Origin of the sequence: Campylobacter sp. CNRCH_2015_1657, from assembly GCF_025772685.1 — a bacterium.
GTDB lineage: Bacteria > Campylobacterota > Campylobacteria > Campylobacterales > Campylobacteraceae > Campylobacter_D > Campylobacter_D lari_D.
Genome location: NZ_JAKMSO010000001.1, coordinates 288,358 through 344,849, shown reverse-complemented (window position 1 = coordinate 344,849; position 56,492 = coordinate 288,358). Strand labels below are relative to the sequence as shown.

62 protein-coding genes (2 of these 62 only partly in view) are annotated in these 56,492 nt (G+C 28.9%); 38 read left to right on the top strand and 24 right to left on the bottom strand.

The window, feature by feature from the left end; genetic code table 11:
* The 5 genes in view from L8X27_RS01760 to rpiB are tightly spaced (at most 1 nt apart) and all read right to left on the bottom strand, a layout consistent with a single transcriptional unit that may run on beyond the window.
* Window positions 1-1,352 carry the 5' portion of a leucyl aminopeptidase gene (locus L8X27_RS01760; RefSeq protein ID WP_263680999.1) on the bottom strand. It extends 100 nt beyond the left edge of the window, so the window shows 1,352 of its 1,452 coding nt (coding positions 1-1,352); its start codon is at window positions 1,350-1,352; its stop codon lies off the left edge, out of view.
* Window positions 1,349-1,942 carry a DedA family protein gene (locus L8X27_RS01755; protein ID WP_263680998.1) on the bottom strand — a complete coding sequence of 198 codons (594 nt, stop codon included), beginning with the start codon at window positions 1,940-1,942 and terminating at the stop codon, window positions 1,349-1,351. The genes L8X27_RS01760 and L8X27_RS01755 overlap by 4 nt, the downstream gene beginning before the upstream one ends.
* A gap of 1 nt (window position 1,943) precedes the next feature.
* On the bottom strand, window positions 1,944-2,483 hold the full coding sequence (gene apt / locus L8X27_RS01750) for an adenine phosphoribosyltransferase (RefSeq protein ID WP_412175234.1): 540 nt from the start codon (window positions 2,481-2,483) through the stop codon (window positions 1,944-1,946).
* Entirely contained in the window at window positions 2,480-2,812 is a 333-nt protein-coding gene (locus L8X27_RS01745; protein ID WP_133318965.1) for a hypothetical protein, read from the bottom strand. Before L8X27_RS01745 ends, apt begins: the two co-directional genes overlap by 4 nt.
* The gene (gene rpiB, locus L8X27_RS01740) at window positions 2,809-3,246 is read right to left on the bottom strand and encodes a ribose 5-phosphate isomerase B (protein WP_133318964.1); all 438 of its coding nucleotides are present in this window, start codon (window positions 3,244-3,246) and stop codon (window positions 2,809-2,811) included. The genes L8X27_RS01745 and rpiB overlap by 4 nt, the downstream gene beginning before the upstream one ends.
* 145 nt (window positions 3,247-3,391) lie before the next feature.
* Here rpiB and L8X27_RS01735 point away from each other — a divergent pair, with 145 nt between their 5' ends.
* Together L8X27_RS01735 and L8X27_RS01730 are read left to right on the top strand one after the other, a co-directional pair.
* Window positions 3,392-3,943 (top strand): CheB methylesterase domain-containing protein, encoded by a 552-nt coding sequence (locus L8X27_RS01735; RefSeq protein WP_133318963.1) that lies wholly within the window; start codon window positions 3,392-3,394, stop codon window positions 3,941-3,943.
* A gap of 11 nt (window positions 3,944-3,954) precedes the next feature.
* Window positions 3,955-4,737 carry a CheR family methyltransferase gene (locus tag L8X27_RS01730; RefSeq protein WP_133318962.1) on the top strand — a complete coding sequence of 261 codons (783 nt, stop codon included), beginning with the start codon at window positions 3,955-3,957 and terminating at the stop codon, window positions 4,735-4,737.
* Here L8X27_RS01730 and L8X27_RS01725 read toward each other — a convergent pair.
* Complete coding sequence (locus L8X27_RS01725; RefSeq protein ID WP_133318961.1) at window positions 4,734-5,927, bottom strand: MFS transporter; 1,194 nt, start codon at window positions 5,925-5,927, stop codon at window positions 4,734-4,736. The two genes, L8X27_RS01730 and L8X27_RS01725, sit on opposite strands and share 4 nt — an antisense overlap.
* A gap of 105 nt (window positions 5,928-6,032) precedes the next feature.
* Here L8X27_RS01725 and L8X27_RS01720 point away from each other — a divergent pair, with 105 nt between their 5' ends.
* The 15 genes from L8X27_RS01720 to mog all read left to right on the top strand — a co-directional run bounded on the left by L8X27_RS01720 (window position 6,033) and on the right by mog (window position 22,610).
* Window positions 6,033-7,079 (top strand): dehypoxanthine futalosine cyclase, encoded by a 1,047-nt coding sequence (locus L8X27_RS01720; RefSeq protein ID WP_263680997.1) that lies wholly within the window; start codon window positions 6,033-6,035, stop codon window positions 7,077-7,079.
* Window positions 7,079-8,299, top strand: coding sequence for a M16 family metallopeptidase (locus tag L8X27_RS01715; RefSeq protein WP_263670412.1), 1,221 nt, complete (start codon window positions 7,079-7,081; stop codon window positions 8,297-8,299). Before L8X27_RS01720 ends, L8X27_RS01715 begins: the two co-directional genes overlap by 1 nt.
* The gene (gene recG, locus L8X27_RS01710) at window positions 8,289-10,112 is read left to right on the top strand and encodes an ATP-dependent DNA helicase RecG (protein WP_263680996.1); all 1,824 of its coding nucleotides are present in this window, start codon (window positions 8,289-8,291) and stop codon (window positions 10,110-10,112) included. The genes L8X27_RS01715 and recG overlap by 11 nt, the downstream gene beginning before the upstream one ends.
* Window positions 10,105-10,707: a Crp/Fnr family transcriptional regulator gene (locus L8X27_RS01705; protein ID WP_263680995.1), complete on the top strand. Its 603-nt coding sequence runs from the start codon at window positions 10,105-10,107 to the stop codon at window positions 10,705-10,707. The genes recG and L8X27_RS01705 overlap by 8 nt, the downstream gene beginning before the upstream one ends.
* Window positions 10,708-10,751: 44 nt before the next feature.
* Window positions 10,752-11,399 (top strand): amino acid ABC transporter permease, encoded by a 648-nt coding sequence (locus L8X27_RS01700; protein ID WP_133318956.1) that lies wholly within the window; start codon window positions 10,752-10,754, stop codon window positions 11,397-11,399.
* Entirely contained in the window at window positions 11,392-12,051 is a 660-nt protein-coding gene (locus L8X27_RS01695; protein ID WP_133318955.1) for an amino acid ABC transporter permease, read from the top strand. The genes L8X27_RS01700 and L8X27_RS01695 overlap by 8 nt, the downstream gene beginning before the upstream one ends.
* 1 nt (window position 12,052) lies before the next feature.
* Window positions 12,053-12,790: an amino acid ABC transporter ATP-binding protein gene (locus L8X27_RS01690; protein ID WP_133318954.1), complete on the top strand. Its 738-nt coding sequence runs from the start codon at window positions 12,053-12,055 to the stop codon at window positions 12,788-12,790.
* A gap of 108 nt (window positions 12,791-12,898) precedes the next feature.
* A complete protein-coding gene (locus L8X27_RS01685; RefSeq protein WP_412175414.1) occupies window positions 12,899-13,696 on the top strand; it encodes a cysteine ABC transporter substrate-binding protein in 798 nt (265 codons plus the stop codon).
* Between the two features lie 2 nt (window positions 13,697-13,698).
* Window positions 13,699-14,913: an MFS transporter gene (locus L8X27_RS01680; protein ID WP_263662478.1), complete on the top strand. Its 1,215-nt coding sequence runs from the start codon at window positions 13,699-13,701 to the stop codon at window positions 14,911-14,913.
* A 327-nt stretch (window positions 14,914-15,240) separates the two neighbouring features.
* A complete protein-coding gene (locus tag L8X27_RS01675; protein ID WP_133318949.1) occupies window positions 15,241-16,647 on the top strand; it encodes a COG3400 family protein in 1,407 nt (468 codons plus the stop codon).
* Window positions 16,648-16,654: 7 nt separating this feature from the next.
* The gene (gene aroB / locus L8X27_RS01670) at window positions 16,655-17,713 is read left to right on the top strand and encodes a 3-dehydroquinate synthase (protein WP_263671314.1); all 1,059 of its coding nucleotides are present in this window, start codon (window positions 16,655-16,657) and stop codon (window positions 17,711-17,713) included.
* On the top strand, window positions 17,710-19,239 hold the full coding sequence (locus L8X27_RS01665) for a mechanosensitive ion channel family protein (protein ID WP_263671315.1): 1,530 nt from the start codon (window positions 17,710-17,712) through the stop codon (window positions 19,237-19,239). Before aroB ends, L8X27_RS01665 begins: the two co-directional genes overlap by 4 nt.
* Entirely contained in the window at window positions 19,236-20,492 is a 1,257-nt protein-coding gene (mtaB, locus tag L8X27_RS01660) for a tRNA (N(6)-L-threonylcarbamoyladenosine(37)-C(2))-methylthiotransferase MtaB (RefSeq protein WP_263660305.1), read from the top strand. The genes L8X27_RS01665 and mtaB overlap by 4 nt, the downstream gene beginning before the upstream one ends.
* Window positions 20,482-22,080 carry an AAA family ATPase gene (locus tag L8X27_RS01655; protein WP_220566232.1) on the top strand — a complete coding sequence of 533 codons (1,599 nt, stop codon included), beginning with the start codon at window positions 20,482-20,484 and terminating at the stop codon, window positions 22,078-22,080. The genes mtaB and L8X27_RS01655 overlap by 11 nt, the downstream gene beginning before the upstream one ends.
* 2 nt (window positions 22,081-22,082) lie before the next feature.
* Window positions 22,083-22,610, top strand: a complete 528-nt coding sequence (mog, locus tag L8X27_RS01650) for a molybdopterin adenylyltransferase (RefSeq protein ID WP_412175097.1) — start codon at window positions 22,083-22,085, stop codon at window positions 22,608-22,610.
* Between the two features lie 12 nt (window positions 22,611-22,622).
* Here mog and L8X27_RS01645 read toward each other — a convergent pair whose 3' ends face one another.
* The 10 genes from L8X27_RS01645 to L8X27_RS01600 are packed head-to-tail and all read right to left on the bottom strand — an operon-like array spanning window position 22,623 to window position 30,324.
* On the bottom strand, window positions 22,623-22,997 hold the full coding sequence (locus L8X27_RS01645) for a rhodanese-like domain-containing protein (protein ID WP_263671317.1): 375 nt from the start codon (window positions 22,995-22,997) through the stop codon (window positions 22,623-22,625).
* Window positions 22,998-22,999: 2 nt separating this feature from the next.
* On the bottom strand, window positions 23,000-23,332 hold the full coding sequence (locus L8X27_RS01640; protein WP_263666565.1) for a rhodanese-like domain-containing protein: 333 nt from the start codon (window positions 23,330-23,332) through the stop codon (window positions 23,000-23,002).
* Window positions 23,329-25,158 carry a molecular chaperone HtpG gene (htpG, locus tag L8X27_RS01635; RefSeq protein WP_263659674.1) on the bottom strand — a complete coding sequence of 610 codons (1,830 nt, stop codon included), beginning with the start codon at window positions 25,156-25,158 and terminating at the stop codon, window positions 23,329-23,331. Before htpG ends, L8X27_RS01640 begins: the two co-directional genes overlap by 4 nt.
* Window positions 25,159-25,169: 11 nt before the next feature.
* On the bottom strand, window positions 25,170-25,538 hold the full coding sequence (gene crcB, locus L8X27_RS01630) for a fluoride efflux transporter CrcB (RefSeq protein ID WP_263659675.1): 369 nt from the start codon (window positions 25,536-25,538) through the stop codon (window positions 25,170-25,172).
* Complete coding sequence (locus tag L8X27_RS01625; protein WP_263671318.1) at window positions 25,535-26,224, bottom strand: lysophospholipid acyltransferase family protein; 690 nt, start codon at window positions 26,222-26,224, stop codon at window positions 25,535-25,537. Before L8X27_RS01625 ends, crcB begins: the two co-directional genes overlap by 4 nt.
* Complete coding sequence (locus tag L8X27_RS01620; RefSeq protein ID WP_263660310.1) at window positions 26,202-27,407, bottom strand: hypothetical protein; 1,206 nt, start codon at window positions 27,405-27,407, stop codon at window positions 26,202-26,204. The genes L8X27_RS01625 and L8X27_RS01620 overlap by 23 nt, the downstream gene beginning before the upstream one ends.
* Window positions 27,401-28,051, bottom strand: a complete 651-nt coding sequence (gene purQ, locus L8X27_RS01615; RefSeq protein ID WP_133318939.1) for a phosphoribosylformylglycinamidine synthase subunit PurQ — start codon at window positions 28,049-28,051, stop codon at window positions 27,401-27,403. Before purQ ends, L8X27_RS01620 begins: the two co-directional genes overlap by 7 nt.
* The gene (purS, locus tag L8X27_RS01610; protein ID WP_220566240.1) at window positions 28,048-28,284 is read right to left on the bottom strand and encodes a phosphoribosylformylglycinamidine synthase subunit PurS; all 237 of its coding nucleotides are present in this window, start codon (window positions 28,282-28,284) and stop codon (window positions 28,048-28,050) included. Before purS ends, purQ begins: the two co-directional genes overlap by 4 nt.
* Before the next feature lie 8 nt (window positions 28,285-28,292).
* Entirely contained in the window at window positions 28,293-29,000 is a 708-nt protein-coding gene (gene purC, locus L8X27_RS01605) for a phosphoribosylaminoimidazolesuccinocarboxamide synthase (protein ID WP_133318981.1), read from the bottom strand.
* 7 nt (window positions 29,001-29,007) lie between these two features.
* Window positions 29,008-30,324, bottom strand: a complete 1,317-nt coding sequence (locus L8X27_RS01600; protein WP_318529406.1) for a S41 family peptidase — start codon at window positions 30,322-30,324, stop codon at window positions 29,008-29,010.
* Between the two features lie 206 nt (window positions 30,325-30,530).
* Here L8X27_RS01600 and L8X27_RS01595 point away from each other — a divergent pair, with 206 nt between their 5' ends.
* The 5 genes from L8X27_RS01595 to L8X27_RS01575 all read left to right on the top strand — a co-directional run bounded on the left by L8X27_RS01595 (window position 30,531) and on the right by L8X27_RS01575 (window position 37,359).
* Window positions 30,531-33,104: an ATP-dependent Clp protease ATP-binding subunit gene (locus L8X27_RS01595; RefSeq protein WP_263659678.1), complete on the top strand. Its 2,574-nt coding sequence runs from the start codon at window positions 30,531-30,533 to the stop codon at window positions 33,102-33,104.
* A gap of 159 nt (window positions 33,105-33,263) precedes the next feature.
* Complete coding sequence (locus L8X27_RS01590; protein WP_133318935.1) at window positions 33,264-34,403, top strand: hydrogenase small subunit; 1,140 nt, start codon at window positions 33,264-33,266, stop codon at window positions 34,401-34,403.
* Window positions 34,404-34,405: 2 nt separating this feature from the next.
* A complete protein-coding gene (locus L8X27_RS01585) occupies window positions 34,406-36,121 on the top strand; it encodes a nickel-dependent hydrogenase large subunit (protein ID WP_263671319.1) in 1,716 nt (571 codons plus the stop codon).
* Window positions 36,122-36,136: 15 nt separating this feature from the next.
* A complete protein-coding gene (gene cybH, locus L8X27_RS01580) occupies window positions 36,137-36,829 on the top strand; it encodes a Ni/Fe-hydrogenase, b-type cytochrome subunit (RefSeq protein WP_133318933.1) in 693 nt (230 codons plus the stop codon).
* Window positions 36,826-37,359 (top strand): HyaD/HybD family hydrogenase maturation endopeptidase, encoded by a 534-nt coding sequence (locus L8X27_RS01575; RefSeq protein WP_133318932.1) that lies wholly within the window; start codon window positions 36,826-36,828, stop codon window positions 37,357-37,359. The genes cybH and L8X27_RS01575 overlap by 4 nt, the downstream gene beginning before the upstream one ends.
* Window positions 37,360-37,381: 22 nt before the next feature.
* Here the strand turns inward: L8X27_RS01575 and L8X27_RS01570 are convergent, their stop codons facing one another.
* Window positions 37,382-37,804 carry a PepSY-like domain-containing protein gene (locus L8X27_RS01570; RefSeq protein WP_133318931.1) on the bottom strand — a complete coding sequence of 141 codons (423 nt, stop codon included), beginning with the start codon at window positions 37,802-37,804 and terminating at the stop codon, window positions 37,382-37,384.
* Window positions 37,805-37,930: 126 nt separating this feature from the next.
* Between L8X27_RS01570 and gltX the strand changes: the two genes are divergently transcribed.
* Genes gltX through L8X27_RS01555 form a run of 3 tightly spaced genes read left to right on the top strand, consistent with a single transcriptional unit; the run spans window position 37,931 to window position 41,153 of the window.
* Window positions 37,931-39,226, top strand: coding sequence for a glutamate--tRNA ligase (gltX, locus tag L8X27_RS01565; RefSeq protein WP_133318930.1), 1,296 nt, complete (start codon window positions 37,931-37,933; stop codon window positions 39,224-39,226).
* 1 nt (window position 39,227) lies between these two features.
* Window positions 39,228-39,515 carry a YggT family protein gene (locus tag L8X27_RS01560; RefSeq protein WP_263671321.1) on the top strand — a complete coding sequence of 96 codons (288 nt, stop codon included), beginning with the start codon at window positions 39,228-39,230 and terminating at the stop codon, window positions 39,513-39,515.
* Window positions 39,516-41,153: a lytic transglycosylase domain-containing protein gene (locus tag L8X27_RS01555; protein ID WP_263671322.1), complete on the top strand. Its 1,638-nt coding sequence runs from the start codon at window positions 39,516-39,518 to the stop codon at window positions 41,151-41,153. It begins immediately after the preceding gene.
* Here the strand turns inward: L8X27_RS01555 and L8X27_RS01550 are convergent.
* Window positions 41,041-41,535 (bottom strand): hypothetical protein, encoded by a 495-nt coding sequence (locus tag L8X27_RS01550; protein WP_263661337.1) that lies wholly within the window; start codon window positions 41,533-41,535, stop codon window positions 41,041-41,043. The two genes, L8X27_RS01555 and L8X27_RS01550, sit on opposite strands and share 113 nt — an antisense overlap.
* 87 nt (window positions 41,536-41,622) lie before the next feature.
* On the opposite strand from L8X27_RS01550, the gene mobB reads away from it, so the two are divergent.
* From mobB to L8X27_RS01520, 6 genes are all read left to right on the top strand, one after another.
* Window positions 41,623-42,102, top strand: coding sequence for a molybdopterin-guanine dinucleotide biosynthesis protein B (mobB, locus tag L8X27_RS01545; RefSeq protein ID WP_220566249.1), 480 nt, complete (start codon window positions 41,623-41,625; stop codon window positions 42,100-42,102).
* Window positions 42,103-42,111: 9 nt separating this feature from the next.
* Window positions 42,112-42,960 (top strand): class 1 fructose-bisphosphatase, encoded by an 849-nt coding sequence (locus L8X27_RS01540; protein ID WP_263671323.1) that lies wholly within the window; start codon window positions 42,112-42,114, stop codon window positions 42,958-42,960.
* Window positions 42,960-43,154 (top strand): hypothetical protein, encoded by a 195-nt coding sequence (locus tag L8X27_RS01535; RefSeq protein ID WP_263671324.1) that lies wholly within the window; start codon window positions 42,960-42,962, stop codon window positions 43,152-43,154. Before L8X27_RS01540 ends, L8X27_RS01535 begins: the two co-directional genes overlap by 1 nt.
* A 12-nt stretch (window positions 43,155-43,166) precedes the next feature.
* Window positions 43,167-45,053: a methionine--tRNA ligase gene (gene metG / locus L8X27_RS01530; protein ID WP_263680992.1), complete on the top strand. Its 1,887-nt coding sequence runs from the start codon at window positions 43,167-43,169 to the stop codon at window positions 45,051-45,053.
* Window positions 45,054-45,995: a hypothetical protein gene (locus L8X27_RS01525; protein ID WP_263662033.1), complete on the top strand. Its 942-nt coding sequence runs from the start codon at window positions 45,054-45,056 to the stop codon at window positions 45,993-45,995. It begins immediately after the preceding gene.
* A 61-nt stretch (window positions 45,996-46,056) separates the two neighbouring features.
* Window positions 46,057-46,800 carry a substrate-binding domain-containing protein gene (locus L8X27_RS01520; protein WP_133318922.1) on the top strand — a complete coding sequence of 248 codons (744 nt, stop codon included), beginning with the start codon at window positions 46,057-46,059 and terminating at the stop codon, window positions 46,798-46,800.
* Between the two features lie 41 nt (window positions 46,801-46,841).
* Here the strand turns inward: L8X27_RS01520 and L8X27_RS01515 are convergent, their stop codons facing one another.
* Both L8X27_RS01515 and queC read right to left on the bottom strand, forming a co-directional pair.
* Window positions 46,842-47,414, bottom strand: coding sequence for a YceI family protein (locus L8X27_RS01515; RefSeq protein ID WP_133318921.1), 573 nt, complete (start codon window positions 47,412-47,414; stop codon window positions 46,842-46,844).
* 62 nt (window positions 47,415-47,476) lie between these two features.
* Window positions 47,477-48,142, bottom strand: a complete 666-nt coding sequence (gene queC / locus L8X27_RS01510) for a 7-cyano-7-deazaguanine synthase QueC (protein ID WP_133318920.1) — start codon at window positions 48,140-48,142, stop codon at window positions 47,477-47,479.
* Between the two features lie 53 nt (window positions 48,143-48,195).
* Here queC and ybeY point away from each other — a divergent pair, with 53 nt between their 5' ends.
* Window positions 48,196-48,606 carry an rRNA maturation RNase YbeY gene (gene ybeY, locus L8X27_RS01505; protein ID WP_263680991.1) on the top strand — a complete coding sequence of 137 codons (411 nt, stop codon included), beginning with the start codon at window positions 48,196-48,198 and terminating at the stop codon, window positions 48,604-48,606.
* Between the two features lie 295 nt (window positions 48,607-48,901).
* Here ybeY and L8X27_RS01500 read toward each other — a convergent pair whose 3' ends face one another.
* The gene (locus L8X27_RS01500; protein ID WP_133318918.1) at window positions 48,902-49,312 is read right to left on the bottom strand and encodes a PepSY-like domain-containing protein; all 411 of its coding nucleotides are present in this window, start codon (window positions 49,310-49,312) and stop codon (window positions 48,902-48,904) included.
* 113 nt (window positions 49,313-49,425) lie between these two features.
* Between L8X27_RS01500 and L8X27_RS01495 the strand changes: the two genes are divergently transcribed.
* Together L8X27_RS01495 and L8X27_RS01490 are read left to right on the top strand one after the other, a co-directional pair.
* Window positions 49,426-49,956, top strand: coding sequence for a rhomboid family intramembrane serine protease (locus L8X27_RS01495; RefSeq protein ID WP_263671329.1), 531 nt, complete (start codon window positions 49,426-49,428; stop codon window positions 49,954-49,956).
* Window positions 49,953-50,444: a SixA phosphatase family protein gene (locus L8X27_RS01490; protein ID WP_133318916.1), complete on the top strand. Its 492-nt coding sequence runs from the start codon at window positions 49,953-49,955 to the stop codon at window positions 50,442-50,444. The genes L8X27_RS01495 and L8X27_RS01490 overlap by 4 nt, the downstream gene beginning before the upstream one ends.
* A gap of 421 nt (window positions 50,445-50,865) precedes the next feature.
* Here L8X27_RS01490 and L8X27_RS01485 read toward each other — a convergent pair whose 3' ends face one another.
* Window positions 50,866-51,066 carry a molybdenum cofactor biosynthesis protein gene (locus L8X27_RS01485; RefSeq protein WP_133318915.1) on the bottom strand — a complete coding sequence of 67 codons (201 nt, stop codon included), beginning with the start codon at window positions 51,064-51,066 and terminating at the stop codon, window positions 50,866-50,868.
* A 94-nt stretch (window positions 51,067-51,160) separates the two neighbouring features.
* Here L8X27_RS01485 and L8X27_RS01480 point away from each other — a divergent pair, with 94 nt between their 5' ends.
* Window positions 51,161-51,844 (top strand): aspartate/glutamate racemase family protein, encoded by a 684-nt coding sequence (locus L8X27_RS01480; protein WP_263661341.1) that lies wholly within the window; start codon window positions 51,161-51,163, stop codon window positions 51,842-51,844.
* A complete protein-coding gene (locus L8X27_RS01475) occupies window positions 51,844-52,911 on the top strand; it encodes a tyrosine-type recombinase/integrase (protein ID WP_263680990.1) in 1,068 nt (355 codons plus the stop codon). Before L8X27_RS01480 ends, L8X27_RS01475 begins: the two co-directional genes overlap by 1 nt.
* A 34-nt stretch (window positions 52,912-52,945) precedes the next feature.
* Here the strand turns inward: L8X27_RS01475 and L8X27_RS01470 are convergent, their stop codons facing one another.
* A complete protein-coding gene (locus L8X27_RS01470) occupies window positions 52,946-53,803 on the bottom strand; it encodes a DMT family transporter (protein WP_263661343.1) in 858 nt (285 codons plus the stop codon).
* An 84-nt stretch (window positions 53,804-53,887) separates the two neighbouring features.
* Here L8X27_RS01470 and murA point away from each other — a divergent pair, with 84 nt between their 5' ends.
* Both murA and L8X27_RS01460 read left to right on the top strand, forming a co-directional pair.
* Window positions 53,888-55,144, top strand: coding sequence for a UDP-N-acetylglucosamine 1-carboxyvinyltransferase (gene murA, locus L8X27_RS01465; protein ID WP_263680987.1), 1,257 nt, complete (start codon window positions 53,888-53,890; stop codon window positions 55,142-55,144).
* A complete protein-coding gene (locus tag L8X27_RS01460; protein ID WP_263680986.1) occupies window positions 55,141-56,301 on the top strand; it encodes a molybdopterin molybdotransferase MoeA in 1,161 nt (386 codons plus the stop codon). Before murA ends, L8X27_RS01460 begins: the two co-directional genes overlap by 4 nt.
* Window positions 56,302-56,331: 30 nt before the next feature.
* On the opposite strand, the gene L8X27_RS01455 is transcribed toward L8X27_RS01460, so the two are convergent.
* Window positions 56,332-56,492 carry the 3' portion of an invasion antigen C gene (locus L8X27_RS01455; RefSeq protein WP_039668370.1) on the bottom strand. Its footprint extends 136 nt past the window's final position, so only the last 161 of its 297 coding nucleotides appear in the window; its start codon lies beyond the right edge, outside the window; it ends in the stop codon at window positions 56,332-56,334.

Sequence of the window (56,492 nt, the reverse complement as noted above, 5' to 3'; positions counted from 1 at the left end):
TAAGCTGGTCCTGCAATGTCTAAATGTAGCCATTTGTCTTTGTATTCTTCTCTAATGAAAGAATTTAAAAATAATCCCGCAGTAATGGCCCCGCCATAACGACTTGAAGAGGTATTACTAACATCTGCTATGTTTGATTTTATAAGCTCTTTTAAGTGCGGATTAAAATGTAAAATAGTAGCTAAATCTCCACTTTTTTTACTTATTTTATAAAATTCATTTTGCAAATCTTCATTATTTCCCATGATGGCACTTGTGTATTCTCCAAGTCCTACCACGCAAGCTCCAGTTAAAGTAGCAAGATCTATTAATAAATCAGGTTTTAGATCTTGAGCAAGTGAAAGACAATCTGCTAAAACTAATCTTCCTTCTGCGTCGGTATTTCTAACCTCTATACTCACACCTTCTCTTGAAATAAGCACATCATCAGGTTTATAAGCATTTCCACCTATCATGTTTTCAGTTGCGCCGATGATAGAATGAACTTCTATATCAAGGTTTAACTCGCTTGCACCTTTAATAATAGCCATTGCAGCCGCACCACCGCTTTTATCTGATTTCATCGTTAGCATGTAATCAGCAGGTTTTAAACTAAGTCCACCACTATCATAAGTTAGCCCTTTACCTACAAACACTACTTTCATTTTTGGATTTTGTGGTTTATAAGAAAGATGAATGAGTTTTGGGGGATGAATTGAAGCACGATTTACTGCTAAAAATGCTTGCATTTTTTCTTGCTCTAAGAAATCGCTTTCATAAATTTTACATGAAATATTAGAATTATTTTGGCTCAGTTCAAGCGCATCTTCGGCCATTTTGGCAGGAGTGTAAATTTGTGGGATTTCATTAACGATATTTTTTGCAAAATCACAAGCATTTGAAAAAATTTGACCATAGTTTATACCTATGCAAGCTTCTTCTAGGTTGTATGTTTTGTCATTGATTTCATCTTTTGAGATGAAAATATTCTCTAACTTGCTTGGTGTTTTTTCTTTTTTGTATTTGTTAAATTCATAAGCACCAAAAGTAAATCCTTGAATCATAGCATTAAAGCTATTTACTACACATTTTCCTATGACACTTTTTGTTTTTACGCTTTGAATTTCAAGTTTTTTTAAAGCTTTGTATGCATTTGCAAAAGCAAGCCTTATATCTTCATATTCTAAGCTTTTAAGTTCACTGTAAAGAATTTTATTTTGCATATCTATGCAAATTCCTTCACCTTTATAGCTTGAAAGCTTGAAAAGTTCTTGACTTTGAGTGTATTGTTCTATTTTTTTATCTTGTATTAAAATGATTTCAAAATCAGCATTTATAGAGCCGATATTTTCTTCTATAAAATTAAAAGTCATTTGCGAGTCCTTCTTGTAAGTATTGATTTTTCTATTTGTTTCATTCCTAAAAATAAAGCTAATAAAAAGCCAGCAATAATTGGCACTGCAAAATACCAATGATTTCCAGTCCATTCTACTGCAAGCCAAATTTCTTTTCCAAAAAACCATGCAAGTAAAATAGTTATAGCAGCCCAAGCCCACGCACTAATAAGATTAATAAAAGCAAATTTTTTAGCACTATAGCGAGTTAATCCTATACTCATAGGTATAATAGTTCTAAAACCATACATATATCTTTGTATGAAGATAATAGGCCAACCAAAACGCTGTAAAAGTAAGTGTGCTATGGCAAATTTACGCCTTTGGGTGCGAAGTTTTTTCTGAATGTATTTTTTGTTATATCTTCCTATATAAAAGTATATTTGATCGCCTACAAAGCCACCTAAGCCTGCTATAAAGATAATAAGTCCTAAATTTACATGGCCTTCATGTGCAAAAATACCTGCTAAAATAAGTGCAAGTTCTCCTTCAAGTATGCACCATAAAAACACAATAATATAAGCCCAATTTTTATAATCATACAAAAGTTGTTTTAAAAATTCTTCCATTTTATACCTCTAAAACACTATAAACAGAAGTTAATTTAGCTAATTCTTTAGCACCATCTAGATCTTTTAACTCTAGTAAAAAACAAGCTTCAACACATTTTGCATTGAGTTTTTCTATAAGTTTCACAGCAGCGATAGCTGTGCCACCTGTAGCGATAAGATCATCTATAAGTAAAACATTTGCTTTTTGATTATTAAAAGCATCGATATGAATTTCTATAGTATCACTGCCATATTCTAAACTATAAGATTCTTGTAAGCATTTTGAAGGTAGCTTTCCAGGTTTTCTTATAGGTACAAAAGGAAGTCTTAAACTAGCGCTCAAGGCAGCTCCAAAAATAAAACCTCTACTTTCTATACCAACGATATAATCAAGCTTTGCGTTTTGATATTTTTCAACTAAATGATCCATTAAAAACGCAAATGCTTCTTTGTTGTTTAATAAAGTAGTAATATCTCTAAAAACAATCCCTTCTTTTGGAAAGTCCTTAATAGCTCTAATGCTATCTAGTAAATATTTTTTATCTTGCTCTTTTATCATAATAATGCCTCTATTTTTGCTTCTAATTCTTTGATTCTTTGTCTTAGTTTTTCATTTTCAATACGATATTGTGAATTTCTTGTTCTAAGAGAGGTTAAGTCTGCTTTACTTTTGTTTAATTCTTCAGTTAAAATATCAATATTACCCAAACTTCTTTGAAGTTGTACTTGTAGTTTTCTAATAACAATTTCAGTATCATCAAGGTTGTTTTTTATAAATTCTTTTGCCACTTTTTCTTTATGAAGCAGGGTTTTATAATAAAGTAACATAATAGTCATATAAATACTAATACAAATTAATACAGTTAATACAAGCCAACTTAAGATCATAATCTTTCCTCTATTTTGCTAATTCTTGCGCAATGTCTTCCGCCGCTAAAAGAAGTGTTGATAAAATTTGAGATAATTTCAAAAGCCATATCAACCCCTATTAATCTAGCTCCTAGTGCTAAAACATTTGCATCATTATGTTCTCTTGAAAGTTTAGCACTTAAAGATTCATTACACAAAGCACAGCGTATATTTTTATGACGATTTGCTGCTATACTCATACCAATTCCTGATCCGCATACTAAAATTCCAAAACTTTTTTCATTTATTTTAGAGCTTAATAAATGTGCATAATCAGGATAATCACAACGATCCTCACTAAAAGGACCTAAGTCTTCAAAAGTAATATTTTTTTCTTGTAAAAATTTAGTAATTTCTTGCTTTAAAATAAAACCAGCATGATCACTTGCAATATAAATTTTTTCTCTTAACATTTAACATTCACTTTATCATTTTTGAAATTTTAAAGTATTAATTTTATCATATTTAATTAAAATTTTTCTTTCTTATATATAATTATTTTTTTATGTTTTCAAATATTTATTTGATATAATAACAATGAATTATTTAAGGTAAAAAATGAAGCTTATACTAATTGGTTCTTCAACAGGTGGCCCAAGCCAACTAAAGTTTTTACTAAATGATGTAGAATTGAAAGATTGTGCAGTAGTGATTGCTCAGCATATGAATCCTGCGTTTATTCCTTCTTTTGTAAATCAATTTAACAAAGAAGCATTAAGCGAGGTGATTATACCAAGTGATAAGGAAGTTTTGAAAAATAAAATTTATATTTGTCAAAGAAATATGATTTTAAGTGGCAACAATACCTTAACATTAAATACTACAGATGAAACTAGTAGTTTTAATCCAGGGATTGATGTGCTATTTAATTCTGCTGTTAATCTTTGCAAATATCATAAAATTTTAGCTTTGATTATGACAGGAATGGGCGATGATGGTGCTAAGTCTTTGTTTGAACTTTATAAAGCAGGAGTAAGGTGTTTGTGCGAAAATGAGGCTGATTCTATAGTATATGGTATGCCAAAAAAAGCCAGAGATACTAATCCAAATTTAAAACCTATGAGTTTAATAGAACTCAAAAAAGAAATAACAAATTTCATCAAATCGTAGGACAAAAAAAGATGATAAAGATTACAGAAAATGAAATGAATGATTTTGTAAAAATCGTAGAGCAAATAAGTGGAAATAACTTAAATGCGAAAAAGGATATATTATCTATTAAACTTCCTAAATTTTTACAAGAATTAGGCTTGAGCAGTCTTAGTGAATTAAATGAAAAAGTGCAGTTTCAAAGAAATTTAAAACAAGAAACTATGGATTTTATTACAGTTTGTGAGACTTATTTTTTTAGAGAATTAGAGCAATTAAAAGATGTGATTTTTTATATAAAATCTCTTGATCGCCCTGTAAATGTGCTTTGTGCTCCATGTTCAAGCGGCGAAGAAGTGTATTCTTTAGCTATTTTAGCAAGTGAGAATTTTGTTAAAGGTATGAATATAGTTGGTATAGATATTAATAAAAAAATGATAGATAAATGTAATGAAATGATTTATTCAGAGCGTTCAGTATCTAGATTAAACACTATGCAAAAAACGCGTTATTTTGATGTAAAAGATAGAATGTATCATCTTAAAAAAGAAACCCTAGCTTGCAGATGCCGTTTTGATCTTTGTAATGTCTTTGATGATTCTTTATTTAAATTTGGAAAATTTGATGTGATTTTTTCAAGAAATATGATGATATATTTTGATCAAGATTTTAAAATAAGACTTATGGAGCGTTTTTATAGGATATTGAATAAAGAAGGTAGAATTTACCCAGGAAAGTCAGATCTTGTGCCTGAAACAGCTTATTTTGAAAAAAACTTTTCAGCAGGTGGAGTTTATTATTCTAAGGTGGATTAATTATATTTTTTATTAAACCACCACCAATAAATTGCTGCAAAGATAAAACATACTCCTAAGCCAAAAGTAAAATGACTTAGTTTTATTCCATAAAATTCAAATAAATATCCTGTTGAAAAAGCAATAATTGCACTAAAGGTTAAATATACCATATCATTGTAAGCAATCACTCTGCCATAGTATCTTTTGTCGCAATCATTTTGCAAAAGTGTATAGGTATAGCTCCATAAAGATGAAGTGCAAAAACCAGCCATTACCAAGCCTACAAAAGCAAGATAAAAGTTAAATTGCAAGCAAGCCCAAAGCATTATACCTACACCTTGCGCTAAGTATAAATATACCAAAGTGTTTTTATTAATATAAGGACTAAGCACATAAGGGCCTATAAGTAAAGATATGGCTCTTATAGCATTAGAAAGCCCTATGGCTAGAGGTATAGAAATAACTTTTGCGTATTCATATTCTGCTAAAAGAGTGATTAAAACATCATAAGCAGTTATCCCTACAACCCCATGAAGTAAAATCAAATGAATGATTTTTTTATTATTAAATACATAAACTAAGCCTTCTTTGATTAATATAAAAAGATTATTTTGTGTGGTATTTTTTTCATTAGGTAAAATCAAAGTTTTGAGTATAAGCATAGCACAAAATAGCATTAAAGTATCAGCTATAAAGGCTGGCTTTACTCCAAAAAGATCTATAAAAAGCCCTGCTGCACCCATACCCAAAGCATATGATACAGCCCATATGATACTATGAAGCTCATTGCCTAGTTTTAATTCTTGCGGGGTTAAAATTTTAGGTAAAACTGACATTTCTGTTTGAAAATACATACTTGCAACCGCCATACGAACAAAGGTTAAAAAGTATAACAACCAAAGCATGGCTAAAGAATTTACAAAAATTAACATAAAAATAGAAATCATTTCAATACTAATCATTGTGAGTAATAAATTCTTAGGTTTAAATCTATCTACTATAACCCCATTTATAGGTGCAAGTATAATAGAAGGTAAAAAAACAAAAATAGCTGAAAAACCTATGATATTAGCAGGTGCACCGAGTTCTTTAGTTAAAAGGGTAAAAACACCTACTTGAGAAAACCACGCACCAAAATAACTTATAAATTGTACTATTGCTAAAAGGCGAAAAGTTTTATTATTTTTAAGTAAAGACCTATAAGTCATGAGTATCCTATGAATATATAAAATTAAAGGGCTTGATTATATCGTCTTTAAGATTATTTTACATTTAAATGTTATAATAATCCTTTTTTATAAAAAGGTTTAAGAATGAGTAGATTAAGTAAAAAAGAAGCGTTAAATTTGCTCCAAAATGCACCTTTATATGAACTAGGTGCAATGGCTTATGAGAGAAAATTAGAGCTTCATCCTGAAAAAATAACTACTTTTGTGGTAGATAGAAATATAAATTATACAAATATTTGCTGTATTGATTGTGATTTTTGTGCTTTTTGTAGAAAAGAAAAAGATGATGATTCCTATATTTTAAGATATGAAGAAATAGGGCAAAAAATAGAAGAATTACAAGCTATAGGCGGAACGCAAATTTTATTTCAAGGCGGGGTACATCCAAAACTTAAAATAGAATGGTATGAAGATTTGCTTTCTTATATAAAAACTAATTATCCGACTATTACCGTGCATGGTTTTTCAGCAGTAGAGATAGCTTATATAGCAAGAGTTTCTAAAATTTCTATAGAAGAGGTTTTAAAAAGATTACAAGTCAAAGGACTTTTTTCTATACCTGGAGCGGGTGCTGAAGTATTAAGCGATAGGGTGAGAGATATTATAGCGCCACACAAATGTGACACAGTTACTTGGCTTAGGGTGCATGAGAGTGCGCATAATATAGGTATGAAAAGTACTGCTACAATGATGTTTGGTACGGTTGAAAATGATGAGGAAATCATCGAACATTTTGATCATTTAAGAAATTTACAAGATAAAACAAATGGCTTTAGAGCTTTTATTTTATGGTCATTTCAAAGCGAAAATACTCCTTTGATCAAAAAACATCCTGAAATCATCAAGCAAAGCTCTAATAGATATTTAAGATTGCTAGCTTTAGCAAGATTATATTTAGATAATTTTAAAAATTTACAAAGTTCATGGGTAACACAAGGCTCTTTAATAGGTCAACTTGCTTTAAAATTTGGTGCAAATGATTTAGGTTCAACTATGATGGAAGAAAATGTTGTAGCCGCAGCTGGTGCAAAATACAGAATGAATCAAGAACAAATGATAGAACTTATTAAAGATATAGGGGAATTACCTGCCAAACGCGATACAGCTTATAATATTTTAGAAAGGTTTTAATGTTAAATTTAGACTTTAATGAAACTAAAATAGACATAATATATGAGTATGAAAATGAGCTTCCTGTAGTATTTTTTAAGCTCATTTTTAAAAATAGTGGAAAAATAGCAGAAAAACACAATAGAGGTTGTGCAAGTATGCTTGCTAGGCTTTTAAATGAAGGAAGTAATGATGAGTTTTTTAAAAGCTTAGAATACCGTGCTATAGAGCTTTATGCTAAGGCTAGTTTTGAACATTTTCAAATTAGTATTAAATGCTTGAAAGAACATTTTGATTTTGCTTTAGAAAAATTACAAGAATTATTTTTAAATGTGCGTTTTGATGAAAAAATCTTACAAAGATTAAAAACTTTAGCTTTGGGTGAACTTGCAAGTTTAAATACTGATTATGATTATCAAGCAAAAAGACTTTTGAATAAGAATGTTTTTAAAGATGAAATTTTTGCTAGTGGTCTTGATGGGACTAAAGAAAGCATAGAAAAGATTAGTTTAAAAGAATTACAAGATTTTATGAGTGAAAATTTAGTACTTGATAATGCTTTATTTGTTTTTGGTGGAGATATTAAAGAAGATGAAGTAAAGATTAAAGTAGAAAAAATTTGCCAAATTCTAAAAAGAAATGCCCCAAATCAAAACAAAAGCTACAAGCTCGTTGATGAGAGTATAGAAGTAAGTGAGCAAAAAAGCACTGAGCAAGCTTATATATACTTTTGCTCTCCATTTAATATACAAATTAATGATGAGAAAATGTATTTAGCTAAACTTGCTTTGTTTATTTTAGGTCAAGGTGGTTTTGGTTCGCGTTTGATGGAAGAAGTGCGTGTAAAAAGAGGCTTGGCGTATTCAGCATATGCTATGCTTGATGTAAATTTAAATTATAGTAGAGTTTTTGGGTATTTGCAAACTAAAAATGAAAGTTCTAATGAGGCTAAAGCTTTAGTTAAGGAAGTTTTTGAAAACTTTGTCCAAAATGGAGTCAATGAAAAAGAATTTCAACTAGCTAAACAATTTTTAGTAGGCTCTATGCCTTTAAGGTATGAAAATTTGGCTAAAAGACTAGATATAATGCTAAATGAATATTTGCATGGTTTAAAACTTGGAAATTTAAAAGAAGAAATGCAAAAGATTAAAAACACTAATTTAGATGAGTTAAATGACTTTATCAAAGCACATAGTGAAATTACCAAAGTGAGTTTTGCAAGCATAGAAAATGAAAGTTGAAGAAAAGGACTTAAAACTACTTCATGCTTTAGGGGTTAAAAATTGTATCGATTTGGCTTTGATTTTACCTAAAAAATTTGATGATTTTAGAATTTCAAAGTTTCCAAAAGATACATTTTGCACTCAAAATGTAAAAATTATTAGCACACAAAATCATCACTCCCAACTTTTTATACTTTGTGAATGTTTAGAATGGGGTATAAAAGCAAATATAGTAATTTTTCATCCTAATAAATGGCATTTTAAAATTTTTAAACATAATGCTTTAATTTGTATCCATGCAAAGATGAATTTTTTTAATGGAATTTGGCAGTTTATAAACCCAAAAATAGTAAAAAATATAGGTCAAATAGTCCCTAAATACCAAATTAGTTCTATTAAAAATGAAAGCATAAAAAAACTTATTTTAAAATATGTCAATGAAGCTAACTTAAAAGCGCTAAATTTAGAACAAAAATACATTAATTTACTTTTAAATTTACACAATTATGATGATTTAACTCTTTATGAAAATTTTAACGCCATAGTTAAAGACTTAAAATATATAGAAATTTTTAATCATTTAAGGCGTTTAAAGGGTAAAAAAATATCACAAAATGCTTATAAAATAGAACTTTTTGATATAAGCTCTTGGCTTAAGGGTTTAGAATTTAACCCTACAAATGATCAGCTTTTAGCAATAGAAGATATTAAAAAAGATTTGCAAAATAAAGTCGCTAAAAGGCGTGTGGTGATGGGTGATGTGGGTTGTGGTAAGACTTTGGTCATACTTGCTGCAAGTTTGCTAGTATATCCTAAAAAGGCTATTTTAATGGCTCCAACTAGTATATTAGCAGAGCAAATTTATCATGAAGCAAAAAGACTTTTGCCTGATTTTGTTAATGTATTGCTTTTAAAGGGTGGTAAAAAAGATAAAGATTTAGCAAAATTAAAAGAACAAGCCCATTTTATCATAGGTACACATGCGCTCATTCATCAAGAAGAATTTGAAGCAGTTTTAGTGATGATAGATGAGCAACATCGCTTTGGCTCTAATCAAAGACAAAAAATAAGTGAGCTTAGTAAAAACTCTCAATATGCTCCACATATCGTGCAATTTTCTGCTACACCTATACCAAGAACACTTTCTATGATACAAAGTGAGCTTGTAAATTTTAGTTTTATTAAACAAATGCCTTTTAAAAAAGACATTAAAACTTTTTGCATACAAGATAAAGATTTTAAATATTTGCTTAAAAAAATCGATGATGAACTAGCTAAAAATCATCAAGTGATCATCATTTATCCTTTGGTAAATGAAAGTGAAAATATAGATTATTTATCGCTAGAACAAGCACAAGGGTATTGGATAAACAAATACAAAAATGTTTATGTGACTCATGGAAAAGATAAAAATAAAGATCAAATTTTGCAAGAATTTAGAGAAAAAGGCACGATTTTACTTTCTACGACCGTGGTTGAAGTGGGAATTTCTTTACCAAGACTAAGCGTGATTGTAGTTGTTGGGGCTGAAAGACTTGGGCTTGCTACCTTACATCAGCTTCGAGGTAGGGTAGGTAGAGTAGGGCTTGAGAGCTTTTGTTATTTATATACTAAGCAAAAAGAAATTCCAAGTCGTTTGCTTGAATTTGCTAAAACTTTAGATGGGTTTAAAATAGCTGAGCTTGATTTAAAAAACAGGTTAAGTGGGGATTTACTAGATGGTAGAGTGCAACATGGAAATCACTTTAAATTTTTTGATTTTGCAGATGATGAAGAGCTGGTTTTAAAAGCAAAAGAAAGTATTAAAAATATGGAAGAAAAAAATGGATAAACATTTTGAAATTTTGATTTCAAAGGGCGAAAAGAAGTATTTTAAGAAAGGAAATATTTTATTTTTTCAAGGTGAAAAAGCAAATAAAATTTACATTTTACTAAGTGGAAAAGTGCGTATATATAAGGTAAATGTAAAAGGTTTTGAGCTAACACTACATACTCTAACTCCGGTAAATTTTATAGCTGAAATGCCTGTGTTTGAGGGTATTGATTACCCAGCCAATGCAATTTGTGAGCAAGATTGTGAAATTTGTGTTTTTGATTTTAATGAATTTAAAAAATTATGCTTAGAAAATGGAGAATTTAGTTTTTTACTTTTGACTTCTTTAATCGGTAAAATTCGAATTTTAGAAAATTTTATCAGACAAAAATCTTTGGATTTAAAGTCAAGATTAGTCGGCTTTTTACTAGAAAATGAAGAAAAGCTACAAAATTTAAAACAAAAAGAAATCGCTGTGATTTTAAATTTACCCCCAGAATCTTTGTCGCGTTTTTTAAAAGAATTAAAACAAAATGAGCTTATTTGCACAAATAAAGGTAAAATAGTAATTTTAAATAAAGAAAAAATGCAAAATTTAATTAAGTCTTTTTAAGTCTTATTTGTTACAATATTATATTTTAAAGTATGGATGGTTTCATGGATTTTGATTTTTTAGTCAAGTTTAGCCCTATGTTTATACAAGCTTCTTGGCTTACATTAAAACTTGCTATTTATGGGGTGTTTTTTTCATTTTTAGTAGGTTTATTTTGTGTGGGAGTGAGTTATTTTAAATTTTCCTTTTTAAACACAATTTGTAAAATTTATATAGAATTTTCAAGAAACACACCTTTGCTAATCCAACTTTTCTTTTTATATTATGCTTTACCTGAATTTGGAATTCAACTTAGCTCTTTTGCTTGTGCTGTGATAGGACTTAGTTTTTTAGGTGGTTCTTATATGGCTGAAAGTTTAAGAGCGGGTATGGAAGCGGTTAAAAAACAACAATATGAATCAGGACTTTCTTTGGGTTTGAGTAAATGGCAAAATTTCCGTTATATTATTATGCCTCAAGCTTTGGGTATAGCTATGCCAAGCATTAGTGCAAATATCATTTTTTTACTTAAAGAAACTTCTGTAGTAAGCATTATTGCTTTAGCAGATTTAGTATATGTGGCTAAAGATCTTATAGGGCTTTATTATAAAAGTAACGAAGCATTATTTGCTTTGGTGCTTTGTTATTTGATCTTGATTTTACCTTTATCTTTAGTGTTAAACCGTATAGAAAAAAGGTTAAATTATGTTTGAAATTTTAAATCAAGATACCTTTTTTAGACTAGCGCAAGGTTTAAAGGTTACTTTAGAGCTTTCATTGATTAGCGTTTTGATTTCACTCATAGGAGGAGTATTTTTTGGAATTTTAATGCATTCTAAAAACAAATTCCTTTATGTTTTTTGTCGTTTTATGCTTGAGTTTGTGCGTATTATGCCTTTGATTGTTTGGCTTTTTATAGTGCATTTTGGCTTGGCGAAATGGTTTGGATGGCATTTGAGTGCTTTGGGTTCAAGTATTATTGTTTTTAGTATTTGGGGTGTGTTTGAGATGATGGATTTGGTTAGATCATCTTTAGCAAGTATACCAAAACATCAGTATGAGTCAGGACTTTCACTAGGTTTTAATAAATTTGAAGTTTATCTTTTTATCATTATACCTTTATCTTTGAGAAGATTATTACCAATGAGTATTAATCTTTTTACAAGAATCATCAAAAGCACTTCAGTGATTTATCTAATCGGTGGTATAGAGCTTATTAAAGTAGGTCAACAAGTGATTGAGCTTAATTTATTTCAAAATTCTTATGCGGCTTTTGTGATTTATGGTTTGATTTTATTGATTTATTTTATACTTTGTTATCCTTTGTCAGTATATTCAAAGTTTTTAGAGAAAAAATGGAGCTAATATGAGCATTTTAAAAATACAAAATTTACAAAAATATTATGATGATCATCATGTTTTAAAAGATATTAATTTAGAAGTAAATCAAAAAGAAGTAGTAGTTATACTAGGTCCAAGTGGTTGTGGGAAATCTACACTTTTAAGATGTATTAATGGCCTAGAAGAAATGGCTGATGGAGCTATTTTAGTAGATGATGAGAAAATTGATAAAAATTATAAAAAATGGACTCAAATTCGTCAAAAAATAGGTATGGTGTTTCAATCTTATGAGCTTTTTGATCATTTAAATGTTGAGCAAAATATACTTTTAGGACCTTTAAAGGTGCAAAAAAGAAAAAAAGAAGAGGTTTTAGAAGAAGCAAAATACTGGCTTGATAGAGTAGGACTTTTGCATAAAATAAAAGCTTATCCTAAAGAATTAAGCGGTGGACAAAAGCAACGCATAGCCATAGTTAGAAGTCTTTGTATGAACCCTGAAATCATGCTTTTTGATGAAGTTACAGCAGCGCTTGATCCTGAAATCGTGCGTGAAGTTTTAGATGTGATTTTAAATTTGGCAAAAGATGGTATGACTATGCTTATAGTTACACATGAAATGGGTTTTGCAAGAGCAGTTGCTGATAAAATAGTTTTTATGGATGATGGTAAAATAGTAGAAATTTCAAATCCTGATGAATTTTTTGAAAATCCAAAGACAGATCGTGCGAAAAAATTTCTCAATTTGTTTGATTTTCATCGTTAATTTTATTTTTTTAAAATATTTATTTAAAAAAATAATATAAGGTTTAAAAATTTAAATTTTTAATCATAAGGATAAAACATGAAAAAAATTTTTCTTTTATCATTTTTGATGGCACTTTTTTTTAGTGCATGCTCAAATTCAAGCTCTAATGAAAATTCCATAGAGAAAATCAAACAGCAAGGTGTAATCCGTATAGGTGTATTTGGCGATAAACCTCCATTTGGCTACCTAGATACACAAGGGAAAAATCAAGGTTATGATGTATATTTTGCTAAACGCATAGCAAAAGAGCTTTTAGGAGATGAGTCAAAAGTGCAATTTGTACTTGTTGAAGCAGCAAATAGAGTAGAATTTTTAGAATCAAATAAAGTAGATTTAATCTTAGCAAATTTTACAAAAACCCCAGAAAGAGAAGCTGTGGTTGATTTTGCATTACCTTATATGAAAGTTGCTCTTGGGGTGGTGGCTCCTAAAGGGTCAGATATTGAAACTTTAGATGATTTAAAAAATAAAACTTTAATTTTAAATAAAGGCACAACAGCTGATGCGTATTTTACAAAAAATATGCCAGATATTAAAACGATTAAATTTGATCAAAATACAGAAACTTTTGCAGCTTTAATTGGTAAAAGAGGTGATGCGTTAAGTCATGATAATGCATTGCTTTTTGCTTGGGCTAAAGAAAATCCAAATTTTGAAGTAGTGATTAAAGAACTTGGAAATCATGATGTTATAGCTCCTGCTGTAAAAAAAGGTGACGAAGCTATGTTAAATTTTATCAATGATTTGATTTTAAAATTACAAAATGAACAATTTTTCCACAAAGCTTATGATGAAACTTTAAAGCCGTTTTTTAGTGATGATATAAAAGCTGATGATGTAGTAATTGAAGGTGGCAAAATTTAATAATGCAAAAAGCTTTTAAAAATACCATCTATGCTTCCTTAGGTGGTATTTTAGAATTTTATGATTTTGTTTTATTTATCTTCTTTGCAAGTGTTTTTGCAAAAATTTTCTTTCCTCAAAATGATGATTTTTGGCCATTAATCTATACTTATGTAGCCTTTGGGGCAGGGTATTTAGCCAGACCTTTTGGTGCTGTTGTTTTAGCGCATTTTGCAGATATAAAAGGGCGTAAGAATGTTTTTTATATTAGCATGCTTTTAATGGTTGTACCAAGTTTTGTTTTGGCCTTTTTACCTACTTATGAAAGTATAGGGCTTTTGGCTACTTTTATGCTTTTTGTTATTAGGATAGCCCAAGGATTAGCCATAGGAGCTGAAGTTAGTGGTGCTTGGATTTTTGTGAGTGAATTTGTGAGTAAAAAAAGACTTGGTTTGGCACTTGGTTTTATTTCAGCGACTTTGACTTTAGGTTTATTGCTTGGAAATTTAGCGACTTTGACTATATATGCGTATTTTGATAAAGAAGAAGTAGAAAGCTTTGCTTGGAGAATTCCTTTTTTTATAGGAGGATTTTTTGGTATATTGGCTTTATTTTTACGCACGAAATTGAATGAAACACCAGCTTTTAAAAATATAAAAGCAAAAGAAAAAATTTTAAATTTCCCACTTTTGCAGGCTTTAAAAACACATAAAAAAAGTATGTTAATATGCGCTTTACTTACTGTGGTTTTAACAAGTGGGGTGGCTACTTTAATGATACTGCCACAATATTTTGAAAGCTTATTAGGAGTTAGCAAAACTACTGCTTTGTTATATCAAAATTTGGCCATAGTGATGATCATACTAGGAAGTTTAGCGCAAGGATATTTAGCAGATTTTTTAGGACATTTTAAAATTTGTTTGATTTTCACTTTACTTTTTGGAATTTTTGGCATTAGTTTTAGCTTTTATAATGAGTGGTTTTTGTTATTTTATTTGCTTGCTTGTTTTGCACAAGGTATTATAGCTTTTGCTCCTATTTTCATGACTCAAATTTTTACCACAGAGTTAAGATCGAGTGGTCTTTCTTTTGCTTATAATATTTCTTATGCGATTTTGGGTTTTATAACCCCTTTTATTGTTAATTTTGTATATAAGGAGTATTTTTATATTTATATTATTTTTATAATTATTGCTAGTTTGCTAAGTTGTTTTTTAAATAAATTTTTTATTAAATAATTATATATATTAATATTTATTTTATGGATAATACTATTATATATACTACAAAATTTTGTGATAATTTTATCCAAAAAATATATTATACAGTTTTTTTAAGTAGATTTTAATTGACATGTGAGGAATATTTATTATATCTCTTTAACTTTAAAATCCTTTTATAAGCTAAATAAGTATCCATCATTAAGATTTTTACTGAATGAAAAATAATAATTTTTGTTAATTTAAAAGATATATTAAGTAGTGGAATATATTTTGAAAAAACAAAAACTTTAAAATATAAACTATAACTTTGCTATAATTATGCTTTATATTTTAGAGGTGTGAATGAATAAGATTTTATTACTGGCTGATGGACCTTTTGCGAAAGATTTTTTAAAGAAAATTTATAATAACAAAACCTTCAAAGAGTCTTTGAGTGTTGTGTATTATAATGATGATAGCGTAGACTTAGACTTAGAGAATGAACAAATTTCTTTTTTTAAATTTGATCCTACGAGTTTGATTAAGCTAGAAAATTTATTAAAAGAAAATTTTCATCAAGCTATTATTTATATGCAAGAAGAAGCAGATACATTAGCTTGCTATAAAAATTTAAGAAAATTATACCCAAGATTAAATATAGTTATTATGGATTTGTGGAATAGCCAAATTGATGATAATTTTTGTGAAGTAATTAATATTTATGATACTTTAAGTACAAGATTGACAGGTTGTTTGGATAATATGCCTTCAATGGCACAATTTATAGGGCTTGGACAAGGTGAGATTATGGAAGTTAAAATTCCTGCAGGATCAAGCTTTGCTTATAGGCACATAAGCTCTATTAGTCAAAAACGCTTTAAAATCGTAATGGTTTATAGAAATAATGAATTTATTCTGGCAAGACCTGGGCTTATTTTAATGCCAAATGATAGCATTTTAATCGTAGGTGATCCTAAAGTTTTGCAAAGTGTTTTTACTAATGTTAAAACAAGCTTAGGACGCTTTCCATCGCCTTTTGGAGATAATATACTTTGTATTATAGATATGAAAAAAATGAGTGAGTTTGCTATAGAAAAGCTTATTTTTGCAAGCTTGCTTTTGCATGTAAGAATCAATAGCAAAAAACTTTATTTTAAGGTGATTAATCCTACTTTAACTCCTATGTATTATAAACTTAAATCCTTGCATAAAAATAGCACTGAAGTGATATTTGACTTTGAAAGCACAAATATAAAAAACATTAAACCTTTTGTGGAAAATACTAGTATAGGTTTGCTAGTGGTGGAGGATTATCTTTTTGAAAAAGAAAAAAGTTTTCTTTTTACTTTAAAACTTCCTGTGTTAAAAGCAGGTAAAGGGGATTTTGCAGATTTAAAATCTTCTGTAGTTTTAAGTTCAAATTTTGAAGATGTAGAGGGTATTGCTTCTATTATGCTTGATTTTAACAAGCAAATTCAACTAGGCCTTGCCTTGTATTACTATGCTTTAAAATTAAATAAAGCCGAAATTTTTGAATATCATCAGTATTTTGAAAGCCTTTCAAAACTTCATGATGAAAAATTACTTTTGATAGAAGAAAAAGAACATAATCCTATCAATAAATTTTCTTACAAACAAAATATATTGCATTTTGTACCATTTAATGAAAAAATTTTAGGAAACAATTTCAATAAAATTTTAAAAACGGATTTAAATACGATATATTATAAGATGAATAAAAATTATCAATTGTTTATACCATCATTGTGAGAAAAGAATGCAAGTTAAGGTAAATTTAGATAAAAATACAAGTTATAATGTCTATATAAATGAGTTAGAAAAATTAAATTTTAATACTAAAGTAGTGATTTTAACTAATGAATTAGTTGCAAAACTACATTTGGATACACTTTTGAAAAAAATTCATGCTAAAGAACTTTTTGTTATAAAAATCAAAGATGGTGAAGAGTATAAAAATTTACAAACTATAGAATACATCTTAGATCAAATGTGTACTTATAGGCTAGATAGAAAAAGTTTACTCATAAGCTTTGGTGGTGGGGTGATCTCTGATATGGGTGGTTTTGTAGCAAGTATATATCAAAGAGGGATAGAATTTATCAATATCCCTACAACTTTACTAGCTTGCGTGGATGCAAGTGTGGGTGGTAAAACCGGAGTGAATAATAAATTTGGTAAAAACTTAATAGGCACTTTTTATCAGCCAAAAGCAGTGTATTGTGAGAGTGAGTTTTTAAAAACTTTACCTTTAAGAGAGCTAGCTGCAGGTATGGCTGAATTTATTAAAATGGCTGTGATTTTTGATGAAGCAATTTTATCTTTTTTAGAAAATTTAGATGAGGATAAATTTTTAAATACTAAACTTGATGATATTACCTTGGCTCAAATCATCCAAAAAAGTATAGAACTTAAAGCTAATGTGGTTTCACAAGATGAAAAAGAAAGTGGCTTAAGAATGCTTTTAAATTATGGTCATACTTTTGCTCATGTTATAGAAAATCAAACAGGATATAAAAAGTACTTACATGGTGAAGCTGTGGCTATAGGTATGAACATGGCAAATATTCTAGCTTTAAATTTGGGGTTATTAAGCGAGCAAGAATGCCAAAGAGTACAAAAATTGCTTGTGAAATTTAAATTACCCATATCTTATAAAATTTCAAATATAGAAGAGTTTTATAATGCCTTTTTCTTAGATAAAAAAACACATTTTCAAAAGATTAATTTTGTTTTAGCTTGTGGTTTAGGAAAAGCTTGTATAAAAAATGATATATCTAAAGAAGATATTTTACACACTTTAGAGGTGTTTGCATGAAAAAAATTATATTGATTTTGCTCTTACCCTTTACATTACTTTTAGCGCAAGATGATATAGAGCATTTAGAACAAAAATTAAATGAATTACATAATAATTTAGCATATAATACTTGGATAATTAAATATAATAATTTTAACATTTACAGAAAAACTCAAGATGAAATTTTGGCTTTAGAAAAAGAAAGTTTAAAAGCTAATGAACGCAATAAAAGCATTATAGAAAGACAAATTTTAATTTTAAAAGAAAGACTAGAGCTTTTAAGTGAGTATAAAAGTGCAAATTTTTCTAAGATGGTTTTAGCACCTGAAGAAGTTGATAAAATAGATAAGCTAACTAATCCTTTAGCTATTATTTCAGCATACTCACATATAAAAAAATTAAGACGCGATAAAGAAGAATACATTAATCTCTTGAATAGTTTTAAGCAAACTTTAGATGAGCTTATAAAAGAAAATGTTTTAGTAGCTGAAATAGCTAAATTATCTTCTAATAAAGAGCATGATGAATATTTAAAAATATCCAATCAGATGGTTAGAGATTTTTCACAAACTCTGCGTTTTGGAGAAATTTCTTATTCTGTGTATGAGAAAAAAATTCAAGAAGAGATTGAAAAAACGACAGCTTCAATTAAAATTCAGGGTGTAAGAGCTTTCAATATAGTTTTGGCTATTGTTATAGTTGTAGCCATAGCATTTTTACTCAAATTTATAGCTAGAAAATATATAGGCGATAATGATCGCTTTTATACAGCAAATAAAATCATTAATTTTATTAATATCAATGTAATTGTTTTAATCTTGCTTTTTGGATATATTGAAAATATCAGCTATTTAGTGACCGTTCTTGGTTTTGCTTCTGCTGGTTTGGCTATTGCTATGAAAGATATGTTTATGTCTATGCTTGGTTGGTGTGTGATAGTTTTTGGTGGAAGTTTTAGAGTGGGCGATAGGGTGAGAGTTTTTCAAAACAATACACATTATATCGGCGATATAATTGATATTTCATTTTTAAGAATAACTTTGTATGAAGATATATCTTTACTAACTTATACAGATAATCGAAGAAGTGGTAGGATAATTTTCATACCAAATAACTTTATTTTTACCAATCTTATATCAAATTATACTCATCATGGGATGAAAACAATTTGGGATGGACTTGATATTACTTTAACTTTTGATTCAAATCATCAAAAAGCCTTAGATATAGTAGAAGAAATCGTTATAAAAGCTTCTAAAGGCTATACAAAAATTGCAAAAGAATCCATGAATAAATTAAGAAATGAATACAGCATTAGAAATCCTAAAGTAGAACCTAGGTTTTTTACATTTTTAGAAGGTTATGGTATGAGAATTTCTGCTTGGTATATGACAAATTCTTATGCGGCCTTGGTTTTAAGAAGTAATATAAGTAAAGAAATTATCAATGAATTTAATAAACATGATGATATAAAAATAGCCTATCCATCACAAAATTTATATATGGCAAAACATGAATTTATAGAAAATAAGGAAGATATTTGAAAAAAAAGGTATATTTTAAAACTTTTGGTTGTAGAACTAATATTTATGATACGCAATTATTAAAAACTTATATTAAAGATCATATTGTCACACAAAATGAACAAGAAGCTGATGTGATAGTTATAAATTCTTGCACGGTTACAAATGGTGCTGATAGTGGGCTTAGAAGTTATATTAATAGTGTAAAAAAAAATGGAGTTAAGGTTATACTTACAGGCTGTGGTGCTGTAAGTAAGGGAAAGGATTTTTTTGATAAAAAAGAAATTTTTGGAGTTTTAGGAGCTTCTAATAAAGATAAAATTAACGAGTTAATCTCACAGGATAAAGCCTTTTATGAGCTTGGAAATTTACGCTTTATCGATACAAAAATCGTAAGTAATTATGAAAATCACACTAAAGCTTTTGTAAAAATTCAAGAAGGATGTGACTTTGCTTGTAGTTATTGCATAATCCCAAGTGTTAGAGGTAAATCAAGAAGCATGCCAAGCGAGGAAATAATAAAACAAATCAAACTTTTGGCTCAAAATGGTTATAGTGAAGTAGTTTTAACGGGTACTAATATAGGAAGTTATGGTTTAAAAGATAAAACTACACTTGGAAAATTACTGCAAGAAATAGGCAAGATTAATGGTATAAAAAGAGTAAGACTTGGGAGTTTAGAACCTGCTCAAATTGATGAGAGTTTTAAAGAAATTTTAGATGAACCTTGGCTTGAAAAGCATTTGCATATTGCTCTGCAACACACTCATGAAAAAATGCTACGCATTATGCGTAGAAGATCACACACGCAAAATGATTTAGCATTGTTTAATGAGTTAAATCAAAAAGGTTTTGCTTTAGGAACAGACTTTATCGTGGCGCATCCTGGGGAAAGTGAGTTGATATGGCAAGAAGCTTTAGAAAATTTCAAACAATTTAAACTCACACATATCCATGCTTTTATTTTCTCACCACGCGATGGAACGCATTCTGCTTCTATGAGTGAGCGAATTAATGGTGATATAGCCAAAGAAAGATTAAATATTTTAAAAGATATAGTCGCACAAAATAATTATGAGTTTAGAAAAAACCAAAAAAATATTTTAGAAATTTTAGTCGAGAGTAAAAAAGATGGTTTTTATGAAGGCTATGATCAATTTTTTAATAAAATCAAAATTACAAGCAAAGAAGATATTGCTAAACAATGGATAAGTATTGAAAAATATGAATGCAAAGAAGATTGTAACTATATAAGGTTAGAGGATGAAAAATAAAAAGATTATCTTAGCTTCATTTTTATTGCTTTGTGTTTTTATATTGATTGCATTTTTAAAAAATCAACCAGATTATATTAGCAAGGCTGCTTATGAAGAGCTTTTAGAACAAAATTTAATCCAAAAGGCTATAGTAGAAAATAATGAAATATTATTAAAAAGCAAAGAAGGAAATTTTTTAATCGCTAAAGATGTAGTGGATTTAAATGCTTTGTGGCAAAAAATTCCTTTAGAATATGCTAAAGATTATGATTTGAGTGAGTTTTTTTTGATATTTATTTTACTTGCTTTTCTCATAAGCTTTTTACTCTTTCTTAATAAAAAAAACAAAGATAGGCAAAATTTACTTTCTTTGGAAAAAAATATTTTAGAAAAAAATGAACAAAATAACACCATACAAGATGTAGTAAGTGAAGTTAAATTTAAAGATGTAGCAGGGGTTGATGAGGCTAAGGTGGAGCTTTTGGAAATCGTTGATTTTTTAAAAAATCCTCAAAAATATAAAGATTTTGGCGTGAAAATGCCAAAAGGCGTTTTGCTAGTAGGCCCTCCTGGAGTAGGTAAAACCTTGATAGCAAAAGCAGTAGCAGGTGAAGCTGGGGTGCCATTTTTTTATCAAAGCGGGGCTAGTTTTGTAGAAATTTATGTAGGTATGGGCGCAAAAAGAGTAAGAGAGCTTTTTTTAAAAGCTAAATCAAAAGCTCCAAGTATCATTTTTATAGATGAAATTGATGCAGTTGGTAAAAGTAGGGGGGATTTTTCTAATGTAGAAAGAGATAATACCCTAAATCAGCTTTTAACTCAAATGGATGGATTTGAAGATAATAGCGGGGTTATAGTGATGGCCGCTACAAATAAAATCGATCTTATGGATAATGCACTGTTAAGATCAGGGCGTTTTGATAGAAGAATTTTTATATCATTGCCTGATTTTAAAGATAGAATGCATATTTTGCAAAATTATATGAAAGAAAAAAAATCTAGTGTAGATTTAGAAAAAATTGCAAAAGCTAGTGTGGGTTTTAGTGGAGCAGCTTTAGAGACTTTAGTTAATGAAGCGGCTATTAATGCCATAAGAAGAAAATCAGATTTAATAGAAGAAAATGATTTTTTTGCAGTGCTTAATAAAGTTTTAATGGGTAAAAAAAAGATTTTTTCTCTAAGCGACAAGGAAAGAAAAATTCAAGCCACATATCAAGCAGCTAAAGCCTTGTGTGCTTTTTATTTTGATGTTAAATTTGAAAAAATTACCCTAATTGAAGATAGGTTTAAAGAATATGAAAATACTATCAAATCAAAATCAGAATTATTAAATAAAATAAAAGTTTTTTTAGCAGGTTCAGTTGCTATGGAGCTTATTTTTAATGAAAGTTACACTAATGCACAAAGTGATCTTTTAAAGGTTAAAGAATTGCTCGTTTTTATGGAAACTTTCGCTATGGCAAATGAGGGTTTATTACAAGAGCAAAAGCAAGAAGTGAAAGAATTTTTAGAATTAATGAAAGAAAAAGTAGTGAGATTAGCTAGTATTCTTTTAGAAAATGAAAAAATAGAAAAACAAGATATAGAAAAAATTATAATGGAGTGAAAATGGTAAAAATAGGAATTTTAGTACTTTCAGATAGAGCAAGTAGCGGAGTTTATGAGGATAAATCCGGAGTAGAGATAGAAAAAATTTTAGATTCTTATATAAAAAATGAAAAAAGCTTTTATTATGAGCTAATTCCTGATGAGTATGATTTAATCATAGAAAAATTAGCTTATTTGGCAGATGAAGTAAAATGTGATTTGATTTTTACCACAGGAGGTACAGGGCCTGCTTTGCGTGATGTGACACCAGAGGCAACACAAGCAGTGTGTGATAAAATGCTTCCAGGTTTTGGGGAGTTAATGCGTACAAAAAGCTTAGAATATGTACCAACGGCTATACTTTCAAGACAAAGTGCAGGTATAAAAGGAAAATCATTAATTATTAACTTACCGGGTAATCCAAAAGCTATAAGAGAATGTATTGAGCCTATATTTCCTGCTATTCCTTATTGTGTAGATTTGATAGGTGGAGCTTATATTGAAAATAATGAAGAAGTAATTTCTGTGTTTAGACCAAAGAAAAAATAAGTCTAGTTAGACTTATTTTGAGGTTTCATAACCTTGTGATAAAAGTGCATTCATACCACCTTTTAAATTAGTAACTTCTATGTCATTTTGATCTAGTAAAGCAGAAGCTTTAGCACTTCTTGCTCCACTTCTGCAAACTATAGCGATAGGTTTTTTACTTGAAATCTTTTTAATTTCCTCGACGAAATTTTTATTTATACTGCCATCTTCATTGTAAAAGCTAATTTTAATGGCATTTTTTATAGTACCAGTTTGTACCCATTCACTAGGTTTTCTAACATCAATTACTTGATAATTTTCTAAAATTCCTGCGTTAATATCGATATTTTTAACTTCTGCTAAAACAAAACTAGTACAAAGCATTAAAGATAAAAATATTTTTTTCATAATCAACCTTCTTTTGTTGCTTCATAACCTTGTGATAAAAGCGCTACCATGCCACCATCTAAATTAGTACATTCTATACCTAGAGCATCTTCTATCATCACAGCAGTATGTTTGCTTCTTGAGCCTGTAGCACATACAAAGGCTATGTTTTTATTTTGATAATCTACTTTTTCTTTAAACTCTTGGATGAAATTTTCATTCATAAAGCCATTATCATCGCAAAGTGCGATGAGTACAGCTTCTTTTATAACCCCGCTTTTCCATTCGCTTGGGGTTCTTACATCTATAATGCAAAATTCATGCAAAATATCTTTAGAAATAGCTATATTTTTCATTTTTCTAAAGCCTTAGAAACGATTTTGCTTAAGGCATTGTTAAATTCACTAGGGTTATCTATACCCATACCTTCGCTAAGTTTAGCCATATTTAAAAGAATATGTGCCATTTCATTAGCTAAAGTATCATTTTCTTTTAAGGCTTTTAAAATTTCATGATTAGGATTGATTTCAAGTATAGGTTTAACTTGCTGTTCTTGCCCCATTTGTTTAAGAATTTGTTGCATAGCAAAATCAGGTTTATTTTGATCATAAACAATACAACTTGGACTATTTGAAAGTCTTTGGCTAAGTTTTACCTCTTCAACATCATCTTTTAAAACTTCTTTTATTTTGATGAGCAAGCTTGCAAATTCAGCCTTTTGTTCTTCGCTAGTTTCTTCGCTAGCTAGATGATTGATAGCGCTAAATTTTAAGCCTTCAAATTCATTCATCATAGGCATAACTATGGTGTCAATTTCCTCATCAAGTAATAAAACATTGATATTTTTTTGTTTATAGCTTTCAAGAAGTGGAGAATTTCTTAAAAGCTTTTCATTTTTTCCACTAATATAAAAAATTTCATTTTGACCTTCAGCTAGGTTTTGTTTATATTCTTCAAGATCAATTAATTCTTCTTTATTTGAGTTTTTAAAATATAAAAGCTTAGCTATAGCGTCTTTATTTTCGCCAAAACCATATAAACCCTCTTTTAAAACTTTTCCAAAATTTTCATGGAATTTAAGATAGTTTTCTTTATCTTTTTCTTTAAATTTTTTAAGTTCAGCTAGGATTTTTTTAACACTTGCTTCTTGAACGCTTTTTAAGATTTTATTTTCTTGTAAGATTTCACGACTAACATTAAGCGGCAAATCTTCTACATCAATAATCCCACGCACAAATCTTAGATAAGTTGGTAATAATTCTTTATCATCATCACTTATAAAAACTCTTTTAACATAAAGTTTTAAACCACTTTTATAATCTACTCTATAAAGATCAAATGGAGCTTGCGCAGGTATAAAGAATAAAGAATTGTATTCTATAGAACCTTCAGCTTTTGTGTGGATATAAAGCATAGGTTTGTTTGAATCATGGAAGTTTTGTTCATAAAATCTTTCATAATCTTCAGCTTTTAAACTTGCTTTATTTTGTCTCCATAAGGCACTTGCTGTATTAATTTGAGTGTTTTTTAATTCTTTTTTAGGTTCTTTTTCGCCTTCTTCTAGTGGTAAATATTCTTCTTTTTCCATGAAAATAGGAAATTGTATATGATTTGAATATTTTTCTACTATGCTTTCAATGCGGTATGAGTTTAAAAACTCTTCATCTTTTAAATGCAAGGTTATGCAAGTGCCTTGTTCATCTTTATTTGCATCTTCTATTTCATAGCCACTTGCATCAGAAGTCCAAAGATAAGCTTTATCATCTAATGCTTTTTTGCTTAAAACTTCTATTTTAGAAGCTACCATAAAAGCAGAGTAAAAGCCTACACCAAATTGTCCTATAAGTTGAGAGTCTTTTTTGGCATCACCACTTAAGTTTTCTAAAAAGCTTTTTGTACCACTTTTAGCAATGGTTCCAAGATGATTGATTAAATCATCTTTATTCATACCTATACCATTATCACTTATAGTTAAGGTTTTTGCTTCTTGATTGAAATTAATTTGAATTTTTGGCTCAAATTTTAAATTTTTATAAGCATCATCACTCACGCTTAAATAACTAAGTTTATCAAGTGCATCACTTGCATTAGAAATAAGCTCTCTTAAAAAAATTTCTTTGTTAGAATACAAAGAATGAATCATAAGTTGTAAAAGTTGATTAACTTCAGTTTGAAATTGCATTTATATCTCCTTTATTTAAAAATTAAAAAACCAATCCATACTGCCAAAAGACAAAGGATAACATTTAAAATAATATTTATAAAAAAGTGAAAATAATCACCATTTTGCAAAAATAACAAATTTTCATAAGAAAAAGTTGAAAAAGTTGTAAAGGCACCCAAAAAACCAGTGCTAATTAAATTTTTAGTAAAAATATGCACACCTTTAGAATTTGCATAAGAAAAAAATAAACCTATTAAAAATGATCCTATTATATTGACCATTAATGTCCCATAAGGAAAGTTATGAGGAATGATTTTATTAAAAAGGTTGCTAGTAAGCATTCTGGATATGGCCCCTAAAAAGCCTCCAAAACCTACAGCTAAAATCGTACCAATCAAGCTTGTGACCTTTCATTATCTAAGATTGTTTGCATTTTTTCTCTAGTTTGCTCAAGCCAATCATCTTTACTTGTATCAACAAGATCTAGAAATACCACTTTTAAAACACCACTATTTGCACTAAAGTTTTGGGTATCTAAAATTTTAGCTGAATCAACAATTACCACAGGTTGGACTTTTAACTTAAGCTTTTCACTTAAAATTTTAGCTCCGACTTTAAATTTTAAAAGTTTTTGTGTTTTAGATCTTGTGCCTTCTGGAAAAATGGCTAAAATTCTATCCTCATTTAATCTTTCTTTGGCTTCTTTTAAAAGCTTTACTAGACCCTTTGGACTTCTATCTATACAAATAATTTTAGGCTTTTTAATCAAAGTTTTAAAAACAGGGAGTTCACCTAATTCTTTTTTAGCTATCCAAGATATATTTTTTGGGCATAAATCTTCCAAAACAACTATATCTAGCAAGCTTTGATGATTGATTAAAAGCAAATTAGCTTGAGGGTGTATAGAACCTTGGGTTTGAATTTTATAGTTTATTACATATTTTTGCAGTTTTGACCATACTTTTCTGATTTTCCAAATTTTTTCTTGCGATTGCAATAATAAAAAGGCAATACATAAAAATATAATAGATAAAATAAATTCTACCCAAAATATTAAAGCTTTAAATCTTTGATAAATCTTCACTTTTCACCCAGCCTATTTTTCCATTATTAAATAAAATTTTTCTGTATTCATCTCTTGAATCTAACACTTCTACTTCTTGTTTATATTTCCCAGAATAAAAATGAGTTGAGTTTAGAGTTGGTAAAATTTGTACTTTACTTTCAGCTTTTAATATAGCTTTATATATGTTATTTTGAGCTAAAAAACTTGCTATTAGAGCCAAAATTGCCAAACCTAAAGCCGTATAGCTTTTTTTAAATACAAACCATAAAGCAAAAATACCACACAAGCTCCATAAAAAAACTTGTTTGTAAAAATTAAAATCATTAGTTTTTGGATTTAAATCACTTTGTGTACTTATGCTATCTTCTTTAAGTTCTATTTTTAAGGAAAAATCTTTTAATTCTTTAGAATTTAAATTAAAGTAAGAAAAATCAAAACGCGTTTTACTTTTATCTAAAATAGCATAATAAAATCCACTTTGTTTTTCAAAATCGCCTTTAATAGCCTCTACACCTTGTTTTTGGATATCTTTTATGTTAAAACTTGCTAGATTTGTGTTTTCTCCTGCAAGTTCTATAAATAAAATTATACTATCATTATCAAAACTACTTGCTTTTACTTGTTTAACTTCCAAATTGCTTGCAACTATATGTGAGTATTTATTAGAAGGAGCATCGATTTTTTTAAGTTTAATGGGCTTTATAATTAATGATGAGCTTTGAAAAATATGATCATTTCTGCTTAATGAAACGATGATTTTGTTTAAACTAGCATTTAAACTTTTAGCTTCAAACCATAATTTTGTATGATATGAATTAGCCTTTTGTTCCCAAATAGGATTAGGATTGATCCAAAGCATATCATCACTTTTTTCAAAACTCACATTTAAATCAAAACTCACATTAGTTGTGGTAATAACCTCAAGATCTATAGTAAAAGCCTCATCTATATAGGCTTCATCGGTGTATTCTTTTGCGTTTAATACTAAAGAACCTTGAGGGATGAAATTTTCATCATCGATTTTACTTTCATAATTACTCTCATCACTTGGAGCGATAGTTTGATAAATTTGCTTAGCTTGATCATCTAATTGATTATAATTTTTTTCTAAAGTGTTATAATCTTCAAAAACACTATTTTCTTGAGCATATAAGTTAAAAGTTAGTAAAAAAAGACAAAAAAATTTGAAGGTTTTTAGCAATTTAAAAATCCTTCAAACATTTTAAGTCCTACTTTTGATCCAAGAATATCATCGCACATTCTTTCAGGATGTGGCATTAATCCAAAGACTTTTTTATTTTCATCACAAATTCCTGCTATATCGTTTAAAGAGCCATTTGGATTATTGATATATCTTAGTAAGATCATATCTTTATCTTCTAGCATTTTAATACCATCTTCGCTATTAAAATAATTTCCTTCTCCATGAGCAATAGGTAATTCTATGATATCATTTTTTTGAAAATTTTTCAAAAAAGCATTATTATTTGATACTACTTGCAATGCTTGCATCTTAGAAATAAAACTTAAACTATTGTTATGTTTCATAGCTCCTTTTAAAAGTCCAAGTTCTAATAAAATTTGAAAGCCGTTACATATGCCTAGAACATATCCACCTTTTTGAACATGCTCTTTAAGTGTTTTTATAGCAGGAGCAAGTTTTGCAATAGCAGCACATCTTAAATAATCTCCATAAGAAAAACCTCCAGGTAATACGATTAAATCTGCACTAAAATCTTGTCTTTCATGCCAAATGATTTCAGTTTTTACCCCTAATTTTTCAAAGGCATAAGCTGTATCAAACTCACAATTAGTTCCAGGAAAACGAATAATAGCTACTTTCATAATATTATCTCATAATCTTCTATCACAGTATTTGCAAGTAATTCTTTACACATTAAATCAACTTGTTTAAAAACTTCTTCTTTATCATCACAAGCTATATCAAAACTAATTTGTTTTGAGGTTTTAACATTTGCAATATTATTAAAATCCAAAGAATGCAAAGCCTTTTCTATGGCTTTGCCTTGAGGATCTAAAACCCCATTTTTGAGTGTGATATTTATAGTTACTTTCATTATTTTTCCTAACTTAAAATTCTTTTTAAGACTTCTTCATAGGCCATTTTTACATTACCTAAGTCTTGTCTAAAGCGATCTTTGTCTAATTTTTCATTAGTTTTACTATCCCAAAATCTACAGCTATCAGGACTAATTTCATCAGCTAAGATCATATTTCCTTCATTATCAATACCAAATTCTAATTTAAAGTCAATCAATCTTAAGCCTTTAGATTCAAAGAATTTTACTAAAATAGAATTGATATGTCTTGCGGTATTTTTGATTAATTCTAAATCTTTTTCACTTTTCACTAGATTTAAAATCAAACAATGCTCATCATTGATGATAGGATCACCTAAATCATCATTTTTATAACAAAACTCAACTACAGCAAAAGGTAAAATCGTGCCTTCTTTAATGCCTAATCTTTTTGTTAAAGATCCTGTAGCTACATTTCTAGTAATAACTTCAATGGGTATAATATTACATTTTTTAACAATTTGTTCTTTTTCGCTGATGGTTTCTACTAGATGGGTTTTAATGCCTTCTTTTTCTAAGAGATGAAAAATTTCAGTACTAATTTTACAATTTAATGCACCTTTTCCTGCTTCATTACCCTTTTTTTCTGCATTAAAAGCTGTTAAATCATCTTTAAATTCTGTGATGAGTAAATTCTCATCATCAGTTTTAAACATTTTTTTACCTTTTCCTTCATATAAAAGATCTAATTTCATAGCCATTTTACTCTCCTTTTGTAATGTTTAAAATTTTAATTGCATCTATTGCGGTTTTTAGTTGTATGTCATTATTAATTTGTTCTTTGGTAATGATATTTTTATCTTCTTTGTTGTCTTTTTTCTTTTCTTGATGTCCGATTTTATCTAGTTCAGCTTGTAAGTGTTTTTTAAGATCACTTTCTTTGATTTCAAAGCCGTGATTTTCTTCTTTACTTACTTTTCCTGGAAATACTTCTATATCAGGATTAACTCCAACAGCTTGTATAGTTCTACCACTTGGTAAATAATATTTTGCTATAGTAAGTCTCAAGCCTTCTTTACCTTTTTCATCCATAGGTAATATAAGTTGCACACTACCTTTTCCAAAGGTTTTTTCTCCTATGATAATAGCGCGTTTAAAATCCTGCAAAGCCCCACTTACAATCTCGCTCGCACTTGCACTGCCACCATTTACAAGCACTACTAAAGGTGCATTGGTGATTTTTTTACTAGGATTTGCTTTAAATTCTACATTCTCGCTTTCAATTTTACCTTTTTGTGAAACGATTACTCCTTTATCTACAAAAAGATTTACTAAACCCACTGCTTGATTTAAAATACCGCCCGGATTGGTTCTAAGATCTAGTATAATTCCTTTTGTATTAGAATGTTTTTTGATCGCTTTACTAGCTTCATCTACAACATTTTTATCAAAATTAGTCACTCTTAAATAAAGTAAATTTTCATTTTCGATTAATTTTGTATAAACACTATCTACTTTTATGATATCTCTTTTTAAATTTACATCAAATGGCTTTACATCGCCTTTTCTATAAATAGTTAGAGTAACCTTTGTTTTAGGCTCTCCACGCATTTTAGAAACAGCTTCATTTAAAGTCATACCTAAAGTCGATTCATTATTAATTCTTAAGATAATATCATCAGTTTTAATACCTGCTTTATCCGCTGGACTTCCTTCTATAGGAGCTACAACACTAATTGCTCCATCTTTTTGGGTAATAGTAAAGCCAAGTCCACCAAATTCCCCATTAGTTTGTTCTTTAAGCTCTTTATAACCTTTTTCATCTAAGAAGGAAGAGTGGGCATCTAAATTTGTAAGTAAACCTGCTATGGATTTATCAACCAAATCTGTATAATTAACATCATCAACATAATATTGTTCTATGATAGACATAGTTCTTGTAAGTTTAGATAAAGCTTCTATTTTTTTTTCTGCTTCGCTAGGAGCGGGATTTTTAGCTTGCAAGTTAGTAAAAATAAAAGAAGCGGTTATTAAACTACAAATGCTAGCTGCGATAATAAGATTTCTTTTTGTCTTCAAAGGAAAAACTCCAAAATAAATATGAATTCATAAAATAATTATCTAATTTTAGTTATTTTTGCTTAAAAAATCGTAAATAAAGTAAATATTTTTATGATATTAGTGTATATATATAAAAAATTATTTATAAATATAACTAAATAAACTTGACAATAATAGACTAAAGTTATATAATACACTTCATATAAAAGTAAAAAGGAGTAAAAATGGCAAATATACAAGATTTTTTAACAGATTCTATGCTTTCAAATATAGAAAGTGCAATTTCTTTGGCCATTCATTCTAAGAATAGTGAAATAAAACCTTTGCATTTATTATGGGCTTTAAGTGTTGATAGCTCCAGTTTGCTTAATCAAGTTTTTAATAAATTAAATGTTTCTAAAGAGGCATTTGAGTTAGAAGTAAAAAGTAAAATTTCATCTTTTCCTACTAGCTCAAATGTAAATAAAGACAATATTAAATTTTCAAATGAATTTATTAATTCTTTAGAAAAAGCAAAAGGCTTGGCTTTAGAAAATAAAGATAACTATTTAGCTGTGGATATGTGGCTTGTTTCAGAAAGTGCTAGCGGGGTTATTAAGGAACTTTTGTCTAAATTTGTAGATTTAAATGAGTTTAAAAAAGAATTGGAATTCATTAGAGCAGGAGCTAAAATAGAAACCAAAACAAGTGATGAAACGCTTGATTCTTTATCTAAATTTGGTATTGATTTGACTATGAAAGCTAAAAACAATGAGCTTGATCCTGTTATAGGTAGAGAAGAAGAAATTCAAAGATTAATGCAAATTTTAATCAGAAAAACTAAAAATAATCCTATTTTATTAGGTGAGCCAGGGGTAGGAAAAACTGCTGTGGTGGAAGCTTTAGCACAAAGGATAGTAAAAAAAGATGTTCCTACTTCGTTGCAAAATAAAAAAGTTATAGCTTTAGATATGAGTGCTTTAATAGCAGGGGCAAAATACAGAGGTGAATTTGAAGATAGATTAAAAGCAGTTGTAAATGAAGTAATAAAACATAAGAATGTAATTTTATTTATAGATGAAATTCACACCATTGTAGGTGCAGGTGCAAATGAAGGGAGCATGGATGCAGCAAATATTTTAAAACCTGCTTTAGCAAGAGGTGAGCTTCATACTATAGGTGCTACAACCTTAAAAGAATATAGAAAATATTTTGAAAAAGATGCAGCTTTACAAAGAAGATTTCAGCCTGTAAATGTAGCTGAACCTAGTGTAAATGAAGCTTTGGCTATGCTTAGAGGTATAAAAGAAAAATTAGAAATTCATCATAATGTAACTATCAATGATAGTGCTTTAGTGGCAGCTGCAAAGCTATCTAAGCGTTATATAGCTAATAGATTTTTACCTGATAAAGCGATTGATTTAATTGATGAGGCTGCAGCGGAATTAAAAATGCAAATAGAAAGTGAGCCAAATTCTTTAAGAAAGGTTAGAAAGCAAATTGAAAGTTTGGAAGTAGAAAATGAAGCTTTAAAAATGGAAGAAAATGAAGCTAATGAAAAAAGATTGGAGGAGATTAAAAAAGAATTAGCAAATTTAAAAGAAGAGCAAATCAAACTTAATGCTAAATTTGAAAATGAAAAAGCAGTATTTAATGGCATAAGTGCAAAGAAAAAAGAAATCGATACTTTAAAAAATGAAGCTATTTTGGCTAAAAATAAAGGAGATTTCCAAAAGGCTGCTGAAATAGAATATGGCAAAATTTTAGAGTGTGAAAAAGAGGTTTTAAATTTAGAAGAAAAATGGAAACAAATGACCCAAGAAGGAGTTTTGCTTAAAAATCAAGTAGATGAGGATTTAGTAGCTGGTATTTTAAGTAAATGGACAGGCATTAGTGTGCAAAAAATGCTCACTTCTGAAAAACAAAAATATTTACATATTCAAGAGTATTTACAAGAAAGCGTCATAGGGCAAGATGAGGCTTTGAGTGCTTTAGCTAAAGCTATTAAGCGTAACAAAGCAGGGTTAAATCAAGCAACTAAGCCTATAGGAAGCTTTTTATTTTTAGGGCCAACTGGAGTAGGTAAAACAGAAAGTGCGAAGGCTTTGGCTAAATTTTTATTTGATGATGAAAAAGCTATGGTGCGTTTTGATATGAGTGAATTTATGGAAAAACACAGTGTATCAAGACTTTTAGGTGCACCTCCAGGATATATAGGGCATGAAGAAGGTGGGGAATTAACTGAAGCTGTTAGAAGAAAGCCTTATAGTGTGATTTTATTTGATGAAGTAGAAAAAGCCCATAAAGATGTATTTAATATACTTTTGGGAATTTTAGATGATGGTAGGGCTACAGATAGTAAAGGCGTAACGATTGATTTTACTAATACTATCATTATCTTAACTTCTAATATAGGTGCAAATTTTATTATGGAGTTAAAGAGCGAAGAAAGAGAAAAAGCTATCAAAGAAGCTCTTAGAAGCTTTTTTAGACCTGAGTTTTTAAATCGTTTGGATGATATTATTACTTTTAATCCTTTGGGAGAAAGTGAAGCTGAAAAAATAGTTAAATTGCTTTTTAATACCTTGCAAAAAAGTCTTGAAAATAGAGGTATTAAAGCAAGCTTGAGTGATAATGCTGCTAGGTTAATAGCAAAGGTTGGTTTTGATGTGGATTTTGGTGCAAGACCATTAAAAAGAGCTTTATATGATATGGTAGAAGATAAATTAAGTGATATGATATTATCGGATGAATTAAATGAAAATGATGAGATTATTATAGATTCTAAAGATGATGAGATTATCATTGTTAAACAATAAGCAAGTGTAATACTTGCTTATTTAGAGTAAAATTATCTTAATAATACTAAATTGTAAATACTTCGTATATTTGATTAAAAAATTATCATTTTTTATCTATTCTTAACAATAAATATTTTAAAATCTTTAATGATATTTCTATAATTTAAGGAACAACAAATGAGTGATTTAGATATTTTTAATCGCCGTTTAGACGCATTAGAAAAACTTCCTCTTTTGAAAAATGAGATTTCTATCTCTAAAGCCTTAGAGCAATCAGGTTTTTCAAGAAGAGATTTTATGAAATGGGCTAGTGCTATGACCGCATTTTTAGCATTACCTGCTAGCTTTACTCCAGTAGTTGCAAGAGCTGCTGAGCTTAGTGATAGACTTCCAGTGATTTGGCTTCATATGGCTGAATGTACAGGATGTTCTGAAAGTTTATTAAGAAGTGATGCTCCTACCATTGATAGTTTGATTTTTGATCATATTTCTTTAGAATATCATGAAACTATAATGGGTGCTGCAGGTTGGCAAGCTGAACATAATCTTGAAGCTGCTATGGAAAAATATAAAGGTAGATATATCTTAATGGTAGAAGGTGGTATACCAACAGGTGCTACAGAAAACTTTTTAACTATAGGACCACATGGAAAAACAGGAAGACAATTAGCAGAACAAGCCTGTAATGATGCTTTAGCTATTTTTGCTATAGGTACTTGTTCAGCTTTTGGTGGTATCCAAGCTGCTAGACCTAATCCAAGCAATGCTGTAAGCTTAAGTAAAGTAACAAATAAAACAGTTATTAATGTACCAGGTTGTCCTCCAAGTGAAAAAAATATTATAGGTAATGTGATTCATTACATATTGTATCAAACATTGCCAGCACTTGATGCCTACAATAGACCAAAATGGGCTTATGGGTTAAGAATTCATGATCTTTGTGAAAGAAGAGGACGCTTTGATGCGGGTGAATTTGTGCAACAATTTGGTGATGAGGGAGCAAAAAAAGGATATTGTCTTTATAAAGTAGGTTGTAAAGGCCCTTATACTTTTAATAATTGCTCAAGAGAGAGATTTAATCAACATACTTCATGGCCAATCCAAGCAGGACATGGTTGTATAGGCTGTTCTGAACCTGATTTTTGGGATACTATGGGACCTTTTGAGGAAGTGATGGCAGGAAGATTATTTGATACTGTTTATGGCTTGGGTGCTGATAGCATTTCAGATAAAATTGGTATAGGTGTGCTTTGTGTAACAGGCGTAGCTGTTGCTGCGCATGCTGTAATTGCTTCATTAGAAAAAAATAAGGATTAAAAATGTCAAAAAGAATTATTATAGATCCACTTACTAGAATAGAAGGACATTTAAGAGTTGAAGTAGTGGTTGATGAAAATAATGTCATTAAAGAAGCATATTCAGGATCGACTTTATGGAGAGGGATTGAAACTATTGTAAAAGGTCGTGATCCAAGAGATGCAGGCTTTTTAACTCAAAGAATTTGTGGTGTTTGTACTTTTTCACATTATAGAGCAGGGATTATCGCAGTAGAAAATGCTTTAGGTATTACTCCGCCACTAAATGCAGTTTTAACTAGAACTTTAATGAATGCAGCTTTATACATGCATGATCATCCTGTACATTTTTATCAACTTCATGGTCTTGATTTTGTTGATGTTGTAAGTGCTTTAAGTGCTGATGTAAAAAAAGCAAGTGATGAAGCATTTAAATATACTGATATGCCTTATGCAACAGGTGCAGATAAGCTTTTAGAAGTTCAGCAAAGACTAAAAACCTTTGTAGATAAAGGAAATCTTGGACCATTTGCAAATGCTTATTATGGACATGCGACTTATCGCTTTACTCCTGAGCAAAACCTTATTGCGCTTTCACATTATTTAGAATGTTTAAGAATTCAAAGAACAATAGCTCAAGCTATGGCGATTTTTGGTGCTAAAAATCCTCACCCACAAAGTTTAACTGTAGGCGGTGTAACTTGTGTTATGGATCTTTTAAACCCATCAAGAATGGCTGAATATATGACTAAATTCCAAGAAGTAGCTGATTTTATTAATCGTGCTTATTATCCGGATTTAATCATGGCAGCTAAAGCTTACTCTAAAGAAGCAAGTGTATTAAATGATGTAGGGGTAAATAACTTTTATACTGAGAGAGAATTCCAAATTTCAAGTGATGAGTGGTTGTTTGAAGGTGGTATTATTAGAAATGGTGATTTGAGTAAGGTTGAAGAAGTAGATGAAGCTAAAATCACCGAAGAAGCTACAAGATCATGGTATGCAGACAATGAAGCTTTACATCCTTATGATGGTAAAACTAATCCAAACTATACAGGCTTAATTGATGGTGAAAGCATCGATGATAAAGGCAATATAGTTCATAGTAAGGTATTTGATATTAAAGGCAAATATAGCTGGATTAAAGCTCCAAGATATGAAAATTTACCTATGCAAGTTGGACCATTAGCAAATATTTTAGTAAATTATGCTAAGGGTAATAAAATTGTAGTAGAAGCGGTTGATTCTTTCTTAAAAGCTACAAATTTACCAGTTCAAGCACTTATGAGCACTTTAGGAAGAACAGGCGCTAGAGCAATTGAAGCTAAAATTATTGCTGATCATGGTTTAAAAGCATTTAATTCTTTGGTTGAAAATTTAAAAACAGATGAAAGTACTTGTGCTACTTATGTAATTGATAAAAACAAAGAATACAAAGGTAGATTTATGGGAAGTGCACCTCGTGGTGCATTGAGCCATTGGTGTAGGATTAAAAATGGTGTAATTGAAAATTGGCAAGCAGTAGTTCCTTCTACTTGGAATGCAAGTCCAAAAGATGCAAATGGAGTAGGTGGTAGCTATGAACAATGTCTTATTGGTATGAAACTAGCTGATGTTAAACAGCCTTTAGAAGTAATAAGAGCTATTCACTCTTATGATCCTTGTATAGCATGTGCAGTACATGTAATGGATACTAAAGGTAATAATCTTAGCGAGTATAAAGTTAATGTAAATTTATAAGGAAAGGACTTTAGTATGGATTCTAAACATTCCTTAAAATCAAACAGAAAGGCTGAATACGAATTTAGTATCGGTCTTCGTTTTACACATTGGTTAAGAGCGGTTGCAATCGTGATTTTAGTGGGGACTGGGTATTATATTTCTTATGTATTTCAAGCTCCTTCTATTTCATCTGAACCGACTTTATTTATGCAGGCAAAATACCGCATGGTGCACCAAATTTTTGGTTTTATCTTAATAGCTTGTGTGATTTTTAAAACATATTTGTTCTTTTTTGATTCAAAAAGTGATGGTGAGAGAAAGAGTATAAAAGATATTTTTAATGTAAAATTATGGATAGAGCAAATTAAATTTTACATTTTCCTAGGAAAGCACCCGCATTTACAAGGTGTATATAATCCTTTGCAATTTGTAACTTACCTTTTCTTTTATCTTGTTATGTTTGGGCTTATTTTGACAGGATTAATCCTTTATATGCATGTATATCATGAAGGCTTGGGTGGATTTTTATATAATATTTTAAGACCTATTGAGGTAATGTTAGGTGGATTAGCTGATGTTAGAACCTACCATAGAATTTTAATGTGGGTTGTGTTGATTTTTGTTCCAGTGCATATTTATATGGCTGTATTTAACTCAGTTAAAGGTAAAGATGGTGCTTTAGATGCTATCTTTAGCGGTTATAAATTTGTAAGAGAAAATCGTTGAAACTTCTAGTTTTAGGTATTGGTAATATTATGTTTGCAGATGAGGGCTTAGGCGTTCATCTTTGCAAACTTTTAGAAAAAAATTATAAGTTTTATCATGAAAAAGACTCGGTGAGTTTTGTAGATGGTGGAACTTTGGCTTTACAACTTAGCTATATTATAGCCGAATATGATGAAATGATTGTGATTGATTGTATTGCAGCAGATGATGCTAAGATTGGAGATATTTTTTTCTTTCCTTATGATGCAATGCCAAAAAAAGTTAATTGGAGTGGTAGTGCGCATGAGGTTGAAATGCTTCAAACTTTACAATACATGGAACTTATGGGAGATTTACCTAAAACTCAAATTTTAGCTTGCGTACCAAAGCGTATAGAGCCATTGAGTTTTGAACTTTCAAAAGAAGTCTTAAATGCTTTAGAAAAAATGGAGAAAATTTTACTTGATTTTTTAGAGAAAAAAGGCTTTACTTACAAGAGAATTGCTAATTATAATATACAAGAGCTTGCTCTAAATTCTTATAAAAGCTAAGCAAAAAAGCTTAGCTTAAATTCTAATCATCAAATTTTTGTCCCAAGAAATTTCCATTTACATCAGTATAAATTTCCATCATATTATTAAGTTTGAATTTATAACCTTGAATTTCTTTTTCAACTTTAATTATACTTGCATTTGGGTGCATTTTTTTAATCGTTGCTAAAACATTTGGACTTAAAAAAGAAGTATCAATTGGTCTGTATTTTGCATCGATTTCTTTCCAATCTCCATTGATAAAAAACTCAAGCTCAGTTCCATTGTCTAAATAAACATCAAAGCTATCAATATCTTGTTTAACTAAAGCAATATTTGAACCTGTAAAATGTTTTTGTATGAAATTTTTAGAATTTGCTGGTAAAGCATTAACTCCTACAATCATATCTTGTGCAAAAACAAAACCTGCAGTAACTAATGTTGCTAAAGCTATTTTTAATTTCATTTTTTATCCTTTATGTTGAATTATTTATGAAATCATATTGCTATTGAGTGAATTTTGTGTGAACTTAAAAGAAATAGCAAGTATTTAATTGTATAATGATAAAAAAGTTTTTTAAAAGGATAAATAATGTATAGGTTTGCACCATCGCCTACTGGAGATATGCATATTGGAAATTTAAGAGCAGCTTTATTTAATTATATTAAAGCAAGACAAGAAAATTCTGATTTTATTTTGCGTATTGAAGATACGGATAATGCTAGAAATATAGCTGGAAAAGAAGAAGAAATAAAAGCTATTTTAAAAGAATTTGGTATAACTTGGCAGCATTATTATGTACAAAGTGAGAATTTGAAATTTCATCGTCAAATGGCTTTAAAGCTAGTAAGTGAAAAAAAAGCATTTGCTTGTTTTTGTACTGAGGATGAATTAGCTCATAAAAAAGAACTAGCTAAAAGTAAAAATCAAGCATATAGATACGATGGTACTTGTGAAAAACTTGCAGATATTGATGTATTAAATTGTGAAAAACCTTTCGTAATCCGTCTTAAAAAACCTCAATCGCAAATGAAATTTATAGATTATATTAAAGGCGAGATTGGTTTTAATCCCGAAGATATTGATAGTTTTGTGATTATGAGGGCTGATAAAACCCCAACTTATAATTTTGCTTGTGCGGTTGATGATATGCTAGAAGGTGTTACTTGTATTATAAGGGGCGAAGATCATGTTTCAAATACTCCTAAGCAAGAACATATTAGAGCAAGTTTGGGTTATGATAAAAGCATGACTTATGCACATTTGCCTATCATTTTAAATGAAGAAGGTGTTAAAATGAGCAAAAGAGAGGCTCATTCTAGTGTAAAATGGATGCTTGATAATGGATATTTAGCAAGTGCTATTGCAAATTATTTAATCCTTCTAGGTAATAAAACTCCAAAAGAGATTTTTACTTTAGAAGAGGCCATAGAATGGTTTGATTTGAAAAAAGTTTCAAAATCTCCTGCAAGATTTGATACTAAGCGTTTAATGCAAATTAACCGTGAGCATATAAAAATGCTTGATAATGATAAATTAAATTCTTTATTAAATTTAGGCAAAGATGTAGCTGAGCTTGCAAAATTTTATACTCAAGAAGCTAGCACGCTAAATGAGATAAGAGAAAAAATACAAGCAATTTTTGCAGTTAAAAATTATAATGAATTTGAAAAAGAATGTAAGTTGATTAAAGAAGTTTTAAAAGATTTAGATCTACCTCAAGAATATGATGAGTTTAAAAAGATTTTGATGGAAAAAACAAATTTAAAAGGTAAAAATTTCTTTATGCCTTTGCGTTTAGTATTAACAGGGGTTACTCATGGACCTGAAATGAGTGAAATTTATACTTTAATTAAGCCTTTTGTTAAAGAAATTATAAAGGAGTAAAATGGGAGTTGGAACAAGTTTGATTGTATCTTTGGTGCAAATTTTTTCTTTAGTTATTGAAATTTATATATGGATTATAATCATTGCAGCATTGATTTCTTGGGTAAGGCCTGATCCATATAATCCTATAGTGCAAATTTTATATCGTTTAACTAATCCTGCTTATGCTTTTGTAAGAAGGTTTATTCCTACTACTATAGGGAGTATTGATTTAGCACCTTTGATTATTATTTTAGGATTAAAATTTATCCAAATATTTTTATCAAATTTAATTTTAGGAAGTTTATAAGTGTTGAAAAAAAGTGTAGTGTTACTTTTAGCTGGAGTGGTTTTTGCAAATAGTGCAATGTATTCTTATAAAGAATTAGAGCAAAGACCAAATTCTTTAGCTAAGGATTATTATTTATATCGTTTATTAGAAAAAAATGAATTTAAAAAAGAAGAAGTTGAAGGTTTAAAAGAACATATTTATCGTTATGCAGGGCGTATTAAAAATGCCATTGAAGCCATTATTCCGCCTTTGGGGTATAATAAAGAATATGAAGCTTGTTATAAATTTAATACGCAAAATATCTTAGATGCTAATGCTACTTGTCAGCTTATAAGATTAAATAGTTTAACTTTTATACAAGATCTTAATGCTTCAGTGCGTAATGAGATGAAAAAAAATATCCCACAGGATAATCCAAATTTAACAAAACTTTTAGAAGCTTTTGATGCTAAAGATCCTCTAAGTTATGCGGTTTTAAATTATGATAGTGCTAATTTTTATAAAATCTATAATTTCTTAAAAGATAAAAAAGATTTTTTCTTAGAAAAAGATTTTGTAAATGAATTAGCTAAAGAAAAAGAATTTACAAATTTTGTAAAAGAAATTATCATTAAGAAAAAAAGTCCATTGATAAGAAAATCTCTAGTCAATGTAGATGCAAATTTAACTTTTCAAGATAATGCTTTTTATCTAGGTGTAAATGCTATTTTAGAAAATGACGATAAAAAAGCATTGGAATTTTTTCAAGTAGCAAAAGATACTTTTAAAAGCAAACCTTTAGCAGATAATGCAAATTTTTGGCTATATTTGATCACTCAAGATAAAAAGTACATTGATGAGCTTGCTCAAAGTGATTCTTTAAATATTTATAGTCTTTATGCAAGAGAGTTAAAAGGCTTACCATTACCTAAAATAGAAGAATTAAAGCCAAAAAAACAAAAAAATGATTTTGATATGAAAGATCCTTTTGCTTGGCAAAAGCTCGCAAAAGAAATTGCAAAAGGCACTCCTAATGAGCTAGAAAAACTTGCAAAAGATTTTTATACCAAGGAAAATATCGCTATTTATGCCTATATTAAAGAAAGGGCCGAAGGTTTTAAAAAACATTATTTTATTATGCCTTATTTTGAATATTTAAAAGATTATTCTACGCAAAGAAAAGCTATGATTTTAGCTTTAGCTAGACAAGAAAGTCGTTTTATACCAACAGCCATTTCAACTTCTTATGCTTTGGGTATTATGCAATTTATCCCATTTTTAGCTAATCATATAGGCAATAAAGAACTGCAAATTCCAAATTTTGATCAAGATATGCTTTTTGAACCAAAAACAGCTTATACTTTTGCAAATCATCATTTAGATTATTTAGAATCTAAACTTAATTCCCCAGTTTTTGTGGCTTATGCTTATAATGGAGGTATAGGATTTACCACTAGAATGCTCAAAAGAGAAGATATGTTTAGAGCGGGAAAATATGAGCCATTTTTATCAATGGAGCTTGTTCCTTATGCAGAAAGCAGGGTATATGCTAAGAAAGTTTTAGCTAATTATGTTGTTTATTTGCATCTTCTGAACGATAATACACCGATTTCGAAATTTTTTGAAACTTTAGCTCAAAACACTGATTCTCAAAACACAAATCAAGTTTTAAAATAGGTTTTTGCACTAATTCATTAAGAGTGATTTTATAATAACTTGCATAATCACTCTTAATGATATATTTAAATAATTCATCATTTTGATCTAAGGTTTTTATGTTAGTTTTTTCTCCATCTATGAGTATTGAAATTTGCTCTTGTTTGATGTTGATATTTGGCAAAAAACTAAGTACAAAAACTTCTTTTTGACTTTTTTCATCTAATACAGGGTTTAAATAGCTCAATAAAGCAACTACTCTATTATCTTTATAATTAAAATTAATTTTTTGTGCATACATTAGAGTTTGACTTTTTAAATTAATTTCACTTTGCTCTTGGGTTTTATTAGAGCATGCGGTAAAAATAAGTGTTAAAAAAATAATCATATAAACTTTTTTCATATTTTTGTTCCTAATTTTTTTATAATTATAAGCTTTTAACTTTTAAAAAGATATAATTTCATTTATTTTATTTGATTTAAGGAAGTTATGAAAAGATTAGCAATGGCTTTTAGCGGGCCTTCCAATTCGGGTAAAACGACTTTGATTACTCAAGTTGCTAAGTATTTTATGGAACAAAATTATAAAGTATGCATTATAAAACATGATCCAAAGGATAAAGCAAGCTTTGATATAGCAAAAAAAGATAGTTTTAAATTTTTTCAAAGTGGTGCTGATGTAATGGTTTTAAGTCCTACAAGGACAACTTTATTTACACATTCTCCAAGTACTTTAGATGAAGCTATTTCTAAACTAGGAGAATTTGATTTTTTATTTATAGAGGGCTTAAAAACCTTAGATATGCCAAGAATTAGCGTTTTTTGTAAAGAAGTAGATGAGAGCTATTTTGCTTATTCTAAGGCTATTGCAAGCTATGAGAAAATTGAAAATAAAAATTTAACTTGGCTTTATTTGGATGATTTGGAAAGTATTTGTGATTTTATATTAAAAAATTCAAAAAAAGTATAGAGGTAAAATATGCAAGAATTAATTGACGATATACAAAAAGCAGTGATTGAAATTTCAAAAGAACTTAGATATTTAAAAGATTTTGATTATACCACTTCTCAAAATGCCACAGGAGATAATCAATTAAAACTTGATGTGAAAAGCGATGAGATTATCACTAAAATTTTAAAGCAAAGCAAAGGTTTAAAAAGCTTAATTAGCGAGGAAAAACAAGAGCAATTGCTAATCAATGAAAATGAAAAATATGTTGTTGCTTATGATCCTTTAGATGGTTCTTCTTTAGTAGATGTGAATTTTGCTATAGGTTCTATTTTTGCTATTTATGAGCAAAAGGCTAGTGCAAAAAATCTAAAAGCAGCAATTTATGCTATTTATGGCGTGCGTTTAGAGCTTATAGTGTGTATAGACACTCCTAAGCTTTATAGATTAAATGAAAAAGATGAATTTGTTTTTGTTAAGGATTTAAAATTAAATGAAAAAGGCAAATTAAATGCAAGCGGTGGGACACAAAAAAATTGGTCAAATACTCATAGAGCTTTTATAAAAGCTTTATTTGATGAGGGTTATCGCTTGAGATATTCTGGTGCTATGGTGAGTGATTTGCACCAAATTTTACTCAAAGGTGGAGGGTTGTTTTCATATCCTGCAACAAGCGATGCACCAAATGGAAAATTAAGAGCATATTTTGAGGTGTTTCCTTTTGCTTTTATTTTTGAAAAAGCAGGAGGATTTTCTACCAATGGAGAAAATGATTCTTTACTTGATTTAGAATTTGAAAAAATTCATGCAAGTACGCCATGCTTTTTGGGTTCTAAATATGAAATTGAAAAACTAAAACAAGCTTATAAAGGTTTTTAATGGCTGAAGTTAAAGATGAATTTGAGTTGGCTTTAGAAGTTAAAAAAAATGAACTTCAAGCTTGTCAAAACGAAAAAAAATTAAAATCTTGTTTATCTTGCTCTATGATTTTTGAGTGCTCTTTAAGAAAAGAGTATATAGAAGCAGTTTATAAGAGTATGTCTAAAGGTAAAGAAGGTGGATTTGATTTTTAATAAAGGTTGAAAATGCGTTATATTACTACCCCGATATATTATGTAAATGATGTGGCTCATATTGGTCATGCTTACACTACGATTATAGCAGATACTTTGGCTAGATTTTATCGCTTACAGGGAGAAAAAACATTCTTTTTAACAGGCACAGATGAACATGGTCAAAAAATAGAGCAAGCTGCTAGCGTTAGAAATTTTACCCCTAAAGAATATGCAGATGAAATTAGTGCTAAGTTTAAAAAACTTTGGGATGAGTTTGAAATTTCTTATGATTATTTCATTAGAACTACGGATGAAAATCACAAATTAAGCGTTCAAAAAGCATTTAAAAAAATGTATGATAAAGGTGATATTTACAAAGGAACTTATGAAGGCTTTTATTGTGTTTCTTGTGAGAGTTATTTTACTCAAACTCAACTTATAAATGAGTGTCATTGTCCAGATTGTGGTAAGAAAACACAGCTTTTAAAAGAAGAAAGTTATTTTTTCAAGCTTTCTAAATATCAAGATCAAATTCTTAAATGGTACAAAGAAAAAGAGCCGATTTTACCTAAAAATAAGGCTAATGAGTTGATTTATTTTGTAGAAGGTGGCTTAAAAGATCTTTCCATTACAAGAACGAGTTTTGAATGGGGTATAAAGCTTCCAAAAGAACTAAATGATGAAAAACATGTGGTGTATGTTTGGCTTGATGCTTTGATGAATTATGTGAGTGCTTTGGGCTATGGACTTGATGATGAAAATATGGATCTTTGGCCTGCTCATATACACTTTGTAGGCAAAGATATTTTGCGTTTTCATGCAGTGTATTGGCCTGCGTTTTTGATGAGTTTAGAACTTCCTTTACCTAAATTTATAGCAGCACATGGTTGGTGGACTAAAGATGGTGAAAAAATGAGCAAATCTAAAGGCAATGTTGTAGCACCTAAAGAAGTAGCAGATACTTTTGGTTTAGAGGCTTTTAGATATTTTTTACTCAGAGAAGTTCCTTTTGGTAATGATGGAGATTTTTCGCAAAAAGCATTAATCACTAGAATCAATGCAGAATTGAGCAATGAGCTTGGAAATTTATTAAATAGAATTATCGGTATGAGTGCTAAGTATTCTCAAAATATTATTGAGTGTAAAGATGTGAATTTGTATTTTAATCAAGAATTAAATGAATGCAAAGAGTATTTAGATAATGCAATTAATGCTTTGGAAAATATCCAGCCAAATCGCTATTTAGAGGAACTTTTCAAGGCTTTATCTTTAGCAAATTTAAGTATTAGTAAATATGAGCCTTGGAAATTGATTAAAAATAATCAAACGCAAAAAGCTAATGCTTTAGTGGCTTTATGTGCTAATATTTTAACAAAAGCAACTATTTTACTTTCAGCTGCTATGCCAAAGATAGCATTAAAAATTGCAAAGGCTTTAAATTTTGAAATATCAAACGAAAATTATCAAAAACTAATTTTAAATAATCAATTATGTGATTTAAAATCAAGTGCATGTGAAGCTTTGTTTCCAAAAGTTGAATTAACCCAAGAAAACAAAAAAGAAGAAAAATTAGAAGAGAAGCCAAATTTAGCTCAAATTAAAATAGATGATTTTAAAAAAATCGAAATCAAAGTAGCATTAGTAAAAGATTGTCAGAATATAGAAGGCAGTGAAAAGCTTTTAAAATTTCAACTTGAACTTGAAAATGGCGAACTAAGACAAGTGCTTTCAGGTATTGCTAAATTTTATAAAGCTAGTGAGTTAATAGGCAAGCAAGTTTGCGTAATTACAAATCTAAAAAAAGCTAAAATTTTTGGTCATGAAAGCCAAGGTATGATTTTAAGTGCTCAAAAAGATGGAAAATTAGTTTTGATAAGCCCGCAAGGCTTTATCGAAAATGGAGCTTTAATAGGCTAGATGAATATTTCTAACTTTATCGAACTTATTAATGCTCGAGTTTTAAATTATGGAGCAACTTCTAGTGTTTATGATTTTAGTATAGATTTAAACAAAGTCAAACAAGCAAGTGTTTTTTTTGCTAAAAATAATGAACAAGCAAGCTTTGCTATAAAACTTGGTGCTTATGTTATAGTAAGTGAGGAAAGATTAAAACTTGAAGATAAAGATGTGTTTTATCTTCAAGTTGATGATTTAGAAGCAACTATTTTTAGACTTTTTAGATTTTTAAGTGAAGAAAAATCTTATGAATTTATATATTGCAATCATGTAGAATTAAAATTTGCAAAGGCATTTAATTTTAAAGTCTTAAACTCAAATATTTTATTAGATTTTGATCTTTTGAAAAATTCAAAAGAAAAAACTTTCTTTTGCTCTGATGATGAAAAATTTATTTTAAAACTTAAATCAAATTTTCATACTTTAAAAGCATGTAAATACGAAATTTTAGGCTCTAAATCTTTATTTCAAACGAGTTTGCTTTGTAAAAATTTGTATTTTAAAGATTTAAAATTTGCATTTTTTTATGCAGATATTTTTGCTAGATTTATTGATTTTGCTGAAAAGCAAAATCTATCTTTTAATTTTAATGAAAAAAAGTTAGATCTTTTTAAGGCATATTTTTTAAACTCAAAAAATGAAATTTGTGCTTTTGGTGGAAGTTCTAGAGTAATTTTACTTGTGGAAAATGAAAAAGATTTTGAATTTATATGCCAAAAACTCCAAGGCGTTAAAGATTTCAAAATAGCATTAAAAAATTCATTATTTTGTGATTTTTCTTATATAAATTTGAGTGAATTAAAGAATTTTTTTGATTTTAAATATTGCCTAATCAAAGAAAGCGAAGAAGAGTTTTTGGAATATTTTTTAGCACAAGAGAAAAAAATTAGTTTATTTGATTAAAAAAATATCAACTTTAAAAAGATATATTTACGATTTTATTTTATTAATTTAAGGAAAAAATATGAAAAAATTTTTATTTTTAAGTTTATTTGCTGCAGCTGCATTAAATGCTGAAATTTTAGTTTATGGTCCAGGTGGTCCTGCTCCTGTTTTGAAAGAGCTTGCTAAGCAATTTGAAGAAAAACATGGAGAAAAAGTTATTATTAATGCAGGACCAACACCTAAATGGATAAAAAAAGCAAAAACAGATGCTGATATTATTTATTCAGGTAATACTTCTATGATGGATGGTTTTGTTAAAGCAATGCCAAAACAAATCAAAATAGAAGATGTTCAAGTTTTAAATGCTAGAGGCTCGGGTATGATTGTAAGAGCAAATAATCCAAAAAAAATTAAAAAATTTGAAGATCTTTTAAAAGATGGTGTTAATGTTATGGTGGTTGATGGAGCAGGGCAGGTTGGCTTATATGAGGATATGGCTTTAAAAACAGGAAAAATTGAAAACCTAGAAAAATTAAGAAAAAACATTAAAGTATATGCTAAAAATTCAAAAGCAGCGGTTGATGAGTGGAAAAATAATCAAAATATCGATGCTTTAATCATTTGGACACATTGGATTAAAGCAGTTGGAGAGAAAGAAAATAAATTTATTTTAGCGGATAAAAATTCAATCATTTACAGAGCAGCTGAAATAGTTCCAACGCAAAAAGGTTTAAAAAATCCAAAAGTAGCTGAATTCATCAAATTTACACAAAGTAAAGAAGCTCAAAAAATTTGGAAAAAAGAAGGTTGGGTAGCTAAATAAAAATCAAAGCATTTTACAAAAAGTAAAATGCTTTTATAGTATTATTTTTCGTTGATTTCTGCTTCGATGCTAATTTGTACTTCATCGCTAAGTGTTAAGCTAGAAGTATCAGGAGCAAATTTGAAATCACTTCTTTTAATTTGTCCTTGTAGAGTAAAACCTGCTTTTTCTTTGCCACTATCTGTTTTAATAACACCGCCAATTTCAGTATCTAAAACAACATCTTTGCTTACTCCAGCAATGCTTAATGAGCCATACATTTTACCTTTTTCATTAGAGATTTTTTCATATTTACTCATAGTAAAAGTAATGTTTGGATGAGTTTTTGCTTTAAAAAAATCATCTTGTTGTAAATGCGCATCTCTTGCTTTATTTTCTGTGTTTATAGAAGCAACTTTTATATTTGCTTGAAGTTTGTTAAATTCAAATTTAGCACTATCAAAATCAATTACTGCATCATAATCTTTAAAATTTCCATTTACATTGCTAATTTGTAAATGTTTGATTTTAAAAGCTACATTTGTGTGTGCTTTATCTAAGCTAAATTCTTTACTCAAAGCACTACTTGCCAAAATCGAAGCAGCTAAAAATGAACCAAATAATATTTTTTTCATGTTTTCTCCTTAATGTTTAAAAAAGCAAATTATACAAACTAAAATAAAATGAAAGTAAATTTTTAAACATATTCTATAAAATCTTTTACATTAGCCTCTTTAAAGCCTTTTAGTCTTAATAAACAACTATCACATTTACCACAAGCTTTATCTCCTCTTTCATAGCAAGACCAAGTATATTCTAAGGCTACCTTTTCTTTTAGGGCTAATTCAACTATTTGTCCTTTACTTAGATGAACTAATGGGGTTTTTATTTGTACTTTGCAAGTTTTTGTTGTACCTTCATTGATAAATTCATTAGCTTTTTGTATAAATTTCGCACTACAATCAGGATAACCACTGCTATCTTCTTGTACCACTCCTATAAAAATACTTTCACAATTTTCCTTTTCAGCTATAGCACCTGCGATAGATAAAAAAATACCATTTCTAAAAGGAACATAGGTGTTTGGGACTTCTTTTTCATGTAGTTTTTCTTTGGGAATTTCTAAATTTAAATCTGTTAGTGAGTTTCCTCCAATATTTGCTATAAATGACACATCTAAAATATATTTTGTTTTTATGTTAAGTTTTTCACAAATTTTATTAAAACATTCCCTTTCTTTAAGCATGGTGCGTTGGTTATAGTCAAAATGTAAAGCAATGATCTCATATCCTTCTTTTTTAGCTAAATATGCACATAAAGTACTATCCATACCACCACTTATAATACAAAGAGCTTTTTTCATGCTTTTCCTTAATTTTGATATAATTTTGAAATTATAAAATCAAAAGGATAATAATGATTTTTTGTGAAGAAGAAATGGATATTTCTTTTCTTGAAAAAATAGCACAGAAAATGAGCGATCAAAATATAGAGCTTGTTTTGGTAGATGAAAGAGTTATGCGTGAGATTAATTTTAATCAAAGAGGTATAGATAAAACTACAGATGTGTTATCTTTTCCTTTGATGCAAAATTGTGAAAATTTACTTGGCAGTATTGTGATAAATTTAGATGAAGTAAGTAAAAAAGCAATGGAGTACAAACACAGTAATGAAGAAGAGATGGCATTACTTTTTATACATGCTATGCTTCATTTACAAGGATATGATCATGAGGTAGATCAAGGACAAATGAGACAAAAAGAACAAGAATGGATTGAATATTTTAAACTACCAAAAAGCCTGATAGTAAGAGTGCAAGAGGAGTAAATATTTAAAAATTTTTAGCTTATGTGTGAGTTATATACCTATAATGAAAATACATTTATACTAAATATTTTGGGAAAAATTTGATATTTGTTTATCTAATTTGACAAAGAGTAGTACTAATTTTGATTTTGTCCAAACAAAGTAAAAGCAATATTTAAGGTGAGAAAATCAATACGGAGCCTATGATAAAGCTCCTTATTCTACCGGAGCAATTGAAATTTTTATAAGTTTTGACAAGGGTTAAAGCCTTTTTTAGAAGAAAATTTAAAACTTGCTTATTTAATCTTAAACAATTTTAATCGTCAAATTTTTGTCTTAAAATAGTCCCATTATCATCAATATAAAGTTTCATTTGATTATTAAGTTCTATTTTGTAATATGAAATTTTTCTTTCTATTTCAATAATCGCTGCATTTGGATAGGTATTTTTAATGGTATTTTGTATTGCTAAAGGCAAAATAGCATAATTTAAAGATCTGAAATTTTCAGCTTCTTTAAATTCTCCATTGAGTGAAAACTCAATTTCACTTCCATCACTTAAATAAATTTCGTAAGAATATCCATCTTGTTCTACTAGACCAATCTCTGCATTAAAGTAATCTTTAATAAATTGTTTGATATTTACCGGCAAAGAATCAGGTGCTATGACTATACCAGCATTAAGAGTATTTAAACTAATCAAAAAAGCTAAAGCTAGTTTTTTCATTTTTAACCTTATTATATTTTTGACGATATTGTATCTTATTAATGTGAATTTTATGTGTAAGCTAGAATTTAAATAGCTTTTTGTTATAATTATTAAAAATACAAAGTAGGGCAATGGTAGCTTCATTTTTAATCGCTTTTAATGTTATTGTATTTATTTTTGTAAATTATCTTTATTTTGGTTCTTTAAATTTAGATACTATTTTGGGTTTAAATTTATTTTTTTTTCAAGGATTTTACTGGCAAATTTTAAGCTCAATATTTATGCATGGAAATTGGCCTCATTTGATTTTAAATATGATAGTGCTTTTTCAATTTGGTTCTATGCTTGAAAAATACTTAAAAAGTTTTAAATTTGCCCTGCTTTATTTAATCGGTGGAATTCTTTGCTCTTTGCTTAGTGCTTTTTATGTGTATTTAAGTTTTGATGGTAGTTTTGTAAATGTAGTGGGTGCAAGTGGTGTTATATGTGTTTTAATGGGGTATTATGCATATTTGGATAAAACCGCCACCAAAGGACTTATCGTGGCTATATTATTAATGAGTTTTGTGCCTATTTTTATGGGTGTTAATATAGCTTGGTATGCACATATTTTTGGCTTTATATGTGGATATGCTTTGGGTAAATTTAAGGTTATAAGATGAAATATATCTATTTTATTCGTCATGCTAAAGCTCAAAAAGAAAATTACGATCAAGATTTACAACGAGAACTTAGTTCTAGTGGAAAAGATGATTTAAAAACTATGATTTATAGGATTAAGGATTTAGAATTTAAAGCCCAAAGCATTATCTCAAGTCCTGCTAAGCGCTGTATAAAAACAGCACAAAAACTCTGTAAAAGCTTTTCTTTAAAAGAAAAAGATATCAAGATAGAAAAAAGCTTTTATGATGGTAATTTAAAGGATGTGTTAAATTTTATAAAAGAATCAAAAGAGAGTAGGGTAGTGCTAATTATGCACAATCCTTTATTGCAAGAACTTTGTGAGTATCTAGCTCATATAGATTTAGAAAACTTTCCAACTTCTGCTATTTTATGTATGCAATTTGATATAAAAGAATTTAAAGATATAAAAGAACACAGCGGGGAAGTTGTGTTTTTTGATTATCCTAAAAGTCAAGAAAATAACTAATCTACATTTTTAAACTTCAAATTTATTTAAGCAAAAATATAAACTAAAATTTAGTTGAAATGAAAAATATACATCTTTAGTCTTTTATAGCTGCATAAAATAACTTATAATATTTTTCAAAAAATTATACTTATTTTTTTATGGATAAATTATTTTCATCCAAAAAATAAAATGCTTTAAAATACTATATTATAGGTATTTTTAAATATATTTTACTTATGTATAAACAGATAAATATAAAAGTTTGAAAATTATAGTTTTCAATACAAAATATATATAATTTCAATATTTTACTATTTATCATATAATTTTACATATATATTAAGTTTAAGTTAAAATATTTTTATAGACTAAAAAAGTTAAAATGATGAGTAAAAAAAGAAATTAATACAAAAGTTTAACTTGTGTGGAGTTTTTGATTTTATTTGGATTTTTGAATCAATCTTGAAAGTTGTTTTGCTAAAAGTTTAGCACTATTTTCATTTTTGCTAAGTTTTTTCATATTTTCTCTAAATTCGTAAAGTCTTTTTTCTTGTGCAAAGTCATTATTTAAAGTATTATCTTGTTTTGAAATATTGTTTTGTTTTACTTGCTTTTGCGCGGTTTTTTTCTTAAAAAACATATCATCACCCTATTTTGTTTTTATAATTATAGCTTGATATTTTTTAAGTAAGATTTTTTTATAATTTTTATATTAATTTTAAAAGGAAAAAAAATTGAAAACCATAGGTTTAATAGGCGGAATGAGTTATGAAAGCACACTTAGTTATTATGAAATTATCAATAAATTAACAAATGAAAAATTAGGAAAATTACATAGTGCTAAGATAGTTTTAACTAGCGTTGATTTTGAAGAAATAGAAGAATGCCAACGAAAGAATGATTGGCAAAAAGCAAGTGAAATTTTAACCCAACATGCCCTACTTTTGCAAAAAAGTGGAGTTGATTTTATATTAATTTGCACTAATACTATGCATAAATGTTATGAAAATATACAAAAAAACATTCAAATTCCTATCTTACATATAGCTAAAGCTATGCTTTTAGAACTTCAAGAGCAAAATATTGATAAAGTGTTGTTATTAGGGACAAAATACACTATGCAAGAAGATTTTTATAAACAACTTTTAATTAATTCAAAGATTGAAGTTTTTATTCCCAAAAATGATGATATTTTAAAGCTTAATGACATTATTTTTAATGAACTTTGCAAAGGTATTATAAATGAAAAATCAAAAAGATATTTATGTGATTTGATTGCTCAATTTTCGGAGGTTCAAGGAGTGATTTTGGGTTGTACTGAACTTGGTTTGATTATAAAAGAAAGCTCTAAAAAGCTATTTGATAGTGCATATATTCATGCAAAAATGGCTACTTTGAAAGCTTTGGAGAATGAGTGATGAAATATCCTCTAGATTGTGAAGAAAATTTTGAAAGGTCATTTTTATTTTGGCTTTGTAGATATGTGAAATTTAAACTAAATTCTTTATCAAATAAGGAATTAAAAGACCCTCAAGCTTTGGCTGTAGTAAATTTAGCCTTAAGCAAGGGTGTTAAAAATATACAAGAGCTTGATGCTTATGTAAAAAAAGCAAGAAATGCAGGACTTAGCGGTGTAAATACATATTTTAATCCTTTGAAAAAACTTTATGAGTATTTGTTATTTTATAAGCTTTATTCACTAAAACAAATCGATGAAGAGCTTTTAGTAGAAATTTTAGCAAGTATTAGTGCTTCTTTGTCTGATGCGAGTAAGAAAAACTACCGCATAGCTGTGATTAATTTTTTTGCATTTTTAGATAAACAAAATGAAGAAGATCAAAAGGCACACATTTTTGATATTAATCTTAAAAATTGGGCAGGTGTAAGTGGTTCTAAGGGAGTTAAGCTACCTGAGTATATGAGTGAAGATGAAGTGAGTAAATTTTTAGATGCTATTGACAATACAGATTTTAAAAGTAATACCATACGCAATCGCTTGATTATTAAAATCATCATTTTTACAGGAATTAGGGTTAGTGAAGCTATTAATATAAAATTAAAAGATATTAGTGAAGAAAATGATCTTTATATTATACGCATTAGAGCTAAAGGTAATAAATACCGCGTTGTGATGATTAAAAAAGAGCTTATAGAACATCTTTTAAAAGATGTAAGGGTAAATTATCTTTCTTATGATGGACTTTTATTTGTCAATCGCAATGGCAAAGCCCTAACCCAAGCTTATGTTTCGCGTATAGTAGAACAAATTTTATTTAAAGCAGGAATTCGCAAGCAAAAAAATGGAGCCCATATGTTAAGACATACTTTTGCTACTCTACTTTATAAAAAACAAAAAGATTTAGTTTTAGTCCAAGAAGCACTAGGGCATGCGAGTTTAAATACTTCAAGAATTTACACACACTTTGATAATGAAAAGCTAAAATTAGCCGCAGAAGTAGCAAAAAAACTTCACGATAGAACCTAGATAATTTTATCTAGTATTTTTTAATCACTTATTCTTAGTGTTTTTTGGCATTTAAAAACACACTAAGAATGATCAAAGCAAAAGCAAAAAGATCAATCACGCTATAAATAGTCCCTAAAAATAAAAAACTCATAAAAGCAGCAGCCACAGGTTCTATACAAGCTATCATACTAGCTTTAAAAGCCCCTATTAATTCAACTCCTTTTAAATATAAACAAAAAGCCCCTATTGTACCTATAAATACAATCGCGCTCATAGCCAAAAAGGAGTTTAAAGAAAAATCATGTTTTGGGATATTTCCTTGTAATAATACAAAAAGCAAAAAAGAAGCAAATAAACTAGCTAAACCCATGATTAAAAATAAGCCATATTTTACTATGATAAGTCTAGCACTCAAAGAATAAAATGCCACTCCAAGAGCTCCAAAAAAAGCCCAAATAACACCTCTTATATCAAGTTTTAATGTATTAATATCTCCATTTGTTATAAGTAAAAATAAGGCAAAAAGTATTAAAAACAAAGCGATTAGTTCTACTTTTTTAGGTAAAATTTTATTTTTAAAACACATAAAAAGCATTATGATTAATGGTGCATTGTATTGTATCATCGTGGCAGTTCCTGCATCGGTATAATAAATAGCTTTAAAATAACCATATTGAGTTATCAATAAACCAAAGATAGAAAAAATTAAAAGAGAGCTAAGTTCTTCTTTTTGCTTTAGTAATTTTAGTTTGAAATTTTTTACACCCAAAATTATTAAAATAACGCCGGTAAAAAGCAAACGATAAAAACTTACCCATTCAGCAGAATAATGATTTTTAAACAAATACTCAGCCAAAACCCCACTTATGGCCCAAAATATCCCACCAAGTATGACTAGAAAAACTCCCAAAAAACACCTTTAATCTTATTAATTTATATAATATTTGTAGTAAAATATTATTATATCATTATGTATATATTTTAAGGAAAATTGATGACTTATTTAGAGATTGATGGTGTTGAAAAGTTAAATGGAGAAGTGATAATAAGTGGTGCAAAAAACGCTGCACTCCCTTTGATAGCTTCAAGTATTTTAGCTAAAAATGAAGTGCAAATTTCAAATTTACCAAATGTAGCAGATATTTGCACCCTACTTTCTTTACTTGAAAATTTAGGGGCAAATTATACTTTTAAAGACAATTTTGCAAAAATAAATACAAAACACTTAAATAAAACCATAGCAAAATACGACATCGTGCGTAAAATGCGTGCCTCTATACTTACCTTAGGGCCTTTACTAGCTAGATTTGGAAATTGTGAGGTTTCTTTACCAGGAGGTTGTGCTATAGGCCAACGCCCTATTGATTTACACCTTTTAGCTTTAGAAAAAATGGGAGCTAATATTGAGATTAAGCAAGGTTATGTGGTAGCTAGTGGAGAGCTTAGAGGCGCTGATGTGATGTTTGATAAAATCACTGTTACAGGCAGTGAAAATATCATCATGGCAGCAGCTCTAGCTCATGGTAAAACTAGACTTTTAAATGTTGCTAAAGAGCCTGAAGTGGTGCAACTTTGTGAGGTTTTAGCTAGGGCTGGGCTTGATATACAAGGCATAGGATCTTCTGAGCTTGAAATTTATGGTACAAGTGGAGAACTTTTAGAATTTAAACCTTTTGAAATCATTCCTGATCGTATTGAAGCAGGAACTTATTTGTGTGCAGGAGCTATCACTAACTCAAAAATCACTCTAAAAAAAGTCAATGCAAGCCATCTTAGTGCAGTTTTAGCAAAGCTAGAGCAAATGGGTTTTAGCTTTGATATTAATGAAGATAGTATTAGTATAAATCCTGCTAAAGAAATCAAACCAGTTGAAATTTTAACTAGCGAATATCCAGGTTTTCCAACGGATATGCAAGCACAATTTATGGCTTTAGCTTTAAAAGCAAATGGTGCAAGTATTATTGATGAGAGATTATTTGAAAATCGTTTTATGCATGTAAGTGAGCTTTTAAGAATGGGAGCTGATATAAGATTAAACGGGCATATTGCTACTATAAATGGTACTAAAGAGCTTTTGGGGGCTGATGTTATGGCTACTGATTTGCGTGCGTCTTCTGCTTTGATTTTAGCAGCTTTAGCAGCTAAAGGCACAAGCAAAATTCATAGAATTTATCATCTTGATAGAGGATATGAAAATTTAGAAGAAAAATTTAAAAAACTAGGCGCAAGTATAAGAAGGCTTGAAGAATGAGAGATATTTTTGCAACTTTAGATTTTTTAAAAGAACAAATCAAAGCAAAAAATGAATTTCAAAGAGTAAATTTAACACAGGCTTTGGGGTGTATTTTATATGAAGATGTTTTTGTGAAAAAAAACCTACCCGCTTTTGATAATTCTGCCCTAGATGGCTATGCGCTAAATTATATACATAAGAATGAATTGCTAAAAATAAAAGGAAGTATTTTAGCAGGCGATAAAAATGATTATATTATAGAAAAAAATGAATGCTATAAAATCATGACAGGAGCTAAAATTCCTCAAAATGCAAATACCATTTTAATGTTTGAAGAAGCTTTGCTTGAAGATGAAAAGCTCAATGCCAAAAACGCTAAAGAAAACAATGCCATCCGTTTTAAAGGCGAGGAAGCAAAGCTTGGAGAGCTTTTGTTTAAAAAGGGGCAAAAAATCACCTCAGGTATGGTAGCTATGCTTGCTGCTCAAGGAATTTATGAGCTAAAAGTAGTTAAGAAAATGCGTATTGGGATTTTTTCAAGTGGAGATGAGCTTGTAGAACCTTGGGAAAATGCTGATGAATACAGCATATATAATGCAAATGCTTTTGGTATTTATGCTATTTTGCAAGATTATGCTGATGTTGAGTATTTAGGACTTATAAAAGATGATTTAAATGCATATAAAAAGCTTTTAGAAAATAAAGAATTTGATATGCTTATAAGCAGTGGTGGAGCTAGCGTGGGTGAGGCTGATTTTATCAAACAAGCTTTACTTGAGTGTGATTTTAGCTCTATTTTTGAAAAAGTAAATGCTAAACTTTGCAAGCATGTAAAACTTTTTAGCAAAAGCGATATGCTTTTTCTAGCCCTACCAGGAAATCCTTTAGCCTCTTTAGTTTCAACGCATATTTTTGCAAAAAATATACTCAATTTGCTTTATGGTAAAGATTTTTTGGAATTTGATAAAGCAAGATTGACTAAAGATTTAAATTTCAAAGGTCAAAGAAATGATTTTGCTTTTGGAAAATTAGTCGATGGATATTTTAAACCAAGTGAAGCTAAATTTGGCTCAGGTATGCTAAAACCTTTATGTGAAAACACGCATATTTTAATCACGCAAATTGATGATACAAAATTAGTAAAAGATCAAGAAGTTAAAGTTTTAAAAATTTAATAGGGTATTGCACTACCCTATTTTGAATGATTAACTTCTTGCTTTATCTAAAGTTTTAAAAAGATTGTTTAAGATATTTTCTTCATTTTTTTGGTATTTGCTTTGGCGTAATTTCTCCCAAGCATATACGCTATAATCTTTAGAAATCGAACCTATATTTAAATCTGTATTACTAAAAGCATTATTGCTAT

What these genes read in the sequence shown, in the direction of transcription:
- L8X27_RS01755 (WP_263680998.1), bottom strand. Translation starts at nt 1,942, where the DNA reads ATGGAAGAATTTTTAAAACAACTTTTGTATGATTATAAAAATTGGGCT.
- apt (WP_412175234.1), bottom strand. Translation starts at nt 2,483, where the DNA reads ATGATAAAAGAGCAAGATAAAAAATATTTACTAGATAGCATTAGAGCT.
- L8X27_RS01745 (WP_133318965.1), bottom strand. Translation starts at nt 2,812, where the DNA reads ATGATCTTAAGTTGGCTTGTATTAACTGTATTAATTTGTATTAGTATT.
- rpiB (WP_133318964.1), bottom strand. Translation starts at nt 3,246, where the DNA reads ATGTTAAGAGAAAAAATTTATATTGCAAGTGATCATGCTGGTTTTATT.
- L8X27_RS01735 (WP_133318963.1), top strand. Translation starts at nt 3,392, where the DNA reads ATGAAGCTTATACTAATTGGTTCTTCAACAGGTGGCCCAAGCCAACTA.
- L8X27_RS01730 (WP_133318962.1), top strand. Translation starts at nt 3,955, where the DNA reads ATGATAAAGATTACAGAAAATGAAATGAATGATTTTGTAAAAATCGTA.
- L8X27_RS01725 (WP_133318961.1), bottom strand. Translation starts at nt 5,927, where the DNA reads ATGACTTATAGGTCTTTACTTAAAAATAATAAAACTTTTCGCCTTTTA.
- L8X27_RS01720 (WP_263680997.1), top strand. Translation starts at nt 6,033, where the DNA reads ATGAGTAGATTAAGTAAAAAAGAAGCGTTAAATTTGCTCCAAAATGCA.
- L8X27_RS01715 (WP_263670412.1), top strand. Translation starts at nt 7,079, where the DNA reads ATGTTAAATTTAGACTTTAATGAAACTAAAATAGACATAATATATGAG.
- recG (WP_263680996.1), top strand. Translation starts at nt 8,289, where the DNA reads ATGAAAGTTGAAGAAAAGGACTTAAAACTACTTCATGCTTTAGGGGTT.
- L8X27_RS01705 (WP_263680995.1), top strand. Translation starts at nt 10,105, where the DNA reads ATGGATAAACATTTTGAAATTTTGATTTCAAAGGGCGAAAAGAAGTAT.
- L8X27_RS01700 (WP_133318956.1), top strand. Translation starts at nt 10,752, where the DNA reads ATGGATTTTGATTTTTTAGTCAAGTTTAGCCCTATGTTTATACAAGCT.
- L8X27_RS01695 (WP_133318955.1), top strand. Translation starts at nt 11,392, where the DNA reads ATGTTTGAAATTTTAAATCAAGATACCTTTTTTAGACTAGCGCAAGGT.
- L8X27_RS01690 (WP_133318954.1), top strand. Translation starts at nt 12,053, where the DNA reads ATGAGCATTTTAAAAATACAAAATTTACAAAAATATTATGATGATCAT.
- L8X27_RS01685 (WP_412175414.1), top strand. Translation starts at nt 12,899, where the DNA reads ATGGCACTTTTTTTTAGTGCATGCTCAAATTCAAGCTCTAATGAAAAT.
- L8X27_RS01680 (WP_263662478.1), top strand. Translation starts at nt 13,699, where the DNA reads ATGCAAAAAGCTTTTAAAAATACCATCTATGCTTCCTTAGGTGGTATT.
- L8X27_RS01675 (WP_133318949.1), top strand. Translation starts at nt 15,241, where the DNA reads ATGAATAAGATTTTATTACTGGCTGATGGACCTTTTGCGAAAGATTTT.
- aroB (WP_263671314.1), top strand. Translation starts at nt 16,655, where the DNA reads ATGCAAGTTAAGGTAAATTTAGATAAAAATACAAGTTATAATGTCTAT.
- L8X27_RS01665 (WP_263671315.1), top strand. Translation starts at nt 17,710, where the DNA reads ATGAAAAAAATTATATTGATTTTGCTCTTACCCTTTACATTACTTTTA.
- L8X27_RS01655 (WP_220566232.1), top strand. Translation starts at nt 20,482, where the DNA reads ATGAAAAATAAAAAGATTATCTTAGCTTCATTTTTATTGCTTTGTGTT.
- mog (WP_412175097.1), top strand. Translation starts at nt 22,083, where the DNA reads ATGGTAAAAATAGGAATTTTAGTACTTTCAGATAGAGCAAGTAGCGGA.
- L8X27_RS01645 (WP_263671317.1), bottom strand. Translation starts at nt 22,997, where the DNA reads ATGAAAAAAATATTTTTATCTTTAATGCTTTGTACTAGTTTTGTTTTA.
- L8X27_RS01640 (WP_263666565.1), bottom strand. Translation starts at nt 23,332, where the DNA reads ATGAAAAATATAGCTATTTCTAAAGATATTTTGCATGAATTTTGCATT.
- htpG (WP_263659674.1), bottom strand. Translation starts at nt 25,158, where the DNA reads ATGCAATTTCAAACTGAAGTTAATCAACTTTTACAACTTATGATTCAT.
- purQ (WP_133318939.1), bottom strand. Translation starts at nt 28,051, where the DNA reads ATGAAAGTAGCTATTATTCGTTTTCCTGGAACTAATTGTGAGTTTGAT.
- purS (WP_220566240.1), bottom strand. Translation starts at nt 28,284, where the DNA reads ATGAAAGTAACTATAAATATCACACTCAAAAATGGGGTTTTAGATCCT.
- purC (WP_133318981.1), bottom strand. Translation starts at nt 29,000, where the DNA reads ATGAAATTAGATCTTTTATATGAAGGAAAAGGTAAAAAAATGTTTAAA.
- L8X27_RS01595 (WP_263659678.1), top strand. Translation starts at nt 30,531, where the DNA reads ATGGCAAATATACAAGATTTTTTAACAGATTCTATGCTTTCAAATATA.
- L8X27_RS01590 (WP_133318935.1), top strand. Translation starts at nt 33,264, where the DNA reads ATGAGTGATTTAGATATTTTTAATCGCCGTTTAGACGCATTAGAAAAA.
- L8X27_RS01585 (WP_263671319.1), top strand. Translation starts at nt 34,406, where the DNA reads ATGTCAAAAAGAATTATTATAGATCCACTTACTAGAATAGAAGGACAT.
- cybH (WP_133318933.1), top strand. Translation starts at nt 36,137, where the DNA reads ATGGATTCTAAACATTCCTTAAAATCAAACAGAAAGGCTGAATACGAA.
- L8X27_RS01570 (WP_133318931.1), bottom strand. Translation starts at nt 37,804, where the DNA reads ATGAAATTAAAAATAGCTTTAGCAACATTAGTTACTGCAGGTTTTGTT.
- gltX (WP_133318930.1), top strand. Translation starts at nt 37,931, where the DNA reads ATGTATAGGTTTGCACCATCGCCTACTGGAGATATGCATATTGGAAAT.
- L8X27_RS01560 (WP_263671321.1), top strand. Translation starts at nt 39,228, where the DNA reads ATGGGAGTTGGAACAAGTTTGATTGTATCTTTGGTGCAAATTTTTTCT.
- L8X27_RS01550 (WP_263661337.1), bottom strand. Translation starts at nt 41,535, where the DNA reads ATGAAAAAAGTTTATATGATTATTTTTTTAACACTTATTTTTACCGCA.
- mobB (WP_220566249.1), top strand. Translation starts at nt 41,623, where the DNA reads ATGAAAAGATTAGCAATGGCTTTTAGCGGGCCTTCCAATTCGGGTAAA.
- L8X27_RS01540 (WP_263671323.1), top strand. Translation starts at nt 42,112, where the DNA reads ATGCAAGAATTAATTGACGATATACAAAAAGCAGTGATTGAAATTTCA.
- L8X27_RS01535 (WP_263671324.1), top strand. Translation starts at nt 42,960, where the DNA reads ATGGCTGAAGTTAAAGATGAATTTGAGTTGGCTTTAGAAGTTAAAAAA.
- metG (WP_263680992.1), top strand. Translation starts at nt 43,167, where the DNA reads ATGCGTTATATTACTACCCCGATATATTATGTAAATGATGTGGCTCAT.
- L8X27_RS01525 (WP_263662033.1), top strand. Translation starts at nt 45,054, where the DNA reads ATGAATATTTCTAACTTTATCGAACTTATTAATGCTCGAGTTTTAAAT.
- L8X27_RS01520 (WP_133318922.1), top strand. Translation starts at nt 46,057, where the DNA reads ATGAAAAAATTTTTATTTTTAAGTTTATTTGCTGCAGCTGCATTAAAT.
- L8X27_RS01515 (WP_133318921.1), bottom strand. Translation starts at nt 47,414, where the DNA reads ATGAAAAAAATATTATTTGGTTCATTTTTAGCTGCTTCGATTTTGGCA.
- queC (WP_133318920.1), bottom strand. Translation starts at nt 48,142, where the DNA reads ATGAAAAAAGCTCTTTGTATTATAAGTGGTGGTATGGATAGTACTTTA.
- ybeY (WP_263680991.1), top strand. Translation starts at nt 48,196, where the DNA reads ATGATTTTTTGTGAAGAAGAAATGGATATTTCTTTTCTTGAAAAAATA.
- L8X27_RS01500 (WP_133318918.1), bottom strand. Translation starts at nt 49,312, where the DNA reads ATGAAAAAACTAGCTTTAGCTTTTTTGATTAGTTTAAATACTCTTAAT.
- L8X27_RS01495 (WP_263671329.1), top strand. Translation starts at nt 49,426, where the DNA reads ATGGTAGCTTCATTTTTAATCGCTTTTAATGTTATTGTATTTATTTTT.
- L8X27_RS01490 (WP_133318916.1), top strand. Translation starts at nt 49,953, where the DNA reads ATGAAATATATCTATTTTATTCGTCATGCTAAAGCTCAAAAAGAAAAT.
- L8X27_RS01485 (WP_133318915.1), bottom strand. Translation starts at nt 51,066, where the DNA reads ATGTTTTTTAAGAAAAAAACCGCGCAAAAGCAAGTAAAACAAAACAAT.
- L8X27_RS01475 (WP_263680990.1), top strand. Translation starts at nt 51,844, where the DNA reads ATGAAATATCCTCTAGATTGTGAAGAAAATTTTGAAAGGTCATTTTTA.
- murA (WP_263680987.1), top strand. Translation starts at nt 53,888, where the DNA reads ATGACTTATTTAGAGATTGATGGTGTTGAAAAGTTAAATGGAGAAGTG.
- L8X27_RS01460 (WP_263680986.1), top strand. Translation starts at nt 55,141, where the DNA reads ATGAGAGATATTTTTGCAACTTTAGATTTTTTAAAAGAACAAATCAAA.